Source organism: Candidatus Woesearchaeota archaeon (assembly GCA_016214075.1).
GTDB lineage: Archaea > Nanobdellota > Nanobdellia > Woesearchaeales > DSVV01 > JACRPI01.
In genome coordinates this window covers 1-53,986 of sequence record JACRPI010000002.1, presented here as the reverse complement: position 1 = coordinate 53,986, position 53,986 = coordinate 1, and the positions used below count along the sequence as shown (strand labels likewise).

Sequence of the window (53,986 nt, the reverse complement as noted above, 5' to 3'; positions counted from 1 at the left end):
GAACGTACACATAGTTGGTTCAACCGATTTAGAGGGTTATTGATTCGTTGGTCTAAAAGACCAGATGCTTACATAGGATTATTGCATCTCGCATGTGGAATAATTACATGGAGGTCAATCTAATGGGATAGGCTCTAAGAGTCTTTGCCGAAGATCTTCATTATCAACACCAGTTATCTTTCGATAATCTCCTTCTGGAGAATCATATGTTGAGATTTGACTTCCCGTTACATTAGTTACTCGTGCTGTTGCAAAATCAGTTCCTTCTGCAATAATTCCACATAAATAAGTTCCGTCGACAGTTTCTCCAAGATGAATTGCAAATACTTTTTCAGAAGAATCTCTTGGTTGTGCGACTTTTACGACAATACTATGTGCATCCTGCTTTGAAGTCATACAGCCTGCTTCTGGAGAATAAATGGATTCTGTATCTACTCCAAAAACAATTTGACTATAACCCGGTACAGAGAACCGGTCTAAACCTGTTTCAAGGTCTTTGAAATAGAGGACATGTTCTTTATGTTCAGGTGATTCAAAAACACAGAGATCTGTTTCTCCATTTGCAACTAATAGCTCTAGTACTGAAGAAGCTACTTGTTTTAGATCTTTATCCTGCAATAAGGTAACCGGATTTCGTACTGCTGCATCAAAGTATTCTGTATCTGTAACATTCCTATCCAATGCCTAAAGGCATTGGTTTTACGGCTCGCAAACGAGTGGTGGCGCTTCCGTGGGATGTAAAATCGGCGCTTGCGGAATCTCGGCGCTACATCCTCGCTCTGAAGAGCAAGGTTTTGCGCCGATTTTTCATAAATGTTTTGTTTTGTTACTACTTCTTTGTGACAAATTAGCTAAACTCATCGAAAAATTTAAATATGTATGCAATGTATTATACTGCAAACATGACTTCCACAATATCCGTCAGAATCGAAAAACCCATTTTGCAGGCGTTAATACAAGTAGAAAAGAAATGGCACACCGATAGGAGTGAAGTAGTACGTCGACTTCTCGATAAAGCATTGAAAGAGTGGAAACTCGAAAACGCTCTTGAACTTTTGAAAGAGCATAAAATTTCTGTCGGTAAAGCTGCTGAAGATTGTGGAATCTCTCTTTGGGAAATGCTTGATATTCTCAAACAGAAAAATGTCGATTGGACAGCATATTCTCAAAAAGATTTGGAGAAGGACTTGGCACTTTTGGAATGAGCAACAATGATCTCTAACACAACGCCATTGATTTGTCTTGCGCGAATTCATAAACTCGGTCTTTTGAAGGCGCTCTTTGGTACAATAACCATTCCTAAAGAAGTAGAAGAAGAGCTCTTTATTGACAATAAACTTGGATTGCAAATACTCAAAGAAGCAGGAACTTCTGGAATAATACAAATAAGTAACCCTGAAAAAATTATTCCTTTGGGTTTAGGAAAAGGGGAAACTGCCGCAATTTCCCTTGCAAGAGAAAGAAATGACTCTATTTTGCTTGATGATGCTGCAGCGATTAAAGCAGCAGAAGCGTTGAATATTTCAACATTTAGAACAACAACTGTTCTTTTTCTTGCTGTACAAAAGAAGATTCTTACAAAGAAAGAAGCGCTTTTGCTCTTGAATCAGATTATTGAAAATGGTTATTATATTGCTCCGAAATATTACGCGGCGCTTGTTCAAAAATTGAATGGGTAAAGCATATTCTGCTTATAAATTACTTATACTCTTCTTTATAAACAAACTCCTCTTTCTCTTCTTCAATGAAAATCTATAACTACCCAACAGTACTAACTAAGCGAAACATTTAAATATGGTCAAGGCTTTCCTTACAAAATAGTTGTTAAAAGAGGCTATATTTAAGAAAAAAGAAACGAGGTTATTGCTTATGATGGATCAACGATTTTTAACTAAACTCAAGGAATTTGGACTCAACAGCTACGAAGCTAAAATTTGGAGCGCATTGCTTTCCAGAGGAGTTTCCAGCGCTGGTGAATTATCTGACATTTCTAATGTTCCACGATCCCGAGCATATGACGTTCTTGAAAGCCTTGAGAAAAAAGGATTTATTATTATGAAGATTGGAAAACCAATCAAATATATCGCAGTTGAACCACAGGAAGTTCTTGAACGCGTTAAACAACGAGTTCATGAAGACGCTCTTAACCATGCAAAACTTCTTGAAGAATTACGAAAAGACACTATCCTTGAAGAACTTGAATTGTTATATAAACAAGGTGTTGACGTTATCAACCCAACAGAATTATCTGGCAGCTTACGTGACAGAACAAACATGTACAATAACATGAACACGATGATCAACAACGCTGAGAAATCCGTTATGATCATGACATCAGCAAAAGAACTTGTTCGCCTTTCAGAATCAATCAAGAAAAGCGTTGAAAGAGCGGCAAAGCGCGGGGTTAAAATCAAAATCGCAGCACCTATCACTAAAGAATCAAAGAAAGGTGTTGAAGTGTTTGAAAAATCCGCTTCTGTTCGACACGTTGATGTTGTCCGATCACGATTCGCAATTGTTGATGGTAAGGAAGTAAGCTTTGCATTGCTAGACGATGATAAAGCAGTTCCAAGCTACGACGTTGGTATATGGGTAAGTTCCCCATTCTTCGCTCAAGCATTAGCTAAAATGTTTGAAGGCGTTTGGAAGGAATAAGTTTTTTTATAATTTCTTTTCAGTCTTTTTATTCTTCTCGTTTGCTTTGTTTCTCTCGCCCTTTATTCGCCTTATTGGTTTTTTGGAATCCCTATGTATTTTTTAATAAATAAATAAATAAATAAATAAATAAATAAATAAATAAATAAATAAATAAATAAATAAATAAATAAATAAATAAATAAATAAATAAATAAATAAATAAATAAATAATAAAAAAGGATGAATTGTGTACTAGGTCTTTACTGAGCGAATAAACTGCTCCTTCGCGATTCCAAAGTGAAGGTCTTTTGCGATTAAAAAACATAACTATAAATATAACTAAATCTGAGACGTTTCTTATGGTTAAAACAATGAAAGCAATTTCCTCAAAGGACGCAAAATTAACTGCTAAATCTGGTTTTTCGTGGAGTAAACTGATTTATACACTCATTGTCATCTTCCTGTATGTTCCTTTAGTGTTCCTCGGTGTTCGGACATTCTTGCCTGAATATACGGGCTACGATTATCCGATGTACAAAGACTGCTACGGCTATGCCCCGTATGCTGAAGAAAGCAAATGTTATGACGCAGACGCGCAAGCAGCAATGGTTGAAAAACGCGATCAATGTCTCGAAGAACAACAGGCAGAGCAGAAAACGTATGATGATGAAAAACGACAATATGATACATGGAAGTACTTGTCAGTTCTTGGTTTTGCTGTTTTGACTCTTGTTATTGTGATGTTCCTGAGTTTTGATGTTCCTATTAAAATTGGGTTGTTCATCGGTTCCGCAGCAGCTGTCTTTATCGGGACTATGCAATACTTTGAAACAGAAAGCATCCCTGCGTTTATTGTTTTACTTGCGGTGTTTGCTATTGTCGTGTACTTGATCCAGAAGAGAGAGAAGTATTTTTGAAATTTTTTCTTTTTTCTTTCTATTTTCTTCATAACATTTAAATGATGTCTTTTGTTTCTTCTCTTTATGGTTCGAGAAATTCCTTCCTCTTTTTTTCAGTCCATGCCTCGTTTAGGTCATGGTCGTCAAGGCGTTGTCTATGATTTAGGAGATGGAAAATGCTTAAAAGTATACCAGCCAGATCATGCTTCTTGCGCGGAAGTTGAATTTCGCAATATGGAAATGCTTCTTGCAGCAGATATTCGTGTTCCTACTCCTTATGAGCTTGTTACTGTTGTTCGTGATGGTCCTTTGCTTGTTCCCCGCGAACAATTTGGAGGAGGTTACGCTCTTAAAGATATCCCTGAAATTGAACGTGTTTCAGGTCTTGTTCGCGAACACATTGTTGGAAAACCTTATGGATCATTTCGTCCAACTCTCGAGAACTTTTGCGCGCTTCTTGCATATGTAGAACATGCAAAAGAAAGAGGGTTTGCATTTTCTGATGGCGCTCCAGCGAACTTTCTTTTGACTGCTCCATCAGCTTCTTGTATTGATTGCGCGGGAATAGTTTCAGATAAAATGTATCAACAACATAGTGATCCTTCTCGACGATTTAAAGAAGCGGCGCTTGTCTATAAGAACGCCCTTTTGAACCATCTTCGTGAAGATCTTATCACGGAACGAATTTGTGATGCTCTTTATTTAGAAGATCTTTATTCTCGTGTGGGGTTGTTGGTGCGTTATTCTTTGTGATTAATTTCTATTCCCTTTTGGTTATATGCTATTAATGCAGAGAATATGATATTTGCATCAATAACCAATCTCATTTAGTATGCACCAGGATGTTCTCTTTTATATCGCTCATGGACTGCTTTGTTGATTTTTCTTCCAAGCGCGAGAGCATCTTTCTCTGTTAATCTTGATTTTGCAGTAATTGCTTTGAAAATTTTCAGTTGCGCAAGCTTTTCTCGAATTGCAGCTCGAGCTATTTCAGACCAGTTTATCTCTTTTGTTTCATCCATCTCTTTTTTCAGTTCTTCAGGTACAGCTAGTGTTATTGTTGGCATTTTATCACCTTATTTATCACACATAAATCAGTGTAAGCAGTGTAAGTATATAAATTTTTCTACAACTCCACAAATTCTGTCTTTAACTGCTTTAGGCTGGTGAGTGTCTTAATCTTTGTGACTCCTTTTCGTGAGATGACATTCTTGACGAGTTCGTAATACGCGTCCTGATCTTTTGCGCGGACTTTGACAACCATTTCCCAATCTCCTGTCGCGATATCCACACTTTCTATCTCTGGATGTTTCGCGAGTTCTTTTCCTATTTTTTCAGGATTGCCATATTCATCAGGAGATAAACTGATAAGAACAAACGCGCAGAATCCTTCGTTGATTTTTTTGTAGTCAAACACTGCCTTGTATGCTTTTATTGCTCCTTCTTTCTCGAGTTTTTTTATGTTGTAATGGATTGTGGTTGATGGTTCTTTGAGCTTCTTTGCTACTCGCGCGATTTGCGGCGTGCAGTATCCTTTCTTGAATGCGTCGATAAGTCTTGGCTGGATGTCTTTCATTTGTATCAAAGTTGTATAATATACAGGAATTTATATATTTTTCGGATAATTATTGAATATTGTGCAAGAAAGTATATAATGGTGGCTTTTGTTAGTTCCTTCCATGAGAACAGCACAACCTGCTTTTGGACGACCACGTTCTGATTTACGGTATCACCAATCAGTCAGAGTTAGAGCGCTTTATTAGAAACCAATCCCTTGTTGAGAAAGAACAATCTTTGGAGGGAACATCATCATGGGTTTCAAGAGATGCGCTTTATTTTGGTGTCGGGCTTTCTAACGGAGTTCCATTTCTTACTCAAGGACTTCCTATAGATATTTTGACTATGCTTCTTGTTAGTGAAGCGCTGGCTGATCGAAAATATATTCTTATTGCGGATAGCCATGCAAAGACGAATGGTTTTGATGATGCAGAAATCCAGCAAATAGCACAGCATTACAGAGCAACTTTAGAAACGACTATCACAAATCTAGGTTTGCATGGTTGGTCTGTTCTGTTTGCTTCTGCTCTTGAAACAGAGAGCAGATACCAACATGCACTTTGGTGCTTTTCAGAGCTTCCTCCTTACGCACAACGGCAACTTGCTGATATGGTCTGGTTTCAACAAGAGCGTGGTGTTTCTCTTAAAGTAGGATGGGCTCTTACAGGGGATAGAAGAAAAGATGAAGTCTATTTTGATCGGCTTTACAAAGCACAGGTAGAAGGGTTTGTTACTGAGAAAGATCCTTTATCTTTCCTTTATGTTGTTTCGGGCAAAACCTTTGATCCAAAGAAACCGCACTGTGCCCCATATTTTTGCGCAGATAAACACGCCCGTGTTTTACTTGAGAAAGATGAAGACGTTACAACTAAAATTTTACACGCTCAGGATCATTTCGGACCAGCGCAGAAAAAGGAATGTCTTAATTATCTTAAGGCACTTGTTCGTCTCTATGATACATGTATTGCTCCAACAGAGCGTGGATCTGTAGAACAAAAGCTTCAAGAAGTAATAACAAGGTGTTTCTCATGAAAACCGTCGGTATAATTGGAGGACTTGGTCCAGAAACAACAGCGGAGTTTTACTTAGACGTTGTTTTTGGTTCTCTTCAAAAAGATGGAAATAAGAGGCCTCCTATTCTTATTTGGAACATTCCTCTTATTATGCAAGTAGAACGTGAACTTTTGGAAAAGGCAATAGGAGAAGAAAAATACCTTCCTTTTTTGATTGACGCAGCACAGCGCCTCGAAAGAGGAGGTGCAGACTTTCTTGTGCTTCCCTGCAACACATTGCATGTTTTCATTGAAGAGATTCGTGCAGCTGTGCACATTCCTGTTTTAAGTATTGTAGAAGAAACAACACGTTTTTTGCTTGAGCAGAACATACACAGAGTTGGCATTCTCGCAACAACGGTCTCTTTGCAAAAAAAACTCTACGAAACATCACTCTCTCATGCAGGAATTAAACAAATACCTCCAAATAATTTTCAGCAGGCAAAATTGGGTAAGATTATTCATAATCTTGTTTCAGGAAGACATTCTGATGCAGACAGAAAATTCCTTATCTCTGTTGTTCAGGATTTTGAGGAGAAAAAAGTGTTTACAGTGATTCTTGCATGCACTGATCTTCAGCTCCTTGTTCCTCAACATAAGTCGCTGCAAATTTTTGACACTATGAAAATCCTTGTTGATGCAACGATAAGAGCGATTCACAATCCATAAATTATATTAACTCTCGCAGGTGTTTGTTACTCTATGCAAAAACTCTATTGCTTTACTTGTATCCTTTGCATTGATGATAAACAGCGTATCACGCCAGCAGGAGATACATTCAAGAATATTAATTCCATTCTCTGAAAACAGTGTTGTTAAATACGCAAGAACACCCATAGTATCTTCAATCTCTTTGGAAGAGACAAAAGTAAGGAGCGCAAGATTTCTATGTTGTTTTACTATTTTATTTTCATACCTATGAACAAAGCCAGAAGCATTTTTTTCTTCAACAATGATCGTATAAATTTCTGATCCTTCAATAAGGTAAAAAACTCCTGAATCTTGTTTTATTCTCTTCTGAAGTTCCTGGACAAATTGAAGATCAATATTCTTTTCAAGAATAATGGCAACTATCTTATTCCTTATCTGAAGCTGGGAATTTTGCAACAGTTGCATTATCTTTTTCTCCTGCTCTATATTCTTCTTTAATTTTTCTTGATAACGTCTTGCGGCGACAAGAATTGCTTCCATAGATGTCTTCTTTTCAATTCCCAGCTCTTTTCTTATTCTTCTGGAAAGAGCGGAATAGTTGATGAGCCCTTTTTGCAGACATTTTTGAATATCATAATGTTGTTTGATGTATTCTATCGTAAGATCTGTTGTTGTTTTCTTCATATCATATATTGTTTTTTTCATGCTATAAGGAAGGTAGCTCTATTTATAAAATTTACTCAATTGTTCTATTTCGAACAAAAGTGTTTATATCCTTTCATTTGGAACAGTAAGTATAAAAGCAGTCGCCAATGCACAAGTGCAACATTCAAAAAATTTATATTTAAGAATTCGCGAGGGATCATAATGAATTTCATCTCAACAGCAGATTATTCTCAAGAAGAATTAGAAAAGATCATCACGCAGGCAGTGAAATATAAGCACGATAAAAACAAAATGACAGGAGAGCTTTCTGGAAAAACAGTCGCCGCTTTATTCTTTAATCCTTCCACAAGAACCAGAACAAGTTTTGATGTCGCGCTCTATCAACTTGGTGGTCACATGATTACCCTTGAGCCTGGAAAAGGGTCTTGGGGCGTTGAAGTACAAGAAGGAATTGTTATGGATGGAGACGCTGAAGAACATATCAAAGAAGCGACGCGGGTCCTCAATAGGTATTGCGATGGAATCGCGGTACGCGCGTTTCCCGCGTTTAAGAATTGGAATGAAGATAAGAAAGATCCACTCATCAACGCGATGGTCAAATATTCCTCAAAACCTATTATCAATATGGAAACAATACTCCATCCATGTCAGGCGCTTGCAATGATGATGACATTGAAGGAAAAAATGAAGACGGTAAAAAGAAAAAAGATGACTCTTTTATGGGGGTATCATCCAAAAGGTCTTAATACCGCTGTCGCAAATTCAGCAGCGCTCATCGCGGGTCAGTTTGGAATGGACGTGACGCTCGCGTATCCTGAAGGATACGACCTTGATCCGCTGTTTATTGAAAGAACAAAAGAATTTTGCAGGAAAAATGGATCAACATGTACGATTGTTCATGATCCTGATAAAGGAGTTGAAGGCGCAGATTTTGTGTACGTGAAATCATGGGGATCTTTAAAGCACTATGGTCAATTTGATCGATTTAAAGCAGAGCATGACAAGAACAAAAATTGGATTCTTGACGCTCGCCGATTCAAGAAAACAAATAATGGATATTTTTCCCATTGCCTGCCGTTGCGAAGGAATATGAATATCACAGACGCGGTCATTGACGCACAAAAGTCGCTGATTATAGAAGAAGCAGAAAACAGATTATGGGTACAAAAAGCATTGCTTGCAAAATTACTTGGTTGAGAGGTAAAATACAATGAAAATAGTTCTTGCGTTTTCAGGGGGGTTAGATACCTCGTTCGCGGTTGTATATTTAAAGAAAAAAGGTCATGACATAGTGACTGTCGCGGTCAATACAGGCGGATTTTTAGAAAAAGAAATGGAACAAATTCAGAAACGAGCGCTTGCTCTTGGCGCAGTAAAACACTACAACATAGAGTGCCAGAAAGAATTTTTTGACACGTTTATTTCAAAAATAGTGAAGACAAACGCAGTGTATGAGGGAACATATCCTTTGCTTTGTGTTGATAGATATATCATCGCGGAAAAAGTTGTTGAAATCGCAAAAAAAGAAAAAGCGCAGGCAGTCGCGCATGGAAGCACAGCAATGGGCAATGACCAAATCAGATTTGATAGCGCGTTTGGAAGTTTAGCTCCAGATCTGAAAATTATAAGTCCCATAAAAGAAGCAGCGTTGTCTCGAGCAGAGGAAGCAGAATTTTTAGTGAGCAATGGTTACTCTGTTGAAAACAAAAACAAGAAGTATTCAATAAACGAAAACATCATGGGAGTTACTGTCTCTGGTTCTGAGATTGACGCGTATGAAGAACCCGCGGCAGACGCGTATACATTAACAAAACAAACAGAAACAAAAACCAGAAAGATAACAATCACCTTTGAACAGGGAGTCCCTGTCAAGATTGATCAAAAGAAAATGGATGGCGCGTCGATACTAAAAATACTGCATCAGGTTGTTGGGAGCTATGGCTGGGGAAATGAGGTTTATACAGGGAATTGCATTATCGGAATAAAAGGAAGAATTCTGTTTGAAGCTCCTGGATTGTTGGCGTTACTCAAGACGCATCAGGCGTTGGAGCAAATAACACTGACAAAGACGCAAATGGATTTGGCGTCACAGGTGCGCGTCAGTTACGCGAATCATCTCTATAATGGATTGTATTTTGATCCTGCTGTAAAGGATATGGAAGCTTTTTTTGATTCCATGCAAAAACAGGTAACAGGAGAAGTTATTCTGAAAATTGAACCACAAAAAATCTCTGTTGTTTCTTTAACGAGCAAAAATTCTTTGGTGAATACATCTGTTGCGACCTACGCGCAAAGCTGTTCATGGACAGCAAAGGACGCTGATGGGTTTATTGCCCTGTTTACCTTGCAGGAAAAACTTGCATGTAAAAGAAAAAATTAAAGGAAAAGCAAATAAAACAGTAAAGAAAGAAAAAGTAAAATAAAAGATTAAAGGACGGACGATGAAACTCGAACAATTAATTGCGATAAATACGCAAAATCCGGGAACAGATTACAAAAGAATGACTGTTCTTCTTTCAAAGGAATTACAAAGGCATGGCGCTCACGTCGCGATGGTTGGACAGAATATCGTCGGAATTTGGGGAAAGCCAACATTATTGATAAACGCGCATATAGATACTGTAAAAGCAGTGGGGTGGAAAACAAATCCTCTCCTCGCAAAAGTACGCAAGGGAAAAACAATAGGGTTAGGCGCCTGTGACAACAAAGGGAATATTTATTGTATATTCAAAGCGATTGAAGCGCTGCGCGCTCTTAAAAAAATAAAAAATCTTATGGTTCTCTTTTCAATTGATGAAGAATTTGGAAAGGTCAGTAAAATACATGATTTTGTGAAATCTCCTTATGCAAAAGAAATAAAAAATGTTCTTGTGCTTGAACCAACAGAGAATAAAATAATCACAAAGCATCCTGGATATTACACGTTTTGGCTTACCTTTACCGCAAAGCAAGAGCATAGCTCAATAAGAAAAGAGAACGCGATAGAAAAAGCAGCAAAGGCAATCACAAAACTAAAGGGATTTAACGTTGGGCGCATAGAAAGCAAAAATGTTTCAGGAAATATCAGCGCCGGCCAATGTAGAATAAAAATTTCAATCAGAACGTATGAAACCCACAATGAAGTACTCAAAAAAATCAAAAAGAGCGCGCGTGACGCGACAGTTGAGGCTTCTTTTACAGGAGATTCTTTTGTCAATAAGACTCCCTTTACAAAAGGAGCGCAGGGGTCTGCGCAATTTTGGAGTGAAGCCGCGCTGTTTGCCCAAAAGGGATACAATACTATTTTATATGGCGCTGGATCAATACAGCAGGCGCATGCTCCAAACGAATATGTTACACATGATAGCCTAAACATTTGCATTACCTTTCTCCAATCCGCGATAGAGGGATATTCATGAAAGAAACAGCAATGAAGATACTCAGAAGCTTTGGTCTTGATAAAGAATTAGAACTCTACTTGCAAATGTTCCAGAAAACTCCTCGCCATAAATTTGCGGTAGTAAAAATCAGTGGCAGCACGCTTGAAGAAAAAATGCGCCTGGTCGCAGAGGATCTCGCATTTCTTTCAAAACTGGGCCTTACTCCTATTGTTATTCATGGAGGAGGAAAGCAGATAGATAAAGAATTACAAAAAAAAGGAATTGTTTCAAAAAAAGTGGACGGGCTGCGTGTTACTGATAAAGAGACAATGAAAATAGTGAAAAAAACAATTACCGCGTTGAGCAGTAAACTTACCAATGAAATTAATACGAATGGCGGGCGAGCAATAAACGCAACTGCGTTGGAATTGATTGAAGCGCAAAAAGCAGAGAACTTCAACGGAGTTGATCTTGGATTTGTTGGTTCAGTAAAAAAAGTGAAAATAGATAAGTTACGAGATTTGTGCAAATCAGGGTATATTCCAATCTTAGGTTCTGTTGGATACGACGATGATGATTGCGCGTATAACATAAACGCGGATAACCTCGCAAGCTGGCTTGTGAACAAGATACAACCAAAAAAATTCATTCTGGTCACTGAAACAGGAGGAGTGCTTGATAAAAAAGGGAATATTATTTCAACGATTGATATACAGTTTGATCTCCCAGATCTTATAAAAAAGAATGTCATTACAGAAGGAATGCTCCTGAAAGTACTGGAGATAAAAACCCTTCTTCAAAACGCTCCTCAGACAGTTGTGGAAGTTTGTTCAGCAGAAAACATCCTTCAGGAGTTGTTTACGGTGAAAGGAAGTGGCACATTCATCAGATACGGTGGTTCATTCATTATAAAAGAGAGTTTCAATGACGTCAATACCCAAAAAATAAAAAAACTTCTTGAGGAAAGTTTTTGTAAAATGCTTGTTGGGGACTATTTTGAACAGCCCATTGACTGCGTTATTGTGGATAAAGAGTATACTGGCGTTATGATTATAAAAAAGATACAAGGAACAGCGTATCTTGATAAACTCGCGATCGCAAAAAGCGCGCAAGGGAATGGGCTTGCAAAAGCAATGTGGTCATTTGTAAAAATGAAATATCCTTCGCTTATCTGGCGGTCTTCAGTGAATAACCCTATAAACAACTGGTATTTTAAAAATTGTGATGGTGTTGAAAAATCTAATACATGGATTATTTTTTGGTATAACCTTGATCGAAATACAGTACATACTTTATTTCCCTTAATAATGGCGCTGCCAGCAACAATGGTGAAAAGATGACTCTTTTTGAAGAAGAAAAAAAATACCTTATGCATACCTATAATAGATATCCTTTAGCGCTTCAGTCAGGAAATGGATGCAAAGTATATGATTTTGCTGGTAAAGCGTATCTGGACTTTTTAGGAGGAATAGCATGTACCCCATTAGGCCATAATCATCCCGCAATAAAAAACGCAGTATTGGACGCGCATGGTTTGACAAATGTCAGTAATCTGTTTTATACGGAAAATCAGGTCAAACTTGCGAAAGCGCTTGTAGAGATTTCTGGATTGCAAAACTGTTTCTTGAGCAATAGTGGGACAGAAGCAAATGAATGCGCACTAAAGTTAGCGATCGTCCATACAAAAAAACACGAATTCATTGCATGTAAAAATGCATTTCATGGGAGAACATTTGGAAGTCTTTCCGCAACGTATGATAAAAAATACAGAAGCAAGTTCAAACCGCTTGTTTCTCGATTCACCTTCGTTGATTATGGAGATGCCGCAAAAATAGAAAAAGCAATAACCTCTAAAACAGCAGCTGTTCTAATAGAACCAATACAAGGCGAAGCAGGCATCATCGTTCCTCCTCCACAGTATCTTAAAGAGGTGCTTGACATATGCGAGCAAAAAGGTGTTTTATTGATATTGGATGAAGTGCAATCTGGAAATGGTCGAACAGGAACGTATTTTGAATATGAAGCGCATGGAATAAAACCGCACATAGTAACGACTGCAAAAGGGTTGGCAAATGGGCTCCCCATTGGCGCAACACTTGCCAGAGGACTTGATTTTGAACCAGGAGATCACGCGTCAACATTTGGAGGAAATTCTTTTTGTAGCGCAGTCGCGCTGCATGTTATCGAGACAATAACAAAAGAAGGATTGATGGAAAACGCGGTAAAACAAGGAAATCGCATGCAAGAAGAGATAAGAAAAATGAAAAAGAAGGAGGTAAAGGAAGTACGAGGAAAAGGATTGATGATTGGTATTGAGTTAAAAAAAAACGCAAAAGAAAAAGTTTCCCAATTCATGGAAAAAGGAATAATTATAAATGTGGCGCATGAAAAAACAATACGGCTCCTTCCTCCATTAATCGTTAGTGAAGAGGACGTCAACACATTCCTCAACGTCTTTAACGAGGTCGTCCAATGATAAAAGTTGGAATACTTGGCGCTTCAGGGTATAGCGGGAATGAATTAGTACAAATATTAGTGGCGCATAAGAAAGTTGAGATTGTGTTTGCGCAAAGTAAAAACAATAAAGGAAAGAGAGTCAGCGATGTCTATAAAGATTCCAACATCAATCTGAAATATCAAGATCCAAGTCTCGATGAGATAAATAAAGCAGACATTGTTTTTCTCGCATTGCCAAAAGAGGAAGCAGCCGCAGTTATCCCCAACCTAAAAAAAGTCATCATTGATCTCAGTCCCAGTCAGCGATTTAATCCGCAGTATGTGTACGGCTTGCCTGAAGCGCATTTTGATCAAATAAAAAAAGCATCGTATATTGCAAATCCAGGATGTTACGCAACAGCGTGTATTTTAGGAATTTTACCGCTTCTCAAAGAGCGTGTACTCAAAGAGCATGTCCGCGCAATTGCTTTTGATTGTAAGAGCGGCTATTCTGGTGGAGGAAGAACAAATAAATATGAGTATGAAGAGAACGTGATTCCATACGCACTTACTACTCATTATCAATATCCAGAAATTGGAAAGTTTGTTTCAAAACCATATTCCTTTACTCCTCATGTGGTGGACGCGTTCCGTGGACTCATTGCAACAATCCATGTGTTTGGTGTTTTCAATGAACAACAGGAGGAGATAGAAGCAAAATACAAAACATTTTACGAAAAAGCGCCTTGTGTAAAAATAATCAGCGAGGTACCAACATATATGCATGTAAAAAACACTCCTTATTGCATTATTGGGGGAATACATAAAGCAAAAGATCATCTAATAGTAATCAGCGCAATTGATAATCTCCTCAAAGGAGCAGCTTCGCAGGCAGTAGAAAATATGAATATTCGCTTTGGGTTTAAGCAGGAGGAAGGGTTACTATGAAACTTTGGCAAAAAGACTACATCCTTAACAATGAAGTGGAAAAATTTACTGTGGGGAATGATCCTGTCTTAGATCAAAAACTTATTCCTTTTGATTGTGAAGCGTCTATCGCGCACGCAAAAATGCTAAAGGAGATTGGAATTTTGAAAGCAGAAGAAGAAAAACTTCTGATTAAGGGATTACAAGAGATAATCTCGTTACAGAAACAAGGAAAATTTGTTATCCAGAAAAGTGACGAAGATTGTCATACCGCGATAGAAAATTATCTTACAAAAGAATATGGGGATGTCGGGGAAAAAATTCATACAGGCCGTTCCAGAAATGATCAAGTATTAACAGCATTGCGATTATATGAAAAAGACGCGTTGAAAAAGATTGAAAAGCTTCTTCACGAGTTGAATAAAAAACTAGCAGCGCTTGCAAAAAAAGAAGGAGAAACGCTGTTGCCAGGGTATACGCATATGCAAAAAGCAATGCCCACAACAATAAAGATGTGGCTGGAGTGTTTTATCGCTTCGTTTTCTGACTCCTTAATCATTCTTCAGAATACGTATACCCTTATTGACGCTTCTCCTTTGGGAACAGGAACGGGATATGGAATTCCTGTATTTTCAGTGAACAGGAAAATGACTGCTGATCTTCTGGGGTTTGGAAAAATTATTGAGAATCCAATCTATGCGCAAATGACACGCGGAAAGTATGAAATAGCAATTTTGCACGCGCTGACACAAATTATGTATGATATAAATAAATTTTCTACTGATCTCATGCTTTTTACTATGAATGAATTTGGGTATATTGAACTTCCCTCTGAATTTTGTACAGGAAGTTCTGTTATGCCACAAAAAAAGAATCCAGATGTTCTGGAATTATTGAGAGGGAAATATCATATTGTTTTAGGTGAAGAGTATAAGGTAAAGAGTATTGTCGCGAATCTTATGTCAGGGTATAATAGAGACATGCAACTGACAAAAGAGCCAGTTATGGCTTCTTTAGAAATAGTCGAACAGGGTGTAGTGATCATGTGTTTATTGATTCCAAATCTTAAAATCAATAGAGAAAAATGTAGTGCCGCAATGACGTCGGAACTGTATGCAACAGAAGAAGCATACGCACTAGTAAAAAAAGGAATGCCATTCAGGCAAGCGTATAAGGAGATAGGCAAGAAATATTCTTAAGAGAACTTTGCAAAATTCTCTTCATCTCTGCTCCATTAGCCTTGCATACGGAAAGATTTAAATCTTTATAGTCGTTTTTCTCTGTCATGAATTGTTTAAGCTGTCAAAAAGAGATTCCGACGAAACTTGGTTACGTAAGCAATAGCCATCGCTTTTGCAAATTTTGTTTTAGTCACATTATTGAAAAACGTGTGCGGAAATATCTTAAAGATCATCCGCTCAAAAGAGGCCAACGCATTGTTGCTTCACATCTCGCTTCTCTTTATTTTGCGCAGCATGTTATGCACATTCCTCTTACTATCCTTAAACGCGCGTCAAAAAAATCTGATACGATGATTTTATCAGAAACACTTGATGATTGCGCTGTCGCGTATTTGGAGCATCTTCTTTCTGGAAAAAAGTTTCTGAAGCAAAAAAAGAATACGCTGCTCCTTTTCTCTTCTGTGACTGATGAAGAACTTTCTCTTTATTGTCAGTATCACAAGCTTCCTTTTGCGGTGAAAAAACATCCCTTGAAACCCTTTCTTCTTCGCATGGAAACAGAACATCCTGGCACCATTCAAGCGCTCTACAAAAGCATGCAGGATTTGAAAGAAATACTGTAATTTCAGTAATATTTATAAATTTTCCCTACTTTCTAGTGATTATGGTAAAGTATGATATCTTTGTTCATCCTGGTTTTCCTGCTGAAGAACGCAAAGTTCGTGGTTCACGAGTTTTTCAGGAATATTGTGATAAGTTATCGACTCTTGCAGCTTCCGCTGAGCAGGTTATTCATGTGGTTGATCCTAAAATAGGGCATCATGACGCTTTTTTGGAAGATCTTATTCCTGCGAATCGCAGAGTTCGCTCCTATGTTCTTGATATTCCTTTAGTTTCTGCTGATTCTTATGGTGTTGTTTGCAGAGATGATTGGGATACTTTTGTTGGTCTTCTTCATGGTATTAGAAAGCACCGTGATCCTGTACAGATTCATGGCTCTTTACATGGGCTCTGTATCCTTGAGTTTGCTGTACAGCTTTATGAACTGGTGCATAATCACAAACAATATCTTCCAAATCCGGTTTCCTGCTTCTTAAATTCTCCGTTCCCCTTTCGAGATGAAGATACACAAGCAATCGCTCAGCACGCGCTTGACGCACACTATTTTAATTCAAACATTCGTTTTGGCACTGTTTTCGCAAACTCTGCTTTTGATGACATTAATAATATTAGAAAAAGTCTTGTCCGCCAAATGACTGATAAAGAAACAAAAGTTTATTCTCTTTGATACTTTATAGAATTTTAAGAAGATTCTACTGAATTCCCATCACCACTACATCAAAGACTAATGTTTTTCCCGCGAGCGGATGATTCATGTCAATGATCACGCTTTCTCTATTTATTTTAATAATCTTTGTGTAAATCATTGTTCCTGTCTTCGCTTCTTTTTTGAGCACCATTCCTATAGAAGGTGTTATTTCTCGTGGTATTTTGCTGAGTGGAATTTCCTGAACAAGATCTTTGTGATGTTTTCCATACGCTTTCTCCGCGGGAATAATGATTCGCTTCTTCTCTCCAACTTTCATTCCAAGAACTCCTTCTTCCAAACCCTGGATAGTCGTGTGTTCTCCGACCATAAATCGAAGTGGTTTTGCATTTGTTGTTTCAAAGATAGTTCCATCCGCAAACTTTCCGACATAATGGAGACTGACATAGTTTCCTTTTCTCACTATCTGATGTGGGTCGTGTCCTGGATGGAGTTTATGTCCTTGTTGGTTCATGGCATTATTCTTTGTCTTGTTCTTTATTATTGTTTGTGTTTTCAACAAAACATAAAAAGAAGTGTGGTGTGTGGACACTCATGACTGCGGCAACGACGACTCATACTCCTCCCGATGATAGAAAAACGCTTGAAAAAGATCTTCGCGCGATTCTCTTAGAATGCAGAGCAGCAAGCATTACCCAAAACATCGCTGAAAAATTCCTTGTCCCCTTCGCGCTGTTTTTACAGGCTTCTGCTTTTTCTATTGGTCTTCTTTCTACTCTTCCTCAGCTTCTCGGCGCTCTGACACAACTTTTCTCTGTCAAAGTCCTTCACACATTTCCCGATAGAAAAAAAGTTATTGTCAAATTTCTTTTGTATCAATCGCTTCTCTGGCTTCCGCTTTTTCTTATTCCACTTCTCTTTCCAACATTAGGTATTGTCGCGCTCATTATTTCTTATTGTATCTATTACATGCTTGGCGGTTTTTTCAACCCTGCATGGATTAGCTGGCTTGTCTATATTGTTCCTGAACACGCGCGCGGTAAATTCTTCGGAAGAAAAAATCAGACCGCCGGAAGGTTTGGTTTTTTCGCGGCAACTCTTGGGGGCTATCTGCTTTCTGTTCTTTCTGATATTAATTTATGGGTTGCGTATGGTATTCTCTTTTTTGTCGCGTTTATCTCGAAACTTCTTTCTCTTCTGTACATTCTTCGCATTCATGAAAGTGAAGAAGTCAAAAAAATTCCCTCTTTTGAAGGCGTTACCTTTCAGGATTTTCTTCGACATATCTATGAAACTTCTTTTGGTCAGTATGTTTTGTATATGTGCCTCATGAGTTTTGCGGTGAACCTTGCTGCTCCTTTTTTTACGCCCTACATGCTCCATACTGTCGCGGAAGGCGGCCTTGGGTTTTCTTATCTGCAGTTTACTATTATGATTGCCATTGGCGCGTCAGGAGGATTTCTTGTTTTTCGTCATTGGGGATCGCTTTCTGATCGTTTTGGCAATAAACGCGTGCTTGTGTTTACTGGTTTTCTCATTCCTTTTGTTCCTCTTCTTTGGCTCTTCTCTTCAAACTTTTATTACCTGCTTATCGTTGAGTTATTTTCTGGCGTTATTTGGGCAGGTTTTAACCTCACGACCGCAAACTATGTTTTTGATCTTGTGGGGAGTAAATACAGGATGATCTACAACGCGTATTACAACGTTATGACGACTGTCGCTGTCTTTATCGGCGCGCTTGCGGGTAGCGGTTTGCATGTTGTTTCTCTTTTGTTAGGGATTCATGATATCACTTTCCTGTTTTCTGTTTCCTTCCTGTTTCGCTTTGCCATCGCACTTTTCTTTTTTACAAAGCTCAAAGAATTGCGGGAGGTCGAAGGGTATCATTTCTTCTACGAACTCGCGATTCGACCTATGCAAGGATTCGCGCACGGAAGTGTTCAATATATTCGTGATGGTTTTACTCACTTTAAGAAAAAACACATTGTTGATATTCTGAAAATGGAACGGTATATTGAGAACGTTGAAGATGAATTTGAGCGAGATGGAAAGAAAAAAGAAGAAGAGAAAAACGAAAAACTCTCAACAAAAAGAACAGAGAAAAGAAAGGTTTAAATAATAACTTGTTCTGAAGGGGGGTATGTCATCATCTTTTTTCAAAAATTTTTGTCATAAAAAAGATTATTCTATGTATCTTGCTCTCGCGATCTTCCTCTTTATTGGCATTGTTACTTTTACTTCATCACGTGCTCCAACAGGATATTCCATCGCAGAAACTTCTTATTCTATCAACGCGATCGCGCTTGAAGATGGCGCTGATGTTGACATTATTATCGCCGCTTCTGATTTTGCGAGTGACCATTCTATTACAGAAACTATGCTCACTAGCGAATTGACTGGCGCGGAACAAAATACATTGCTTGTTCAAAATCTCGGCGCTTCTCCCACAACGATCACAAAATCCGGAACAAATCTTATTCTTGAAGGAGACGCTGTTGTTGGTTTTGCCGCGCTTTCTCTTATGGATTCCACGAATTACGATATATTCTCTACGTATGATGTTGTTCAGGTTGTGGATGGCGCTCTTATTGGTGTGACTCCTTCAACAGAACAAAATATAGATCAAGCAACAGGAAACAATTGCTATGATAGTGACGATGGCGATGATCCTTATACGTATGGAACACTCTCTGGAACAGATGTTTATGGAAATGTTATTGACCAGACAGATCAATGCGGTTCAGGAACAGCAACAGTAAATGATGTCTTTGAAAAAGTCTGTACTGCAGAGAGTTATACCTATACGCAGTATACTTGCGCGTATGGTTGCAAGGATGGCGCGTGTGTCGCTCCTCCAAAGAATAATTGTGTTGATAGCGATGGGGGAGATAATCCTGATGAATATGGAACACTCTCTGGAACAGATATTTATGGAAATGTCATTGATCAGACAGATCAATGCGGTTCAGGAACAGCGACAGTAAATGATGTCTTTGAAAAAGTTTGCACAGAAACAAGTTATACATATACGCAGCATACTTGCGCGTATGGATGCTTTGATGGCGCGTGCATCTCTCCTGTTTCTTATGGAGTAGTTTGCGGTAATGGAATTGTCGAGGACGCAGAAACATGCGATGATGGAAATGTTGAGAATGGCGATGGTTGCACTGCTGATTGCACTCTTGAAGTAAAAGAAGGTTGTTGGGAAACGGATGCAGGGGTTGCGGGAACATATACGGGTTATTATTATGATTATTATGGCGCTGGTCAGCAGGATTATTCTTACGATTACGCGTATGATAATTACTGTTATTATGACAGTTATTCAGGAACATACTATTACGCAGACTATTATTGTTATCAATATGATTATGACGCTCGTTGGTATCCAACATCAAATTGGCAAACCTGTGCAAGTGGTTGCGAAGCGGGTAAAGGGTGTGTTGATGTCGCGACTGTCACGCCATCCTGTGTCGATACTGATAATGGAAAAGATGAAAAAACATACGGCGAAACAACACTGATCAATAAATTTGGAGAAGAAAGAACAGCGGCGGACAGCTGTTATTCATACTCAGACGATTATCAATATGTTGTTGAGAATTCCTGTTACTCGTGGGACAACACCTACTATCTTTACACGGATTATATTATTTGCGATGGTGTCTGTCAGAATGGTGTTTGTGTCGATGCTGCATACACTGCAACTTGTGAAGATAGCGATGATACAGAAATGTATGAATATGACTGGCAAAAGAGCGCTTCTACTTATGGAACAGTAACTGGAAACGACAAATCTGGAAACAGTTTTGAAAAATCTGATTCCTGTTATGATTCTTATGGGTATGAATATGTTATGGAACAATATTGCAATGACAACAATGCAGTGTATGAAAATTATGTCTTCTGTCCAGGAGGATGTGAAGATGGCGTTTGCGTTGAACCAACGTGGGAACAAGCTTGTACTGATAGCGACGCGACAGCGACAAACGCAGGAAGAGATGTGTACACTGCCGGCACCGCAAGCGGTGTTGATTATTATGGAAAAGAATTTACGTACAGCGATTACTGTTATTACAGCAGCTGGGATAAAACATATTATGTTGTTGATTATTATTGCGCAGAAAGCAGTTATTCAGGAGCATATGCAAGCAGTTATTGGGATAAATGTCCAGAAGGATGCGAGAATGGCGTCTGTCTTGGCGCAGCGACAACAGTAACTCCTACCTGTTCAGTTGGGGATAAAACAGTCACAGGAACTGACGCGTATGGCGCTTCCTATGCGTATTATGATTATTGCAATGGAGCAGAAACCCTTGTCACGTATAGTTGTGGTACAGATGGCACTGTTGTTGCAGCAGAAACCGCATGCAATTGTGTGGATAACCAATGTCATACCGCAAGCATGACTGTTGCCGACTTTATGATCAGTGGCAATCCTGTCATCGTCATCGGAGCAGGCGCCGCTACAGAAGATAATATTGCCGCAATTGATCTTGCGGGCAAATATGGCTGGAAGGTTGTAACAGACGCAACGATTAGTGACGCGACATCAGGAACATATGTTGCTATTGGTGGACCATACGCAAATAAAGTAAGTGAAGCCGCGTTTGGCGGTCAAACATGGGATTATGGCATTGGTGAAGCGTTATTCCTTGTCAAAGAATATGACGCAGGAGGAAAAACACTTGTCATTTCAGGTAGTGAAGCAAAAGATACACGAAACGCGGTCGCGTTGCTTGTGAATAATCCAGAAAGTCTTACTGATGCTTATGTGGTTAAGCGCGTGAGTTGATTTTTATGTGGCAACGAAAAATAAAACGCTATCTTTCTTCTTTCTTTTCTTTTTTTGCTCTCGCGTTTATTCTTCTCTTTGTTTTCTCTCTTCAAGGAACATTGACTGGAAAAGCAGTTATTGTTTTAGATGAGGGTGTTACTGCAGAACAGATAGCAGAGATTGCCACGCTTGCTTCGTCTGGCGATGAAACAAAGATGCTTTCTGAAGTAGATTTAAGCCAAGGTGGGCTTCTTATCTTTACTCGCCTTGATAATGGTGGTACTGCTGCTATTAAAGAGAGGGACGGGAATTTCTATATTACAGGTAATGTTCATGATGCTGTTGCTGTCATGCAATCCGCTGATTACAAATTATTAGTTGAAGAATATGGTGTTGTTGAGATTGTCGATGGACAGATTGTTGTTGAGGAAGTAGAAGAAGAAGTTCAGGAAGAGGTTGTTGAAGAAGTTGTCGAGGAAAAAGTTGTCGAAGAAGTTAGGGAAGAAATAATAGAAGAGGTACAAGAAGAAGCAGAAGAAGTGCAGGAAGAAGAAGAACCTACTAGTTCATACTGTAAAGAAACAGAAACTGGTGTTAAAGGATGGTCGGAAATTGTTGGTGGAAAATTCTCTAGCGAAAATTCCTGTTTTGATAATGGAGCTCAAATTTACGCACGAGTATATTCCTGTGGTGTTTATGATCAAGGAAAATGGGGGAAACATTATTATGCACAAGTAACAGAAGCGCTTTGCCGATATGGGTGCGATTCTGGAAAATGCCTCAAGGCAGAGGATGCTCTTGAGTTCAGTGATGCATGTATTGATACAGATGGCGGCGACACATTTGACAAGTTTGGAGCAGTCACGTTTGCCGGCGAAGTCTATGAAGATCAGTGTGATTCTACATTTTATGGAGATAAAAAAGCACGAGGCGCGCTTCTCGAATATAGTTGTAGTGATTCTGGAAATCTTCGGCTTGTCCAACAAAAATGTACTTATGGTTGCAATGTTATAACTGGAACTTGTCAAGGTAATTATTTGTATGGTTCGCCTATCGTTAAGATCAGCGGTGACGACGCGTGTAAAGACACAGACGCGGGAGAAGCGTATGATGGTGTTGGTCGCGCAGGAACGGTGACGCTTAATGATGAATCTTACGCAGATTCTTGTGAACAAGGAAAATCACTTATAGAATACAGTTGTATTAATGGACAAGATCTTGGAAAACGCCGCTACACCTGTTCTTACGCGTGCGCGGATAACGCATGTCCTCAATCATATACTGAAAAAGTAGAAGTTCTCCTTCCTGTGCAGGAAAAAGTGACAGGAGACTGTACCTCAACAGATACAGGCGTGACTGGAAAAGATAGAAGTGGAAAAAAACGTACGTACGAACATTATTGCGGCGCTTATACAACAGGAATTGGCGCCTATGAAACCTATCACGCTACTGTTGCGTATTGTGATGAAGATAATTTCCCCGCGTTACGATCTTATGATTGTGAGAAAGGATATGTTTGCAGCGCTGATGGAATGTCTTGTGTTGAGGGAGAAGCTTCCTGCGAAGATTCTGACAATGGCATCGATACTTCCACAAGCGGCGTTGTGCAATATCTTACCGCATCCGGAGAAAGTGGAATGGGCTATGACGAATGCACTGATGATAAAACACTCACTGAATGGTATTGTGAAGGCGATACAGTACAATCAAAAAAAGTTCAGTGTAAAGAATATTGTTATGGAACTGTTTGTGACACTATGAGTTTGGAATGTTCTGACACTGAAACAGGAGCGGATCCTGCAGTTGCCGGATATTTGACGTATTATTCATTAGATGGCACAACGACTGCGTATGAAGACACCTGCACCGCGGATGGCAAAGGAGTTACAGATTGGTATTGTGATGGAAAAGATGTCCAATCAACAGTATTTTCCTGTGATGGTTCTTGTTCTTATGGAAGTTGTACTGCTTCAGAAGCTCCTTTCTTTTCACCAATTACGACAGTGGATGAATTCTTCGCGTCAACACAAGATTGGTATTATGACATGAAGATTGTTATTCCAAGCAAAGGATCAACAAGTGATTATCTTGCCGCGCTCGCGCTTGTTGGAAAATATGGATATCCGCTTGTCAAAGATACAGCTGTTTCTGACTGGAGAACCATGCACGCGATTGTTGTTGGCGGATCTTCTGTCAATAGTGTTAGTAAAGCAGTAATTGCTGCAGGCGCTTCTCAGGAAGGAGCGTATTATATCTATCAGGATCCAACGTACTACGGAACTGTTCTTGTTGTTGGTTCAGATGATCCAAAAGAAACAAGAAAGGCTGTGAAGGAATTGGTGAAGCGCTAAACTCTTTCTTTTTTCCGTACCATCCGATCTTTCGAGGGGTATATTATTCTTTTCTTCCATGTGAAATGAAGGTTAAACTTCTTTTTCTACTTTTTTGTTCCTTTTTTCTAAAAAATAACCCCATTCACCGAATTTCTCTTCTAAATTGTCTTCTCTTTTACTCGTTACTTCGGTTCTTGGGTCCCCCTGGCAGTAAAAGGTATTGTTGGTGCGTGTATTTTCTTTGCTGCTGAAAAAATATTCGCTTTGCTCCTCCATGAATCGCCTTATTACTTTTTGGAATCCTTAAATATTTTTATTTATTAAACTATGAAAAAACAGAATTCTGAAAATGACGAAGAAAATACCTCCTTCTTATGGAAAGTCGACGATTTCACTTGTTGGATTGGATGGTACTCTTTTCCGCTACATTTATAATATAAAACCAATCACATTCTTTCCATGAAATCGCATGCGCATGAAAAAAAGCATACAGAGAGAATTCTTATCACCGCAGCACTCCCTTACGCAAACGGCTCTATTCATCTTGGTCATATGGTGGAATACATTCAAGCGGATATTTATTCTCGCGCGATGAAACTGTTTGGCAAACACGCTGTTTTTGTCTGCGCAGATGACACCCACGGCGCGCCCATCGAGATCAAGGCAACTTCTTTAGGGATGAAACCAGAACAGCTCATTGACAAATATTACAAAGAGCATACGAAAGACTTTGCTGATTTTGGTGTTTTGTTCGATAGTTATTACTCGACAAATTCTCCTGAAAATAAAACATACAGCGATTTTATTTTCACAAAACTCAAAGAAGCGGGACATATTTACACCAAAGAAATTCCTGTTATTTACTGTGAACATTGCAAGCGTTTTTTACCTGATCGTTACGTGAAAGGAACATGCCCTAAATGTCACGCGCCAGATCAATATGGAGATGTCTGCGAAAAATGTAGCAGCACGCACAAAACAACAGACCTCATTAATCCCAAATGCGCGACGTGCGGTAAAACTCCTGTTCCAAAAACCTCTGAACATTATTTTTTCAAACTCAGCGTGTATGAAGATAAGTTGCGGCATTTCTTTAAGACAGCGGATGTGCAGCCTGAGATTGTGAACTCTGTCAGCAATTGGTTGGGAGAGTTGCAGGATTGGTGCATTAGCAGAGATGGCCCTTACTTTGGGTTCAAAATTCCTGGTGAAGAAAACAAATATTATTATGTCTGGCTTGACGCGCCTGTGGGCTACATTGCTTCTACTGCGCACTATTGCAAAACTTCTGGGGAGAAGGTTGCTGATTATTGGAATACTAAAGACACAAAGGTTATTCACTTTATCGGTAAGGATATTATTTATTTTCACTTTCTTTTTTGGCCATCCATGTTGATGACTGCAGGATTTCAGCTTCCTTCCAAAATTATGGTCCATGGATTCTTGACAGTGAACAAAGAAAAAATGTCAAAGAGCAGAGGGACATTCATTACTGCCCGACATTATTTAGATCACTTGAATCCAGAATATTTGCGTTTTTATTACGCAGCGCATTTGTCTCCAACAGTCACTGATCTTGATCTTGATTTAGCGCAGTTTAAAGAGCGAGTCAACAGCGAACTTATAGGGAACATCGCGAACTTTTGCTATCGTGTGTTAAGTTTTGCCGCGAAGAACTTTGACGGGAAAGTTGGTTCTTTCCATGAACCTGCTGTTGCTGATGAGATTATCGCGCTTCGTGAACTTACTTCTACTGTTAAAATGAATTATGAACAGATGAATTTCAAAGACGCGCTTTCGGGAATTTTGGCGTTTAGTTCTGTTGGAAATAAATATTTCCAGCAAAACGAACCGTGGAAACTGATTAAGGAAGATGCTTCGAAAACGAAAGACATTATTTCCTTTTGCACGCTGCTGATTAAAGATTTGAGTATTTTGCTTGCGCCGATTTTACCGACGTTTAGCTCTGCACTCCAAAAGCAGTTGGGTGTTTCTTCGTTGACCTGGAATGATCTTTCTTTTGTTCCTGAAGACTTTGTTCTTTCAGATGTTGTCCCGCTCATTCAGAAGATTGAAGAAGAGCACAAAGCGCTTATTGTCCAAGAGCCTACGAAAAGAGAAGAGAAAAAGCAAGAGAAAAAGGAGTTTCCAAAAACTGAAGCACAAGGATTCCCTCTGCTCCTCAAAGTAGGAAAAATTCTTTCTGTTGAAGAACATCCTAACGCAGAAAAATTGTACGTTGAAACCATTGATCTTGGGGATGGCGATGTTCGCACGATTGTTTCTGGTATTCGCTCTTGGTACAAAAAAGAAGATCTTGTCGGAAAGCACGTGATTGTTGTCGCAAATCTCAAGCCAGCGAAACTTCGCGGAGTCATGAGCGCAGGCATGATTTTAGCGGCAGAACATGATGGAAAATTGGAGGTTCTTGAAGCGCCAAAGAGTGCTGCGGGAGATCTTGCTTTCTTTGGTTCTGAGACTTCTGCACCGCAGCAAATTCAATATAATGATTTTGCGAAACTTTCAATTCTTGTCTCTCACAAAACTGTTGTTTGTGATGGCAAAAAACTACAGACACACAAAGAAACCATACATTGTTCTTTGCCTGATGGAGTAAAGGTAGAATAAATCAATCCTGTTTTTGAGAGGCTTTTAGGTACTTATCAGTTAATTCTTTTCTTAAAGCTTCTTCTTTCTTTTTCCACTGCGCTCTTCCAAGTTTCTCATAGTCGAACATAAACAATAATAATGTAATATGTTGCAGAACGACGATAAGGACGAGGATCACAACTCTTGTTCTTTTCTCTTCAAGCAATGCCATGACTGTATTAAGAATGGTTATAATTATCCACCCTATAAAATGAAGTCTCCCTAATGGACTGCCTATAACCATTATTGCAAAAACAAGTGTCTCCCATATTATGTTATGGTAACGAGTTTCTCTACATAAATAGGACCTCCTTGTATGTATAATTCATACTCTATAGGATATATGTATAAATATAGTAAGAGTATTATATGCGGTATACTTGAATTATTTTCTGGATATATTCTGTTACTGCTCTCTGATCAAGATTCATGATCATTTTGCACTTAAAAACTCCGTAAACCTTATATATACTATTCCTTCTAGAAATAACCATGAAAAAAGGGAATCAGTATTATATTCTTCATCGTGCTATTTTTATGATGTGTTTGGTGCTGTCGATCCCCTTTATTTCTTCTCAAGCATTTGCACTCACTATCACCAGCGTGACTATTACTGGAAGCGATGGCGTCGAAGATGTTATGAAATCAGACAATGATTATTTTACCGCAACTGTTAAGACATCAGAAGAAATAAAGCCGGAACAGCTCTACATTGATTATACAAAAAAAGAAGCATTCGACTCCTGCTCTGGGAAGGAATGTGTTTATACAAGCAGCCAGACTGATAGGGCAGGGCAAGAGATGGAGTACATTATTCAACTTATTAATTCAAGCATTGTTGTTGATGAAGTCGAAGGAACTATTCTTATTGACGAAGAAGAACCAACAATTGATTCCTACACTGTTGAAAAATCTGATGAAGATATCACGATTTCTTATGAAGTAACCGATACTGCGTGCGAGGATTGCTCTGTCTGCGCGGGTATTGATTATTTGACGTTGTATCAAGATGATACTGAAATTCAGACGATTAATGTCGCGTCAGAATGCTCGATTGAAGATGAGATTTCTACTTCTGTGACTGAGCTTAATTTGGAAGATGGCGATCATGAACTTTGTTTAGTCGCTGTTGATAATGTAGGCTATTTTAGTGATGAATATTGTGAAGCAATTTCTGTTGATAGTACTGGACCGCACTTTGAAACAGGAAGTTTGGAAATTAAAGAAAGCACGAGTGGGAATATTGTTGAATACATTGGTTCTGACGCTGTGCTTGTTGATGTGTTCATTAATGTGACTGATGATTCTTTAAGTGAAAATACTGTTGTCGGAGACTTTTCTGCTCTTAACGCAGTTATTGGTTCCACTTATGAAGAAATGACTGCGGATAGTTGCGAGGAGGATAGTGATAATGAAACGCTTTGGCGTTGCGCGTGGTACGCGCTGTACATCGAAGATGTTTCTGGCTCTTTGACGTTGCCTTTTTCCGCAACTGATAATGAAGGAAATGAAGGAACATACAGTCCAACATATACGTTGACAAAAGATGATTCCGCTCCGACTGTCTATAGAGTGTATAATGAGTTTGAGAGTGAGGATTTGTATCTCAAATATGGCACGAATAGTGTGTATGCGGATCTTGACGCGACTGGTTCTGGCTTTTCTTTTGAACAAGCGTATTTGACGCTTAGTCTAGCTTCTCTCTCTCGAGAGGATCCAACAGATTGTTGGGAAAATGGTTCCTACTGGACCTGTGTTTGGAATTTTAGCATGTCGTATTCTGGCACCACAGAATCAACACTAGTTATTGACGCGGAAGATGACGCAGGCAACGCGATGGAATCGTATGAAGTCGATGTTGGCACTGATTCTGAAGAACCAGAGATTTTGGATATTACTACTTCTCTTGATTGTCCGACTGCAATGGATACACTTGAAGTTGTGGTGAACGCGACTGATGATTCTGATGAACTGTTTATTACTTTTTATGGTGAAGATATTCGCACTGATGATGAACCAATTACTGAAGAGTGTGTTAAAATAGCTGAAGATTTGTTTACTTGTACGTTGTACATTACTGATTTTGTTTCTTCTCCAGAAGATGAAGATGTTCAGATTGAGGTAAGTGATAATGCGGGAAATATTGGCGATGATTCGGTGGATATTTCTGTTTGTGAATTAGAAGAAGCTGGAACTCCTGACTTTGTCACGACCTATGTTGGCGATGTTGTTGATATTGATAAGTTAACTTTGTCGTATATTGATTATCCGTTGTATGTTCCTTTGACATTTTCTTATACTTCTGCTGCTGATATTGTCAGTAAAACAGGAAGTTGTGAAAATGCTGGTGCTGTGTACTTTATTGATCAGTCTGATACGTCGACGTTTATGGTTGTGTCTTTACCTGCACAAGCGGTTCCTAATGCGACGTATTCCTTGAATCTTGATTGCAGTATTTCATTTACCATGCAGTATGGCGATACTGTTTATAGCACTCCTGAAGTCGATGAGATTGAAATTTCTGTTGATTTATATGGAACGCCGATTGGAAGTGTTGAAGCAAGTCTTGCGGAGAGAATTGCGTTGCAGAAGCAGGGGATTGCTGAGGCGCAGGCGGATATTGATGCGTTGGTTGGATGGAATAAGGTGCTTGGGATTATGTGTAAAATTGTAGATATGCTTACAAAAGCTGATGCACTTCTCTCCGGAATTCGTGTTTTTACAACTTTTATTGCATACGCTGCATATGGGACTTACATGGGTGCATGTACAGCTGTTCCTTGGAATATTGTTGCTTGTCCAACGGCAGGTTCTGGGGCTTGGGCTGTATATGCCGCAATGGTTCAATACGAAACTGCCGCAAATACGTATCACTCTATTATTGCTGATTTTGTTTGGCCAGTGGGGTATGGATCATTGAGTTTTGGAACTGTTACAAAAACAATGTGCAGTATTTATACAGGTAAACTTTGCGAAGGTTTTGGTGGAATAGAGAATAAAATTCTTATTAATGCGCGTGAACAGGGTACTCCAGCATATTATGAGAAAAGTGTTGGTGTCGGAGAGGGCTTTTTTGGTCAAGAAGATCAGCAACTTCCTGAATCATTTCCTGAAGAGATTGGTTTATTTTATGATTGGGATCCCTACAAAAGCATCCATACTGCGCAGAATTGTTTGTATATTGATGCGATTATCTATAATATGCGTAAAGAGAGACAAATTAATTGTATGTACACTCGATGCTTAGAAAATAATGCAGAGAATGGATTGCCAATAGATGTTTGTGATCTTCAATATAAAGAGCGACAATGTCTTTATGTTGATGGTGCTGCCTGGATGGCAGCAGGGAGTGCGGACTTTATTCACTTTCTGCAATTGACTCTTAACACTGCTTTATCAAACGCAGGTGTTATAATCTTAGGTACAGCGTATTGGTTTATTCCCCCATGTTCTTTTTGGGAAGTATTTTTGAAGACAAAAGCAGGGATTGCTGAAATAGATGCCATGCATATGATTCCATTTATTGGTCCTATTGCTGCTGAAGTGGTTCCAGGCCAAGGTATGGTAGCAGGAACCGCTTGTCACGGCTCCTATAACATCCTTGCACTCGTGGAAACAAACTGGTTTTATGGTGTTTCGGATTGGGACTTCGAAGCAAACCTCGAAGGAACTGATTATTGCGCGGGATACTAAAATGCACAAGACAAACTAACTGTCTAGTGGCTTTATTCTCAGAAAACACAAAGCACTTCCTTCACTCGACATTCCGGCGTGAGATATATAAGGGAGAACTGCTTCTTGTTTTGTATGGAAACAAAATCTCTCATAACTTTTCAAGATAAAAATATCAGAAGAACATGGCATAACGACCTGTGGTGGTTTGTCATAGAAGATGTTGTTTTAGTGTTAACGGATTCTAAAGACCCCAAACAGTATATACAAAGAATGAAACAGAGAGATGAACCTCTTTCGCAAGGGTGGGTACAAATTGTACGTACCCTTCCTGTGGAAACTTTTGGGGGGATACAGCAGATGAATTGTGCAAACACAGAAGGTATTTTTCGTATTATTCAATCAATCCCTTCTCCAAAAGCTGAACCATTCAAACAATGGCTTGCTCAGGTGGGGTATGAGCGAGTTCAAGAAATAGAAAATCCTGAATTGGCTCAAGAAAGAATGAAACTTCTTTATGAACAAAAAGGATATTCAAAAGATTGGATTGACAAACGATTACGCGGAATTGCGATTCGACAGGAATTAACCGATGAATGGAAACAGCGTGGTATTGATGAAAACAAAGAATTTGCAATCTTGACTAATGAAATTGCAAAAGCGACTTTCGGAAAGACAGTGTCAGAACATAAAGAACTCAAAAGACTTCAAAAGGAAAACCTTCGAGATCACATGACTGATTTGGAACTTATCTTCTCTATGCTTGGAGAAAAATCAACAACAGAAATAGCAAAAGTGGACAATACGCAAGGTCTTGAGGAGAACAAGGACGCAGCAAGAAGAGGAGGAACTATTGCAGGAGGCGCAAGAGTACAACTTGAAAAGGAATTAAAAAGAAAAGTCGTGACTTCAAATAATTATCTTACTGAACCAGAACGTGTTAAAAGAAAACACTTGACACAATAACCATTTAAACTCCTCTTTCTTCACTTTTTTCATGAACAAAGCATTCGCGCAACAAATTCTTCAGGATATTCAAACTGTTTCTTTACGGAGAATGCAAAGCACTGATATTCACCTGCTTCCTTTTTCTCCAGCATATACGCCTGTTTCTTTCTGTGAAGAATATTTCCAACCATTGTCTTCCTCGTCTTTAATTTCTTCACCTTCTTTTCCTTCATCTTCTGATAAAGTCATGTATTTTGTCGATGGCGGCAATGCGGAGATTCTTCAAACTCCAGATTATTGTTTACAGTTTCTTCGGTTTGCCTGCGTTGGGTTTCAGAATGGAAAACGGGTGTTTCAGAAAAAAAGAGAAGGATATGTGCTTGCCGCGTCTTTGCACCAAGAAAATGAGATCGTTGTGACGTTGAAGGGTTATGGCGATCTTGCAGATGTTTCTTTTCCATCATTCTCGCTTGATGATCCTTTGCTCGGAGATCTTTCTTTGCGGACAAAATTGAACAGAGCAATAGAAGTGTTTCGCGCATTACATGAAATTCAGTTTGCTTCTGAATTATCTTCATCTATTTTTTCTTCTGATTCGCTTCTTGTTTTTGATCGCGCGTTGCTTCCAGAAAATTCGCATGAGCAACGCGCTTTTGCGTCTCTCTATGAAGCTGCTTCTGAAAAAAGTATTATTGTTTCTGGGCTGAACAAAACAACCGCGCTTCTTTGCAATACTGGAGAAAGCGTTGTTTCTCATCTCGCTTCTTTTGATAAAAGGGGTTCGTGGCTCTATTCTCCTGTTTTTTCTACGCATGATCTCAAGCACAACGCGGTGTTGAGTTTTGTGCGATTGCACGCTCGTTCGCAGCATATTTTTCGGTTGGAAGTTTGTGCATCTTTTGCGGATAAACTGTTTGATGTTGCTTCACTGCTCGCGTCGCAGAGTATAGATGGTGTGTTCTTGGGATATCCGTATGGACTTCTTGTCGCGGATCAACTTGCTCGGGTTTCGAATCGTGAGAAAGAAGCGTTGCAGACATTATTCTTCGCGCATACTGGCGAAGAACGATTTTCTGTCGCCGCGTTAAATGCGCACGGGATTTTGGATGGTAAAATTTGATCGCTGTCATTCGTTCACTTTCTCTTAACTTTCATTTTTTTAAAATAATAAAGATTTGAGGATTCTCAAGGACTGTGAGGCGATTGTTTGCTCATGGGCTAAAATACACGCACCAGCAAAAGCAAAATGTCAGGGGGACCCACGCAACGTGAAGCATTGTATGAGGTATTATTTAATTTTTAAATACATTAAGAGATATTCTGTTCCTGACAAATCCCCTCCCTCGACACAATCTTTATAAACCAACAGCTATTTTATCTCTAACGCTGAGGTGTCTCAGAGAGATAGAGGCTATGAAGGCTTCGAAACTTCGGGGAGATTGAGAATATGGTTGGAATTAAAGTAGTTATCGCGGATCCTAAGAAAGGAAAATGCGTTCAGAAAGAATTAAGCGAAGAAAACAGTCACGCGCTCTTCGGCAAAAAATTAGGCGACACTGTTCGCGGCGAACTTCTTGACCTTACGGGGTATGAATTCAAAATTACTGGTGGCTCAGATTACTGCGGCTTTCCTATGCGGCCAGACGTTCCAGGCCTCGCACGAAAAAAGATTCTCGCAGTAGAAGGAATTGGTCTTAAACCATTAAAATACAAAATTAGAAAGACAAAGCCATTCCAGTTCCATCCAGGATCACGCCAGCGAAAATCTGTTTGCGGAAACACTATCCATGACAAGATTGCGCAACTGAACTTTGTTGTGGTCAAACATGGAAGCGCTCCTTTGTTTGAAGAAAAAGCTGCAGAAGCTCCTGCGCAATAATTTTTATACCTTTATTTTTATTTATTGTTTATATCATGAGGAAAATGCATGTCAACTGAAAAAAAAGAGCATAAAGAACCAAAACATCCTAAGGTCAAAAAAGAAAAAGCGCCTAAGGAAGCAAAAGACTCTAAAGAACATCCTAAAGAACATAAAAAAGACAAAGCAGAAAAAATTCATAAAAAATCTTCTGAACACGCTCTTCAACCTGTCATTAACATCGGTCTTTTTGGTCACGTCGATCACGGAAAAACAACACTGACAGAAGCGCTCAGCGGGAAATGGACAGACACCCATTCCGAAGAAATGAAACGCGGGATCACTATTCGTTTAGGATACGCAAACGCGACTATTTATCAGACAGAAGATGGAACATACACGACTGATCCAAATGCAGGCGGCGAATTTGTTCGCATCATCAGTTTTGTCGACGCACCTGGACACGAAAGTCTCATGGCAACAATGCTTGCTGGCGCGACAATTATCGATGGCGCGCTTCTCTTAATCGCGGCAAACGAACAATGTCCACAGCCGCAAACACGAGAACATCTTCAGGCACTTGAAATTCTTGGCATCAAAAAAATTATTATTGTTCAAAACAAAATTGATCTTGTTGACAAAGAACGGTTACTCAAAAATTATCAGCAGCTTCGTGATTTCCTTAAAGGAACCGCGTATGAAAACGCTCCTGTGATTCCTCTTTCCGCGATGCATAAAGTAAACATTGACGCGCTTCTCGGCGCGTTTGAAGAATTCTTTCCAACCCCTTCTCGTGATGAAACTCTTGATCCTCGCATGTTTATCGCGCGAAGCTTTGATATCAACAAACCTGGTTCTCCTATTGAAAAAATGCGCGGTGGCGTTTTAGGTGGTTCATTGATTCAGGGTTCTTTCAAAGTAGGTGATGAAATTGAAATCCGTCCTGGCTACTTTGTTGAAGAACGAAACCAGAAAGTCCACAAGCCTTTGTTCACTAAAATTCTTGGTCTTATGACAGGAAATACTCCTTTACAGATCGCAAAACCTGGTGGTTCTATCGCTGTTCTTACTGATCTTGATCCTTCTATTGTTAAATCTGACGTTCTTACCGGGGATGTAGTTGGTCTTCCAGGTAAATTGCCTTCTGTTTTGTATGACCTTGATCTTGAAGTTCATCTTCTTGAGCGTGTTGTTGGAAGTAAGGAAGAACTTGTTGTTGAGCAAATTAAACTTCAAGAGCCACTGATGTTGAATGTCAACTCCGCGGTTACTGTCGGGGTTGTTTACAAACTCGCGAAGAACAGTGTTTTATGCAAACTTAAAGTTCCTGTCTGTTGCGATATTGGTTCTCGCGTTACTATTTCTCGACGAATTGGCAATAGATTCCGATTGATTGGGTATGGTATTATTAAGAATGTGAAAAAATAAAAACTATTTCTGTAAAAAAAGAAAAATAAAAAATAAAAAAATTATTTTTCATTGCATTTGCACTCTTCGGTCATACTCCGCGAACATTCTGTCTATTTCAAGACAAAACTCAGTCACTTCAATTTCTCCTTTATATTTTCCGTCATCATAGCGTTTCGCTTCTTCAACAAATTGCTGCGCGAGATCCAGCTCATTTTTATGGAGGTAATCATTCGCGATGTCTAACAACGAACTGACATAACGACGTCCCCAGTTTCCGCCGACATACATGCTTCTTATCGCGTCTCCTACAGTTTCTTCTATTCTATATGCTTCCATATTCTCACCTTTTCTTTTTTCTCTTCCGCGGTTTTTTTGAAGTGATGCTTATTAATAGGTTTATCGACGGCTTTTCCGAAAATTTTTGGAGAATTTGCCGTATTTTTTCGGATGATTCGAAAGGTTTTCGGTATAATTGCTTTTTTCCGAAAATCTTTCGCTTTTGGCGAATGGTATTCCCTTATATTTAGACTCTTTTTTGTTTATTTGCTTGTTCTTTTTTATTGTGAAATTTGGGTTTACTTCGAACCGAAGGTTCGTAGTATTACGAGCATAGCTCGAAATAATACCCCACAGCTTGCTGTGACCCAATTTCACAATTCCACAGACGCACCGAATTGCGAGTGGGCAATATTAATAATTTCGCTAACGATAGAGTATAATGGCGAAATTATTAATTCCGTGAATTACGTTTTATATCACTTGTTGACGCAATTCACGTTACCCCGCAGCTTGCTGCGATTGGGATGCCCTGCGAGCGGTGCGTCTGTGTTATTTAAATTGTAAAGAAGACGCTCGACTAACGCTCGCGTCTTAATGCACAGACTCTCGCATTAAGCGCTCGAGTCTGTGCATTTGTAGTTTTATTGCAAAACCAACAATATGGCCAGACGAAGCGAACGAGGTTACCCTACGAAGTGGGGTGTTCTCGTTTGCGGAGTAGGGCTTGGAGCAAAGCGACAAGACCGTCTGTGCCAATGTTGTTGTTGGCTTTGCATTCTTTAAGAAAAATAAATTTCTAAACATTTTCCATAAATTTAATATACTTCTTTTCTTGAAATAATCTTATGATCAAAGCAATTATTTTCGATCTTGATGGAACAGTGACCAACAGCGAATTATTGCATCGTCAAGCGTTCAACATTCTGCTTAAAAAATATGGATTGTCCATTACAAACAAACAATGGCAAAACATTTTTGTTGGCGCGGGATCTCGGTTTATCGCGCAGTGGTACATTCGGAAATACAAACTTCCTGAAGATCTTGATGATTTTGTCGATAAACGTCGGCGAAAGTATCAGGAATTACTCAAGAAACATCCTTTGAAACCTATCTCTGGATTTATGAAATTTTACAACGCACTCAAGAGACAGGGTTTTAAGGTTGCAATCGCAAGCAGTGGTCATCGCTCGAATGTGCTTGCTTCTCTTCGCGCGATAGGATTATCTCGAATTCCTGTTGTGGGAATTGAACAAGTGCATTTCCGCAAACCAAATCCAGAGATCTTTCTCAAGACAGCGAAAATGTTAGGAGCGAAACCTTCTCAATGTGTGGTGTTTGAAGACTCTCTGCCAGGCATTACTGCCGCAAAACGCGCGAAGATGAAGATTGTCGCGCTCTTGACGACCACGCCGAAAGCTAGACTGAAGAAATTGAAGCCTGATCTTTTAATTCGCAATTATAATCTTATTTCAGTTTCTACAATTAGTCGCTTGTAAACACTCATTTGGTTTTCTTGTTCTTCTTTCTCTTTATTAAATAAAAAAAATTAGGGATTCTCAAGGACTGTAGGGCGATTCTTTGAAGGAGGCATTGCGATTTTCCTGTTTTTTTTGTCTTGTCGCTTTGTTGCTAAGCACTTTGCAATAGTTTTATATATTATTACTCTCAGAAAATAAATCATTATGGGACAAGAGAAGCAACAAAGCACTCAAAATGCGCAAGACATTCACGAACATCACTCTCATGCATTCTTCTTTCTCTTCTGCCTTATTGCGATTGTTGGTGTCGCGGCTGTTCTTCTTGGCACAAATAGCGACAACGTTCTTACTGGCGCGGTTTCTACTACCTCTACCTATTCTTCTTGTAAGGATTATGGGAATTACATTATTCTCAGCAACGAAGACGGAGCAAAGCGTGTCAAGAAAGACATTTGCACAGGCATGCAGAATAAGTTTCTTCGAAAAGCGGCATGTGTTTTGAAAAATGATCCTCCAGATTATGATTATGGTGAATATACTTTTACCTACACAAAGATCGCGCTTTGCGACAGCGGCGCAAGCTGCACTCGTGATGAAAATAAGGCAGCGTATTGTCCAGGGGATAAATCTGTTGAGCCAACTGTGGCGTAGGTTTCTCTTCAGTCATTTTCTTGCATAAATTTTATATATAGTTCTTCTTATTTTCAACAAAAGAAACATAATCTATAAAGGTGGTTATCCATGGAACAAAATACACAAACTGTTGAACAACGATTACGACGAGAGCTTACTATTGGCGATGTTTTAGAACAATATCCTGACGCGGCGCCGCTGCTTACAGAAAAAGGAATTCACTGTGTTGGTTGTCATGTTTCTCCTTTTGAAACACTCGAAGAAGGCTTCCGAAGCCATGGTATGGCTGAAGAAGAAATTGACACTATTCTTGCAGACATCAATGAGAAATTAGATCATACTATGAAAAACAAGCCTGCTCGCGCTCCTACTGTTTGTTCAGGAGATGCTTCTCTTGAAGTGAGCTGCGGTGCGGTCGCGAAGGTTTTGGAATTGCTCAAAAAAGAAAACAAAGACACGACAAAAACAGCGTTGCGTATTGCAGTCATGCCTGGCGGTTGTTCGGGAATGACCTACGACTTTTCTTTTGATTCTGATGGCAAACAAGCTGATGACAAAGTTATTGAAAAAGATGGTTTGACTGTTCTAGTTGATAAAAAGAGCTTAGGCATCTTAGATGGCTCTCGCGTTGATTATGTTGAAACACTGCATGGCGCAGGATTTGTTGTTAAGAATCCACAAGCAAAAGGCGGTTGTGGATGCGGAAAGAGTTTTAATTAACTTATCACATCATAACCTTTTTAATCTCATTTTTCTTTCTTTCTTTTTATGTATATTTTTGATAAAGTTGTCGCAACAATTGTTCCTACAGGAATTGTAAATACTCCTGTTCGTTATGAATTTGATTTTTATCTTAGTTCGCACACCATGTCATTTTCTGACGCAAAAAAAGTCGCTGATCCGGCGTTCTTAGAAGACCGTGTCGCGCAACTCAGGAATTCTTATCGAGAGCAAAACGCAGGAGAACAAATTGAGCTGACGTCCGCGACGTCCAAAATTCGCGGCTATCAAGGCGGGCTTTGCCATATTGCGCTGCTTGGAATAGATTATACACCGCATCTTGTTCTTCTTCGCCGCGGCGCTGATGCTCCCACCTCTCCTCTGATGCTTGATATCGCCGCGGGACGAATGGAATTCTCTGATGAATCCTGGCAGGAAACCATTCTTCGTGAGGGCTTAACAGAAATTGGCTATTACACCAGCGAGGAAAAACTGTGTCATTGTTGCGATCACATTGGCAGTCGTATGTTTCATCGCCTGGATAAGTTCATGAAGGACGCTTACGAACGAACAGCTCTTTTTCCAGACGTTCCTTATCACAATCGCGAAGGAGCACGTGTTGCAGGATTACAGAAATTACTTCAATTCTGAGCGAAATACTTATATTCCCCTCCTTTTTCTCGCTTCTGATGGCATTACAGAAATACATGACGACAGTAAGTAAGATAGAACAACTTAATGATCATGTTAAATTATTCCGCTTGAGCTTCCCTCAAGGAAAACCGTTTTCTTTTATCGCAGGACAATTCATTATTATTTCCATTACAGATAAAGAAGGGAAATTAAACAGACGCTCGTATTCTATCGCGTCGTCTCCTTCTCACGCGGATTACGTGGAGTTATGCATTAAAATTCTTCCAGATGGACGAGTCAGCAGCATTCTTGATACGCTTATTGTTGGTTCGCAACTGGAGATTGATGGACCATACGGCAAATTTATTGTTGAGCAAGAACAGAAAAAAGAGCTTATGTTCGTCGGCACTGGTGTTGGTGTCGCTCCTTTGCGCGGGATGATTCAGCATGTTTTTGAGAGTGGTTATACTGCTCCTGTCTGGTTATTCTTTGGCTTTCGGCACGACACTGATTTTCTCTTTAAAGATGAATTTTCTTCATTAGAAGAGCAATACAACAACTTCCATTTTGTTCCTGTGATGAGCCAGCCAGGAGATCATTCTGATCCTGATGTTGATGTCGGACATGTCACAGACGCGCTTCCGATGTATGTCAAAGATGGCGAGAATAAGGCTGCTTTTATTTGTGGTTCTTTGCCTATGGTGAAAGACGTTGTTTCTGTTTTAGAAAAATGCGGTATCGCGAAAGAACAAATTAAGACAGACGCATGGGGTTAATTTTAATATTGCCGTGCATATTCTTCTCGGACAACGACAACTAAAGCACTGTACACTTCTGGCGTAATGCGTCCTGTAATTCCTGTGAGCACATCTCTGTACTCTTCTCCTCTATACGTTCTCTCTATCGCAGACTGTACGACACGAAGTCTCGTCCCATATTTACTTTTTGTTCTTCTTACTACGTCTTCTAATAATTCTTCTCTACTCTCTTCTAATCTGTCAAAATACGCGGCGAGACAGTCCACTACAACGTCACGAAACGCGGCTCTCACAAATTGATGAACAATTGGATTTGCCATAATTTCGCGCGCACTTTGTGGTACATGTTCAACAGTAAGTGTGTGACTGATAATCTCTCCAGCACAAGCTTTTAAGCGCTGTGTAATCTCTGCGTGTGTAGCATGTTCATGTCTTCTCGTGTGTAGATAATTCATGTCCATTGATTTCTCTTCTCCTTTTAAAACATTACGACTCATTCATGCATAATCTTTTTATATGTGTTCTTTGTTTCACACCTTATTCAGTAGACTGTTTTTTTAATGGTTTATGGAGGGATGACCATGACGGTAAAAGTAGGAGAAAAAGTACAAGATATGCAGCTTGAAGCATATCAGAATGGTGAGATGACAAAGGTAACACTCAGCGATTATAAAGGAAAATGGGTTGTCTTGTTTTTTTATCCGTTGGATTTCACGTTCGTTTGCCCAACAGAAATCACTGGCTTTGCAAACGCGGAAGCTGACTTTACAAAGTATAACGCAGTTGTTCTCGGGGCGAGTACAGATTCCGCGCATGCACACAAAGCGTGGTTTCAACGAGATATGCCAGATGTCAAATTTCCCATTCTCGCGGACACCGCGCACAAACTCAGCAGAGAATTTGGTGTGTTGATTGAAGACGCGGGCATTGCTTTACGTGGAACATTTATTATTGATCCAGAAGGCGTTCTTCGCTATCAGGTTGTTTCCGCGCTGAACATTGGCAGAAGCGTCAAAGAAACTGTTCGCGTGCTTGCGGCGTTGCAGACTGGTGGGTTGTGCCAAGTGGATTGGCAGCCAGGACAGGAAACGTTGAAGGTAAAATAAGGTTATTTACAATATTGAGTAAAACATTGAGGTGAAACTATGGTAGAAATGTTATTTACGCCAAGCGGGCAACATAAAGTCAAGAAATATCCTCTTGAAGGAACATTGAAAGGAATCAGCGATCGACAGATTCAGGAACATCGCGATGTGTTGTATACGGGGTATGTCAACAAATTAAACGAAATTGAAACAAAACAAAAAGCTGTCGCGAAAGCAGGAAACGGAACACATTCAGATTTTCGTGAACTAAAATTAGAAGAAGCCTTTGCGGTGAATGGCGTTTTTTTGCACGAAGCATATTTTGAAAATCTCGATGGCAAACACACTCCCTGTTCTGGAGCAATTCTGAAATTACTTGAACGCGACTTTGGCAGCTATGACGCATGGAAAGAAGATTTCACCGCAGCAGCGACAAGCTCTCGTGGCTGGGTTGTTCTTGCGATCAATGTCCTTGATGGTCGAGTGCACAATTATCTTTGTGACCGACATGATCTTGGCGGCGTCTGGTGGTGTTTACCATTGCTCGTTCTTGATGTCTACGAACACGCGTACATGATTGATTATGGGGTTAAACGTGCGGACTACATCAAAGCGTTCTTTGAGAATATTGGCTGGAATGCGGTGAATGCTCGCATTGAACAGATTAAGAAAATTCCTGATGTATTGAAACATTAGGTTTTTTGTTCTTTTATTTTATTTCTCTTCACGCACCAGCAAAGTCCCCCTACACAATTTATCCTTTTATTAAAATATGAAATAGAAAATAACTAAAAAATACATAGGGATTCTCAGGGACCATCAGGCGATTCTAAAATTATCTTTACGAGCCTTTGTCTAAATAAAAGAGCGAATATTTTTATAGCGTACGATGTTTCTTTCTTTCATGAAAATCGATGGTCATGAACTTGTTGGTGTTGCTGCGATTAAAGGTCTCAAGTATGTTAACGAAATCCGCGAAGATAGTTACAAAAAAGCTGTCTTGCATTCCTACAACGCTGCGATTCATCTGTATTTAGATGGCTATTACCCTGCTGCTGTCCAAAACGCGCACTGGTGCGCGGACATGGCTGTGAAATTGTATTTATGGAAAAAACATTTAGTGAATTATACTGATTATCACAATCTGCCTATGGTTCGCATTCTGAATTGGATGCCCAAACAAGAAGAGATGAAGCAAATGATTGGTAATCTTCGTGAACTTCATAGTCTTTATGAGCAGTTTGGAGATTACATGGAGATGGTTGAAGAATATCCTGATCATTTGTTTGGCACTGCAAAAACAGATTTATTTGTTGAGAAAATAGAAAATATTCCTGCAATCAAAGAAGGCGCGAAAAAAGCGATCATTCTGCTTGACACGAGTTTGCCGCAGTTGCTGGATTTTGATAAATAATTATTTAAACTCTTTTTCTTTCTTGTTATTTCATGACGTACCAACGCATCTTCTGGCTTGACGACAGCCCTAACTTTTTTGATAGAATGGAGAATGTTGCTCTAGAAGCAGCACTTCCTCTTGATCTTTCTGGCCTTCTTCGCCGAACAACATTTACTTTTGATCTGGAAATGGCTGTTGACGTAGTTTCACGTGAACAATTTGATCTGTACATTCTTGACGCTGATTTCCCAAATAGGATGCCTGATGAGCGGCGAGCGAGTTTAGACGCGTATCTCGTGAAAGTTTGTGCTGGCGTTGTTGATCATTGGAAAGAATATCCATCTGATGGAGATCATCAAGGAAATGTGAATAATAATGGATTTATTTTTTATGAACAGCAGCGTTCTCATTTTGCACCAGAAGCAAAAGTGCTTGTGCATTCCATGTCTGACGCTGCGCCAGTACTTGCCTATCTTTTGGATCTTCCAATGTATAGCAAGAATACTAATCTTGAGGGTGTTCGTCAAGAACTGCTTGGTGGCTTTGATAGATGTGAATATCCTCGTTGGCTCCGTGATCGATTTGTTCAAAAAGTCGGCGGTGATATTGCTCAATGGTATGTTAATGATTGTCCTGCTCCTGATCTTCAAAATTATGAACTCGGAGCCAGAAAAGAATTGATTGAACGGTATTTGCTGTAAAGCATTAAACATTTAAACAAAAACACTTCTTGCTTTTTCAGAGGTGGGCTTATGCAAGAATCAACAGCGTTTATCCAGCAACTCCAGACAGAAATTGACAAAAAACATCTTCTCAAACATCCTTTTTATCAGGCGTGGGAAAATGGAACACTCCCTGTTACTGTGATGCAAAAATACGCGCAACAATACTATCATCTTGAACGAAATTTTCCTATTTTTTTAAGTCTCATGCACTCTGGCTGTGAAATCTTTGAAGTACGGCAGGCGATAACGGACAATTTGTATGACGAAGAACATGGAGAAAAAAATCACACTGAACTCTGGATGCGTTTTGGCGAAGCAATCGGCGCAAAACGTGGAGAGATCAAAGCGTCAAACCCCCTTCCTGAAACACAGCACGCGGTTGACACTTTCAAAAAAATGTCTGCTTCTTCTTTCTTGGAAGGAAGCGGCTGCCTTGCCGCCTACGAATCACAAATTCCCGCTGTCGCGGAAAAGAAACTGCATGGTCTTGAAAAAAATTATGGGATTCATGATACACGAGGGACTGAGTTTTTTCAACTTCACGGCGTTCTCGATGTCAAGCACGCGAATGTCTGGTGGGACATCATTTCAGAACACGCGAACACGCCTGAACGGCAGCTCGCGGTGATGGAAGCAGTCAAAAATGGGAGAGATTCTCTTTGGGGCTTTCTCGATGGCGTTTGCAGAGCATATGGCACTGAAGACATGAAGAAGATGTGCTGATATTTTCTTGTTGCTTTTTTTATCTTTCTGTTTTTTAATTTCTTCTCTTATTTCTTCTTTTTGTCTTTATACCACGCTTTCATAGAAATTAAGCTTAATACAAACATCAATGTGATCGCGTTTGCGCTGATGATGACCATATTGTTGATCGCAAGTCCGTAGATAAGCCACATCAAGACACCAAACCCGAGAACAGCGAGATAGCCGTACGAGAAATCATCGAGACATTTTGTTTTTACTGTCTTGACGAGTTGCGGAATAAAACAGAATGTTGTGCACGCCGCGCCAATGTAGCCAATTATTTCCCAGTTCATACTTGTTTGAGTATTTTGTTTGTTAATAAAAGTTTAGTTTCTTGGAGTTCTTCATCTTGATGTTATAACTATAAATATTTGTTGTAGTAAAAGCAAACACTAACTACTAAAAGAGACGCTCGACAAATGCTCGCGTCTCGACGCACAAGACCTCACAGGAATGTTCGGTCTTGTGCGTTCTTACGTCCAAAGCAAAAACAACATGGCCAGACGGAGCGAACGAGGTTCACTTACGAAGTGAGTGGTTCTCGTTTGCGGAGTAGGGCTTGGAACGAAGTGACAAGACCGTCTGTGCCATTGTTGTTGTTTTTGCTTATTGTATTAACTAAATTATTTCTTTCATTTCTTCCACAACTATTAAAAACCTGCATTGATTATTCCCTTCTCATGAGCGGCTCAACTGTTACTCCAGACAAACTCGCGAAATACTTTGACGTGACAGGAAGAGCGCTCAAAAAAGTCAAAATAGGAAAACAAAAAGATATTGATTGGCAAGCGTCCGCTGAAGATTTTCTTGATATGGCACAGAGATATTATTCTGATGCCCAGCATTTTGCAGATAAAGGAGATATCGTGACCGCATTCGCCGCGCTGAATTATGCGCACGGGTGGTTAGACGCTGGCGCGCGCTTAGGGTTGTTTGACGTTGGTAAAGATAATGTGTTATTTACAGTAGATGGAGAATAAGAATCTTCTTTTCGTTTACGGTACTTTATACTTAATATGTTTCCTGCAACCACGTTACTATTGTCGCAGCTAGTCCATCTTGGCTCTGGAGCATTTCTGTTCCGTGACCGCCAGTTGGATACATCTTGAGATTACTATATGGATTTTCCATTGCGTTATAAATTCGCGTTGCCGCGACTGCCGCTTCTTTATCGTCCATCGCCGCGACAATCAAAACAGGTCTGTCGTAATATGGCGCGATCGCCGTCACATTAATCCCATGATACGCTTCTCCTGCTGATAAAAGCACTAAAGAGTCAATTCGTGTATCTTGCACTGCTTGCTTCAATCCTGCGTTTGCTCCGATACTCGCGCCAACAACTGCGATTCTTTTGTATCCTTTGCTTTCTAAGAAATCAACGCCCGCTTCAACATCAAGGATAAGGTTTTGCCAGTTTTCCTCTGTAAATGTAGTGTAATCAAGATCACTATTTCCATGGCCGCGGAAATCTATCGCAAGCACACTAAAACCATTTTGTTGGAGATATACACTTAAATTATTATAATCCCTTTTATCTTTTCCGAGCATATGCAGAAGGAGTACTGCTTTTGTTGTCTGATTTGTTTCTTTGTAGACTGCGGTAATATTCACTTCATCCGCGGTTGTTATGATAAATTCGTTTGGATCTTTTTGCTGCTCTTGTTCTCCACAACTGCTTAAAAGGATTAATATGACCCAGACTGAAACTATCCATGTTTTCATTTTTGAGATGATCCTTCTCCTTCTTTTATAGTTTGTGAAAGAAAACTTATTTTAGTGTAAAATTTCGAAAGGATTAAATATATCTTTAATTCAAAAAATATCCACTCTTATGAAAAATACTTATTTCCAGAAGAAGATTATATTTGCTTTTCTAGTTCTTTTGCTTACTCTTCTCTTACTGCTCTCTGCATGTAAAGATGAAACGACGCAAGCACAGCAACCTGCTCCTGCACGCTCGCTTTGCGGTGATGGCGCATGTCAGTCTGGTGAAATTCAGTCCTGCCCTGGAGATTGTGACTTTATAATTGATGAAGAAGTTGAAGAGGATACTGAAGAAGGGGAAGAAGTTGAAGAAGAAACGACAGAAACCACAACAACAGCAACAAGCACTGTTTCAGACGATAGCGATGAAGAAGATGATACAGAAGCAGACGAAGATGATGTTGAATCTCTCTCTGAAGATTTATCAAGTGCGCAAGATGATCTTGACGCGTTGATTGAAGAAATAGAAGACTTATATGATTCACTTGATACAGCAGGCGGAGACTCAGATATAGAAGATGACATTGATGATCTTCTTGAGCAGGTGGAAAGTGATTATGAAGATTATGATGATTCCATTGACGCTCTTCGTACTGATGTTTCAGATATTGATACAGAAGCGGACTATGATGCTGTTGAAGATGATGTTGCCGCTCTCCTTGACGATATTGAATCCTATATTGATGATATTGATGGAGATATTGAAGATATCGAAGATGATATTGACGCGCTTACTCCAATTGAAGAAACAGAAGAGGAAGACACTACAGATACTGATGGCGACGGCGTGTACGACACTGCGGATCTCTGTTCTGGAATTGACGACACCATAGACGCTGACGCGGATGGCGTTCCTGATTGTATTGATGATTCAGACAGTGATGGGCTCACTGATTTCGAAGAAATATATGATTATCTCTCTGATCCAAATGACAGCGATTCTGATGATGATGGTCTTTCTGATTATGATGAAGTAGTCACATATGAAACTGATCCAAACGATGATGACTCTGATGATGATGGTCTTTCTGATTATGAAGAAGTGGAAACTTACGGAACAGATCCAAATGACGGTGATAGTGACGACGATGGACTTATTGATTATCAGGAAATCATGGGGATGAATCCTTCAGGAATTGTCACTGATCCCACTGACGCGGATACCGATGATGATGGGCTTACTGATATGGAAGAACTTAATGGCATCTTTAGTCCTCTTGGAACAGATCCAATAAATCCAGATAGCGATGGTGATGGTCTTTCGGATTACGAAGAGGTTATGGGATTAGAATCATCGTATGGAGACGTATATACTTCTGATCCAAATGACAGCGATTCTGATGACGATGGATTAGATGATGCGTATGAGCATGAAAATGATACTGATCCCATGGATGAAGACACTGACGACGATGGTCTCAACGACGCCGAGGAAATTGCTGAAGGCACTGATCCTAATGACGTGGACACGGATGACGATGGACTCACTGATTATCAGGAAATCATAGGGATGAATCCTTTCGGAATAATAACTGATCCCACTGACGCGGACACTGACGACGACGGACTTACTGATTTAGAAGAACTCAATGGCATCTTTACCCCTCCTATCGGAACAGATCCAACAAATCCAGATAGCGATGGAGATGGATTTTCTGACGGTGATGAAGTCAGCAATGGTACAGATCCAAATGATCCAACCAGCTGGTGATGACAGACAGTAAATGGCACATATTCATAACATTTTAAATGAGAATCACTTTCCTTTTTACTAAAAAATAATGAGGTGGCTTATATGGCAACATTAGATGCACAGAAAACAGCTGTTTATTTTATATGGATCGTTGGAATAGTCGCTGCACTTGGCGCTTTCCTTGTTTTTTTGAATTATCTTGGAACCGGAAATTCACGGGATGTTGCTGGTCAGGCACTTGAAGTCGAGACTCCTTCTTCATCCAAATGGACTTCTTGTTTAGATCAAGGAAATAAAATCAAGCTTGCAAATGATGGTGATAGTTTTGTTAAAGCAGATACTTGTGTTGCAGGATCTATCACTCGTGTTAGTTGCGCTGAAGATCAATACGGTTATTTTACCTATGAATACGCTGCTGCGCAATCTTGCCCAACTGGAAAGAGTTGTGTTGAAGATGCTGGGATCGCTTCCTGTCAGTAATTTTTTTTGAATTTTCTTTTTTCATTCTTCTTGTTTTTCACTTCTACTTGAATTGAAGTCTTCGATGAATATTTATAGAGGTTTTGCTTTCATTTTGTTATGAGAAAAGTATTGTTTGTTTTGGCATTGTTGTTTGCTTTTTGTGTTAGTTCTTTCTCTGCGTTTGCATGCAGTTGTATTATGCCTGGCACTGTTACGGAAGAAGTTGAAAGAGCTGATGTTGTTTTTGTTGGGACTGTGATTGCTGTTGATCATTCTGAATATAGAGCATATATCTTCCCCGATCTTGAGTTTAGTTTTACTGTCCAAGAATATTGGAAAGGTGTTCTTTCTGAACCGCTTATTATTCATACAGGCCAAGGTGGCGGAGATTGTGGTTTTTCTTTTGAAGAAGGAAAATCGTATCTTGTGTATGCGTATGCTGATGAAAGTGGAGATTTGCACACAAATATCTGCTCCAGAACCGCATTGCTTTCTGATGCAGAGGGAGATCTCGTGAGATTGGGAAATGGGTTTGCTCCAATTGAAACAATCGTTGGATACAACTATTCTGAAGAAAATATCTTTAACATTCTTGTCTTTGTTTTGATTCTTTTGTTGATTTCTTTCGTTATTTTCTCTTCTTACAAAAAAAATAAAAAATAGATTAGGGATTCAAAAGGACAGCAAGGCGATTCTAAACATACTCTCGAACGCAAGTTATATAAACATACTTTTTCTAAGAATGCTCATGGTAGGAACAAAAAGAAAAACAGTTATTCCTAAAGCAGCTGTTGCTCGCATCATCATGGACGCAGGAGCGAAACGAGTCAGCGCAGACGGTGTCGACGCGCTCACTGCCGCGCTCGAAAAAATTGCGCACGACATCGCGCATCAGGCAGCGCGCATCGCTGCGCATTCTGGTAGAAAGACTGTGCAAGAAGGAGATATTGCTCTTGCGGTAAAAAAATAGAAGAGGATAAAATGACTTTCATGCTTCGTTTTATGGAATTGCCTTCCTATCTTCGCGTCGCGTACATTTTTGCGGTTCTTTTTATTATCGGTCATTTTCTCGCGATCGCTTCACTTCTTTATTGGCAAATCTATGAGCCAGACAACTTGACCTTCAAAGCATGGTTCAAAGCGCCATTGCATCTTGATTTTTTTGACAGCGTGAAAACAGCAGTTGGCGTTGGTTTTGTGTTCCTTGTCCTTCAGCTTGTTGGACTTTATATGTTCACTTCGTGGATATTTCAGCAAGGGAGAAAATGTTATTACCTGCTGTTCGGGCTTGTACTTATCGGGATTTGGACGTATTTTCTAATTCCAGCGCTGATTATTCTTGGATTACTGTTGCCGGAAGTTTCGTTGCAGCATTTTGGGCTTTTGAGTTTTGAAGATTTGTTTTGATAACATTTTATCTTTTCTTAGAACAATCATCTTAAAACAAACATCGATAGGTTTTCCGATTATCTTTCGCTTTTGGCGTATCTATTACGGCATTTTTTCATGACGACAAAACATTTATAAATAACTCCCTGTTTTCAGAGAATATTCTGGATGAAACCAGAAGACCAATGACTGATGAAGGCATGTGATAGAAATGTTATATGCTGGAGCGAGGAAAGAAGCAATTCTTTTATCTTTCAAGTCAATAAAAAACATTATATTCGGAGGAATAGACTATGGTAGACGCAGATCAAATCTATGAAGCAGTAGAAGTAGCACGAAACACAGGGAAAATCAAAAAAGGATCCAACGAAGTAACGAAAGCAATTGAACGCGGAGTAGCAAAACTTGTTGTTGTCGCGAAAGACGTTCAGCCAGCTGAAGTTATCATGCACTTACCTCTTCTCGCAAAAGAAAAAGGAATTCCATGCGTTGAAGTTCCAAGCAAAGAACAACTTGGCGCAGCAGCAGGATTAACTATTCCAACAGGCGCAATCGCTATTGTTGTCGAAGGAGAAGCAAAAAAACTTCTTGATGCATTAAAAGCTTGAGGATGTGAGTACTAATGGCAGAGCAAGAAAAACCACAACCACAGCCAAAAGCAAAACCTCAGCAACAGAAACCTGAGGAGGCAGAATCCAAAAAAGGAGCAGTTACATTCTCTCAAGCAGTTCCCGCGCGCGTTGAAGAAGTCATCGGCAGAACAGGAACACGAGGGGAAGTCACTCAAGTCCGTTGCAAAGTTCTCGAAGGTTTTGATAAAAACAAAATCCTCCGACGAAACGTTCGCGGTCCAATACAAAAAAGTGATATTCTCATGCTCAGAGAAACAGAAATTGAAGCACGTCCGCTCAACAAAGCAGGACGCGGAAATGCATAAGGTGATTATCTATGGTTAAATGCGCATTCAGCGGCAAAGAAATTCCAAAAGGAACAGGAAAAATGTTCGTTCGCAAGAACGGTCAAGTTCTTTGGTTCCTCAACAGCAAATGTCAAAAAAATTACATTGGCTTGCACAGAAAGCCTGTCAACTACAAGTGGTCAGCGCACTATGTGAAAGGAGAAGCAGGCGTTGCGTTGAAAAAAGCAGCGACAGCAGAAGCACGTGCTGAAAAAGCGCACGCGCCTTCTGAGGAATAAGGTGGAGAGCATGTTTGAACGAACACTCGTCCTTATCAAACCAGATGGTGTTGAACGCGGACTTATCGGAACACTCTTGACTCGTTTTGAAAATGTCGGTCTTAAAATTGTCGGCATGAAAATGGTCTGGATTGACAAAGAATTTTCCAAAAAACATTACGCAGCGCACGTTGAAAAACCATTTTACAAAGGACTTGAAGCATTTATTGTTTCAGGACCTGTTGTCGCTATGGTTCTCGAAGGCATTGACGCTGTTGATGTTGTCCGAAAAATGGTTGGCGCAACAGAACCAAAAGCATCCGCGCCAGGAACAATTCGTGGTGACTTTGCACATCATTCGTATGGATATGCGGACAAGAAAGGTATTGCAATCAAAAACCTTATTCACGCATCAGGATCCAAGGATGACGCAAAAGCAGAAGTTCCTTTATGGTTCAGCGCGAAAGAATTGCACAGCTATCCAACAGTGCATGAAAAACATACACTTTAATTTTTTTATTTTGTTTTTACTTTTATATTCAGAAAATTATATTTAACATACAAATATACAACATATAAACTGGGTGAGGCTTACATGGCAGAAAAAATGGTTGATCGCGTTATGCGATTAATGAAACAACAGGATAAAATCCGAAACATTGCAATTTGCGCGCACATTGATCACGGAAAAACAACATTCTCCGATAACCTTCTTTGCGGCGCAGGAATGATGAGCGAGGAATTAGCAGGTCAAGCACGTATGCTTGACTTCCACGAAGACGAAATCGCTCGTGGTATCACTATCGACTCAGCGAACGTTTCCATGGTTCACGAATATGAAGGACACGAATATCTCGTTAACTTAATCGATACTCCTGGTCACGTTGACTTTGGAGGAGACGTTACTCGCGCGATGCGCGCAGTTGATGGGTGTATTGTTCTTGTTTGCGCAGTTGAAGGAATCATGCCGCAGACAGAAACAGTTCTTCGACAAGCATTGAAAGAACGAGTCAAACCAATTCTTTTCATCAATAAAGTTGACCGACTCATTAAGGAATTACAGTTGACTCCTGAAGCAATGCAACAACGATTTGTTAATTCTATCATGGAAGTCAATAAACTTATTCGGCAAATTGGCGGCGAGGAATATGGAGAGAAATTCCAAGTTAACGTTGTCGATGGCAGTGTTTGTTTTGGAAGCGCATTCCACAATTGGGCTCTCTCTGTTCCCTACATGAAGAAAAAAGGAATTACATTGAAAGATGTTATTGCAGCATACACTGGCTCAGATCCAGATGGTCATAAAGTGCTCAAGAAAAAAGCGCCTATTCATGAATGTATTTTAGACGCGGTTATTACGCACTTGCCAAATCCAGTTGTCGCGCAGCATTACAGAATTCCAAAACTCTGGAAAGGAGAACTTGAAACAGAAGAAGGAATTGCCTTACAAAAATGTGATCCAAATGGTCCACTCTTCTTCGTTATCACGAAAATTGTTGTTGATCCACAAGCAGGAGAAATTTCCGCTGGTCGTCTTTTTGGTGGAACGATTCAGAAAGGAATGGAAGTTTACTTGAACAGAGGAAAACAAAATCTTCGTGTTCAGCAGGTTTTCATTTACAACGGCGCGAAGCGAGAAATTGTTGATTTCGCGACTGCTGGAAACATTGTTGGTGTCGCTGGATTAAAAGCAATGCCAGGAGAAACAATCACCCAAAAACCAACAGAGCCATTCGAAGAAATATCACACATCTTTGATCCTGTTGTTACTAAAGCGGTTGAAGCGAAAAAACCAAGTGACCTTCCACGCCTCGTTGAAATTCTTCGCATGGTTCAAAAAGAAGATCCATGTATCAAAGTAAAGATCAACGAAGAAACAGGAGAACACTTGATGAGTGGTATGGGTGAACTGCACCTTGAAGTCATTGAAAATAGAATCAAGACAGAAAAAGGACTTGACATCCAAACCAGCGCGCCAATTGTCGTTTATAGAGAAACAGTTTCCAAAGCATCTGAAATTATGATGGGAAAATCTCCGAACAAGCACAACCATTTGTTCTTCAAGGTTGAGCCAATCCCACAAGCAGTGATTGACGCGATTAAAACAGGTGATTTGCCTTTAAATTCTCGTGTCAAGAAAGTTGATCTTGTTATGCGAGACAAACTTGTCGCGATGGGTTTTGACACAAAACTCGCAGCGAAAGTCAAAGGGTTCTTTAATTACAACGTGATCTTTGAACAGACTAAAGGACAGATTCACCTTGGTGAAATCATGGAAATGGTTCTTGACATGTTTGAAGATGTCATGAACGCGGGTCCACTCGCGCGTGAGCCCTGCTTTAAAGTTATGGTTTCGTTGATGGACTGTAAGTTGCACGAAGACGCAATCCACAGAGGTCCTGCGCAGTTGTACCCTGCTGTTCGTGAAGGTATTCGCGAAGCAATGAACGCTGCTGGTCCTGTGATGTTCGAACCAGTACAGATTTTGCAATTCGAAGCGCCAGTGGATTACATGGGAGAAATTTCCAAATTGATCGCGAACAAACGTGGTCAGTTATTGGAGATGGATCAAGTGGGAATCATGGTTGTTGTCAAGGCAAAACTTCCAGTTGGAGAAATGATTGGCATGAGCAACGACTTGCGTTCCGCTACTGGTGGACGAGGAAGCTCCTCTGTTATTGACCAGATGTTTGAAAAACTGCCTGGTGAATTGCAGATGAAGATTATTACCCAAATCCGAAACAGAAAAGGTTTGAGTGAGAATCAGTAGGTTGATTTATTTTTTTTGTTTTATTTTTTGTTTGCTTATTTGATTGTTTTTCGCTATTTCTTTTTTTGGATACTAAGTTACTATTCAGAAATTACTACAAACCTATTTATACTTGTTACAACAAAATATAATTATGAAAAAGATAATACGCAATAAGGCAATTATGTATATCCTATTTTTGCTTTTTATTATCGGATTCTTAACTTACTTTCTGGATGGGTTCTATGCAGTGAATAGGTTGCTTGAGGGGACACCACGTGAAATTGTTTTTGTTGTTGCATTCTTAGTTGTAGCTTGGCATTTAATTAAAGTGATCCAAAGTATTTCTGCAAAAAAAGATGTAAAAAAGTGTGTCATTCTAGGCGTTTTCTTCGCTGCATATACAATAATCATGCTCTTATATTATCCATATTTCTCGTTAGTGGCTGTACAAAATAATTATGGAGAAAATTTGTTAGGTAATTCTTCGTATTATTTGTTATCTTTTAACTTTTTTACAATGAATGGGCTCTTATTTTTCTCCTATTGGTTTTCAAGTTGTTTCTTACTGGGAATTTCTTCGCTAGTCTATCTTGGAGTTCTAAAAACTAAAAATCTCTCTTGGCAGCGATTTAAGTTTTAGTATCGCCAAGCAAAGAAAAATCTGACCACGGTAATTATTTTTTGTTTTCTTTTTAATTTTCTCTCTTATGGAATAGTTCGTTCAACAGACCACTCTTGAGCATAGAGTAAAACAAGACCAGCACAATTATCTCCTGAACGATATTGGCGTGCCTGTTCAATTCCAATGAGTGTTGTAAGGATATGGAAGTTTGTTCCTTTGTGACCAAAAATTGCAATTTCATCTTCGGGGGTATGAGATGCAACAATCTTTTCTATTCCTTCGCGAACTCGCTGTTCAACCATTTCGTGCGATTCTCCTCCCTGAGGACAATACACCGGATCTCGTAATTGTGCTCTGAAATCTCCTGCGAATTCTCCTATGGCTGTTCCTTCAAGAACACCAAAATTTCTCTCATTAAAATATGGAACAGTAATAATAGGATATGTATTTTGTGTTGCGCGTTGCGCAGTTTCTTGCGCTCGTACCAAATCGGAGGTATACACTGCAGCAAGTTGCAATGCTGCAAAATAAGAAGCGAGCGCATCAGCTTGTTTTTGTCCTATTTCGTCTAGTGGAATATCTGTCTGCCCTTGGAGACGTGCTTGTTTGTTCCACGACGTTTGTCCATGACGAAACAGATGAATTCTCATATATCAAGGAAAAAAAGATTGCTTTATAACTATTGTGACTCACGCACAAACAACTTCACTCTTTTCTTCTCATCCACAATAAATCCCTCTAAAGAACGAAAATGAATCGATTCTTGTAATGGAATTTTGTTTTGCAAAAGCGCGTACGCTGGTTCAAGACATGGACTGTGTGTCACAATAAGCGCACTTTGTCCATCTTGTAATTTCTTTAGGATGTTGCGGATTAATTGCGCAAGTTCTGTTCCGCTGTCAAATTCAATATCCGCGTCTTTTTCTATTTTTGGATCATGATTCACAATTAATTTTGCTGTTTCACTACATCGTTTTCTTGGTGATGAAATCGTGATTGCGAATTCAGGGAGAAGCTTTCCAATCATCGCGCATTCTTCTTCTCCTTTTTTCGTAATCCCGCCAGTGAGAAGATTTTTTTGCGCATGGCGAAGGGCAAAGACGTGTTTCATAGCCTTCTTTGATTTGTTTTTGTTTTTAATTGTTTTGCTTCTTAGAGCATATGTTGAGAAAGTAATCAGAAAAAGCAAATGCTTATCCTCCTTTATCCTTCACTCTTTTCGTCTTTTCTGTCTATTGTAATCTCTTTAATATTATGTTTAGAGCCTATCCCGAAAGGAATAAATAGTAGCTTTCTCATTGAATAGATATTAGGGAATGGGTCACGTGAGAATGAGAAGAGGTGACCCGATGGGATTAGTTGTTAGAGATGATGGTTGGAGAATTCCGGATGAACTTT

General features: G+C 39.5%; 59 protein-coding genes and 1 pseudogene. 47 read left to right on the top strand and 13 right to left on the bottom strand.

Translation table 11 applies throughout. The features are described 5' to 3' along the window. Positions 1-114: 114 nt before the first annotated feature. Positions 115-681, bottom strand: coding sequence for a hypothetical protein (locus tag HZC31_00405; GenBank protein MBI5001825.1), 567 nt, complete (start codon positions 679-681; stop codon positions 115-117). A gap of 221 nt (positions 682-902) precedes the next feature. On the opposite strand from HZC31_00405, the gene HZC31_00400 reads away from it, so the two are divergent. The 5 genes from HZC31_00400 (at position 903) to HZC31_00380 (ending at position 4,289) form a co-directional block, all read left to right on the top strand. Continuing rightward, positions 903-1,205, top strand: coding sequence for a UPF0175 family protein (locus HZC31_00400; GenBank protein ID MBI5001824.1), 303 nt, complete (start codon positions 903-905; stop codon positions 1,203-1,205). Positions 1,206-1,211: 6 nt separating this feature from the next. Next, on the top strand, positions 1,212-1,679 hold the full coding sequence (locus HZC31_00395) for a hypothetical protein (GenBank protein ID MBI5001823.1): 468 nt from the start codon (positions 1,212-1,214) through the stop codon (positions 1,677-1,679). A 190-nt stretch (positions 1,680-1,869) separates the two neighbouring features. Next, complete coding sequence (locus tag HZC31_00390) at positions 1,870-2,655, top strand: TrmB family transcriptional regulator (protein ID MBI5001822.1); 786 nt, start codon at positions 1,870-1,872, stop codon at positions 2,653-2,655. Between the two features lie 341 nt (positions 2,656-2,996). After that, the gene (locus HZC31_00385) at positions 2,997-3,554 is read left to right on the top strand and encodes a hypothetical protein (protein ID MBI5001821.1); all 558 of its coding nucleotides are present in this window, start codon (positions 2,997-2,999) and stop codon (positions 3,552-3,554) included. 66 nt (positions 3,555-3,620) lie between these two features. Then, a complete protein-coding gene (locus tag HZC31_00380; protein MBI5001820.1) occupies positions 3,621-4,289 on the top strand; it encodes a hypothetical protein in 669 nt (222 codons plus the stop codon). A 74-nt stretch (positions 4,290-4,363) separates the two neighbouring features. Here the strand turns inward: HZC31_00380 and HZC31_00375 are convergent, their stop codons facing one another. Continuing rightward, positions 4,364-4,603: a hypothetical protein gene (locus HZC31_00375; protein ID MBI5001819.1), complete on the bottom strand. Its 240-nt coding sequence runs from the start codon at positions 4,601-4,603 to the stop codon at positions 4,364-4,366. 59 nt (positions 4,604-4,662) lie between these two features. Continuing rightward, positions 4,663-5,121 carry an Lrp/AsnC family transcriptional regulator gene (locus HZC31_00370; protein ID MBI5001818.1) on the bottom strand — a complete coding sequence of 153 codons (459 nt, stop codon included), beginning with the start codon at positions 5,119-5,121 and terminating at the stop codon, positions 4,663-4,665. Positions 5,122-5,237: 116 nt separating this feature from the next. On the opposite strand from HZC31_00370, the gene HZC31_00365 reads away from it, so the two are divergent. Together HZC31_00365 and HZC31_00360 are read left to right on the top strand one after the other, a co-directional pair. After that, positions 5,238-6,125 carry a hypothetical protein gene (locus HZC31_00365; protein ID MBI5001817.1) on the top strand — a complete coding sequence of 296 codons (888 nt, stop codon included), beginning with the start codon at positions 5,238-5,240 and terminating at the stop codon, positions 6,123-6,125. Next, the gene (locus HZC31_00360; GenBank protein MBI5001816.1) at positions 6,122-6,814 is read left to right on the top strand and encodes an amino acid racemase; all 693 of its coding nucleotides are present in this window, start codon (positions 6,122-6,124) and stop codon (positions 6,812-6,814) included. The genes HZC31_00365 and HZC31_00360 overlap by 4 nt, the downstream gene beginning before the upstream one ends. 6 nt (positions 6,815-6,820) lie before the next feature. Here HZC31_00360 and HZC31_00355 read toward each other — a convergent pair whose 3' ends face one another. After that, a complete protein-coding gene (locus tag HZC31_00355) occupies positions 6,821-7,501 on the bottom strand; it encodes an ACT domain-containing protein (protein ID MBI5001815.1) in 681 nt (226 codons plus the stop codon). Between the two features lie 162 nt (positions 7,502-7,663). On the opposite strand from HZC31_00355, the gene HZC31_00350 reads away from it, so the two are divergent. From HZC31_00350 to HZC31_00310, 9 genes are all read left to right on the top strand, one after another. After that, positions 7,664-8,659, top strand: a complete 996-nt coding sequence (locus tag HZC31_00350) for an N-acetylornithine carbamoyltransferase (protein MBI5001814.1) — start codon at positions 7,664-7,666, stop codon at positions 8,657-8,659. Positions 8,660-8,672: 13 nt separating this feature from the next. Further along, positions 8,673-9,842, top strand: a complete 1,170-nt coding sequence (locus tag HZC31_00345; protein ID MBI5001813.1) for an argininosuccinate synthase — start codon at positions 8,673-8,675, stop codon at positions 9,840-9,842. 61 nt (positions 9,843-9,903) lie between these two features. Continuing rightward, a complete protein-coding gene (locus HZC31_00340) occupies positions 9,904-10,860 on the top strand; it encodes a M20/M25/M40 family metallo-hydrolase (protein ID MBI5001812.1) in 957 nt (318 codons plus the stop codon). Beyond that, on the top strand, positions 10,857-12,161 hold the full coding sequence (argB, locus tag HZC31_00335) for an acetylglutamate kinase (protein ID MBI5001811.1): 1,305 nt from the start codon (positions 10,857-10,859) through the stop codon (positions 12,159-12,161). Before HZC31_00340 ends, argB begins: the two co-directional genes overlap by 4 nt. Further along, positions 12,158-13,297 carry an acetylornithine/succinylornithine family transaminase gene (locus HZC31_00330; GenBank protein ID MBI5001810.1) on the top strand — a complete coding sequence of 380 codons (1,140 nt, stop codon included), beginning with the start codon at positions 12,158-12,160 and terminating at the stop codon, positions 13,295-13,297. The genes argB and HZC31_00330 overlap by 4 nt, the downstream gene beginning before the upstream one ends. After that, entirely contained in the window at positions 13,294-14,205 is a 912-nt protein-coding gene (gene argC, locus HZC31_00325; GenBank protein ID MBI5001809.1) for an N-acetyl-gamma-glutamyl-phosphate reductase, read from the top strand. Before HZC31_00330 ends, argC begins: the two co-directional genes overlap by 4 nt. After that, on the top strand, positions 14,202-15,383 hold the full coding sequence (gene argH / locus HZC31_00320) for an argininosuccinate lyase (protein MBI5001808.1): 1,182 nt from the start codon (positions 14,202-14,204) through the stop codon (positions 15,381-15,383). Before argC ends, argH begins: the two co-directional genes overlap by 4 nt. Positions 15,384-15,469: 86 nt before the next feature. After that, entirely contained in the window at positions 15,470-15,988 is a 519-nt protein-coding gene (locus HZC31_00315) for a hypothetical protein (GenBank protein MBI5001807.1), read from the top strand. 41 nt (positions 15,989-16,029) lie between these two features. Beyond that, positions 16,030-16,653 (top strand): hypothetical protein, encoded by a 624-nt coding sequence (locus tag HZC31_00310; GenBank protein MBI5001806.1) that lies wholly within the window; start codon positions 16,030-16,032, stop codon positions 16,651-16,653. A gap of 25 nt (positions 16,654-16,678) precedes the next feature. Here HZC31_00310 and HZC31_00305 read toward each other — a convergent pair whose 3' ends face one another. Then, positions 16,679-17,146 (bottom strand): peptidylprolyl isomerase, encoded by a 468-nt coding sequence (locus tag HZC31_00305; protein ID MBI5001805.1) that lies wholly within the window; start codon positions 17,144-17,146, stop codon positions 16,679-16,681. A gap of 80 nt (positions 17,147-17,226) precedes the next feature. Here HZC31_00305 and HZC31_00300 point away from each other — a divergent pair, with 80 nt between their 5' ends. The 3 genes and pseudogenes from HZC31_00300 (at position 17,227) to HZC31_00290 (ending at position 23,760) form a co-directional block, all read left to right on the top strand. Beyond that, positions 17,227-18,747, top strand: coding sequence for an MFS transporter (locus HZC31_00300; protein ID MBI5001804.1), 1,521 nt, complete (start codon positions 17,227-17,229; stop codon positions 18,745-18,747). Between the two features lie 955 nt (positions 18,748-19,702). Then, positions 19,703-19,798, top strand: a pseudogene (locus HZC31_00295) (DUF4215 domain-containing protein). A gap of 1,634 nt (positions 19,799-21,432) precedes the next feature. Then, positions 21,433-23,760, top strand: a complete 2,328-nt coding sequence (locus HZC31_00290; protein MBI5001803.1) for a hypothetical protein — start codon at positions 21,433-21,435, stop codon at positions 23,758-23,760. A 72-nt stretch (positions 23,761-23,832) separates the two neighbouring features. Here the strand turns inward: HZC31_00290 and HZC31_00285 are convergent, their stop codons facing one another. Next, positions 23,833-24,018 carry a hypothetical protein gene (locus HZC31_00285; GenBank protein MBI5001802.1) on the bottom strand — a complete coding sequence of 62 codons (186 nt, stop codon included), beginning with the start codon at positions 24,016-24,018 and terminating at the stop codon, positions 23,833-23,835. A 183-nt stretch (positions 24,019-24,201) separates the two neighbouring features. Here HZC31_00285 and metG point away from each other — a divergent pair, with 183 nt between their 5' ends. Next, positions 24,202-26,370, top strand: a complete 2,169-nt coding sequence (gene metG / locus HZC31_00280) for a methionine--tRNA ligase (GenBank protein MBI5001801.1) — start codon at positions 24,202-24,204, stop codon at positions 26,368-26,370. A gap of 1 nt (position 26,371) precedes the next feature. Here the strand turns inward: metG and HZC31_00275 are convergent, their stop codons facing one another. Continuing rightward, positions 26,372-26,635, bottom strand: a complete 264-nt coding sequence (locus tag HZC31_00275) for a hypothetical protein (protein MBI5001800.1) — start codon at positions 26,633-26,635, stop codon at positions 26,372-26,374. A gap of 248 nt (positions 26,636-26,883) precedes the next feature. Here HZC31_00275 and HZC31_00270 point away from each other — a divergent pair, with 248 nt between their 5' ends. From HZC31_00270 to HZC31_00250, 5 genes are all read left to right on the top strand, one after another. Next, positions 26,884-30,084: a hypothetical protein gene (locus tag HZC31_00270; protein ID MBI5001799.1), complete on the top strand. Its 3,201-nt coding sequence runs from the start codon at positions 26,884-26,886 to the stop codon at positions 30,082-30,084. Positions 30,085-30,198: 114 nt separating this feature from the next. Further along, a complete protein-coding gene (locus tag HZC31_00265; GenBank protein ID MBI5001798.1) occupies positions 30,199-31,029 on the top strand; it encodes a Bro-N domain-containing protein in 831 nt (276 codons plus the stop codon). Positions 31,030-31,060: 31 nt separating this feature from the next. Next, on the top strand, positions 31,061-32,131 hold the full coding sequence (locus HZC31_00260) for a hypothetical protein (GenBank protein ID MBI5001797.1): 1,071 nt from the start codon (positions 31,061-31,063) through the stop codon (positions 32,129-32,131). A gap of 327 nt (positions 32,132-32,458) precedes the next feature. Beyond that, positions 32,459-32,890 (top strand): 30S ribosomal protein S6e, encoded by a 432-nt coding sequence (locus HZC31_00255; GenBank protein ID MBI5001796.1) that lies wholly within the window; start codon positions 32,459-32,461, stop codon positions 32,888-32,890. A gap of 48 nt (positions 32,891-32,938) precedes the next feature. Next, a complete protein-coding gene (locus HZC31_00250; GenBank protein MBI5001795.1) occupies positions 32,939-34,297 on the top strand; it encodes a translation initiation factor IF-2 subunit gamma in 1,359 nt (452 codons plus the stop codon). A gap of 48 nt (positions 34,298-34,345) precedes the next feature. On the opposite strand, the gene HZC31_00245 is transcribed toward HZC31_00250, so the two are convergent. Then, the gene (locus HZC31_00245; GenBank protein ID MBI5001794.1) at positions 34,346-34,615 is read right to left on the bottom strand and encodes a hypothetical protein; all 270 of its coding nucleotides are present in this window, start codon (positions 34,613-34,615) and stop codon (positions 34,346-34,348) included. A 788-nt stretch (positions 34,616-35,403) separates the two neighbouring features. Here HZC31_00245 and HZC31_00240 point away from each other — a divergent pair. The 5 genes from HZC31_00240 (at position 35,404) to HZC31_00220 (ending at position 38,798) form a co-directional block, all read left to right on the top strand. Further along, positions 35,404-36,054 carry an HAD family phosphatase gene (locus HZC31_00240; protein ID MBI5001793.1) on the top strand — a complete coding sequence of 217 codons (651 nt, stop codon included), beginning with the start codon at positions 35,404-35,406 and terminating at the stop codon, positions 36,052-36,054. A 186-nt stretch (positions 36,055-36,240) separates the two neighbouring features. Further along, positions 36,241-36,687: a hypothetical protein gene (locus tag HZC31_00235; GenBank protein ID MBI5001792.1), complete on the top strand. Its 447-nt coding sequence runs from the start codon at positions 36,241-36,243 to the stop codon at positions 36,685-36,687. A gap of 90 nt (positions 36,688-36,777) precedes the next feature. Next, positions 36,778-37,389: an iron-sulfur cluster assembly accessory protein gene (locus tag HZC31_00230; GenBank protein MBI5001791.1), complete on the top strand. Its 612-nt coding sequence runs from the start codon at positions 36,778-36,780 to the stop codon at positions 37,387-37,389. Between the two features lie 48 nt (positions 37,390-37,437). Continuing rightward, positions 37,438-38,040 carry a hypothetical protein gene (locus tag HZC31_00225; protein ID MBI5001790.1) on the top strand — a complete coding sequence of 201 codons (603 nt, stop codon included), beginning with the start codon at positions 37,438-37,440 and terminating at the stop codon, positions 38,038-38,040. A gap of 38 nt (positions 38,041-38,078) precedes the next feature. After that, entirely contained in the window at positions 38,079-38,798 is a 720-nt protein-coding gene (locus HZC31_00220; protein MBI5001789.1) for an FAD-dependent oxidoreductase, read from the top strand. Between the two features lie 2 nt (positions 38,799-38,800). Here the strand turns inward: HZC31_00220 and HZC31_00215 are convergent, their stop codons facing one another. Beyond that, positions 38,801-39,277, bottom strand: a complete 477-nt coding sequence (locus HZC31_00215; GenBank protein MBI5001788.1) for a hypothetical protein — start codon at positions 39,275-39,277, stop codon at positions 38,801-38,803. Positions 39,278-39,361: 84 nt separating this feature from the next. Here HZC31_00215 and HZC31_00210 point away from each other — a divergent pair, with 84 nt between their 5' ends. The 5 genes from HZC31_00210 to HZC31_00190 all read left to right on the top strand — a co-directional run bounded on the left by HZC31_00210 (position 39,362) and on the right by HZC31_00190 (position 42,709). After that, complete coding sequence (locus tag HZC31_00210) at positions 39,362-39,886, top strand: peroxiredoxin (GenBank protein MBI5001787.1); 525 nt, start codon at positions 39,362-39,364, stop codon at positions 39,884-39,886. 48 nt (positions 39,887-39,934) lie between these two features. Continuing rightward, complete coding sequence (locus HZC31_00205) at positions 39,935-40,561, top strand: superoxide dismutase (GenBank protein ID MBI5001786.1); 627 nt, start codon at positions 39,935-39,937, stop codon at positions 40,559-40,561. A gap of 208 nt (positions 40,562-40,769) precedes the next feature. After that, positions 40,770-41,279, top strand: a complete 510-nt coding sequence (locus HZC31_00200) for a hypothetical protein (protein MBI5001785.1) — start codon at positions 40,770-40,772, stop codon at positions 41,277-41,279. A gap of 32 nt (positions 41,280-41,311) precedes the next feature. Further along, a complete protein-coding gene (locus HZC31_00195) occupies positions 41,312-41,962 on the top strand; it encodes a hypothetical protein (protein MBI5001784.1) in 651 nt (216 codons plus the stop codon). A 51-nt stretch (positions 41,963-42,013) separates the two neighbouring features. Next, positions 42,014-42,709: a CADD family putative folate metabolism protein gene (locus tag HZC31_00190; GenBank protein ID MBI5001783.1), complete on the top strand. Its 696-nt coding sequence runs from the start codon at positions 42,014-42,016 to the stop codon at positions 42,707-42,709. A 47-nt stretch (positions 42,710-42,756) separates the two neighbouring features. On the opposite strand, the gene HZC31_00185 is transcribed toward HZC31_00190, so the two are convergent. Then, positions 42,757-43,023, bottom strand: coding sequence for a SemiSWEET transporter (locus HZC31_00185; GenBank protein MBI5001782.1), 267 nt, complete (start codon positions 43,021-43,023; stop codon positions 42,757-42,759). A 387-nt stretch (positions 43,024-43,410) separates the two neighbouring features. Between HZC31_00185 and HZC31_00180 the strand changes: the two genes are divergently transcribed. Continuing rightward, positions 43,411-43,710, top strand: a complete 300-nt coding sequence (locus HZC31_00180) for a DUF357 domain-containing protein (GenBank protein MBI5001781.1) — start codon at positions 43,411-43,413, stop codon at positions 43,708-43,710. A 31-nt stretch (positions 43,711-43,741) separates the two neighbouring features. Here HZC31_00180 and HZC31_00175 read toward each other — a convergent pair whose 3' ends face one another. Next, entirely contained in the window at positions 43,742-44,452 is a 711-nt protein-coding gene (locus HZC31_00175) for an alpha/beta fold hydrolase (protein MBI5001780.1), read from the bottom strand. A 109-nt stretch (positions 44,453-44,561) separates the two neighbouring features. Here HZC31_00175 and HZC31_00170 point away from each other — a divergent pair, with 109 nt between their 5' ends. The 11 genes from HZC31_00170 to HZC31_00120 all read left to right on the top strand — a co-directional run bounded on the left by HZC31_00170 (position 44,562) and on the right by HZC31_00120 (position 52,606). Further along, positions 44,562-46,205, top strand: coding sequence for a hypothetical protein (locus HZC31_00170; GenBank protein ID MBI5001779.1), 1,644 nt, complete (start codon positions 44,562-44,564; stop codon positions 46,203-46,205). 84 nt (positions 46,206-46,289) lie between these two features. Continuing rightward, a complete protein-coding gene (locus HZC31_00165) occupies positions 46,290-46,667 on the top strand; it encodes a hypothetical protein (GenBank protein ID MBI5001778.1) in 378 nt (125 codons plus the stop codon). Between the two features lie 99 nt (positions 46,668-46,766). Then, a complete protein-coding gene (locus HZC31_00160) occupies positions 46,767-47,312 on the top strand; it encodes a hypothetical protein (protein ID MBI5001777.1) in 546 nt (181 codons plus the stop codon). A gap of 85 nt (positions 47,313-47,397) precedes the next feature. Continuing rightward, positions 47,398-47,619 (top strand): NFYB/HAP3 family transcription factor subunit, encoded by a 222-nt coding sequence (locus HZC31_00155; GenBank protein ID MBI5001776.1) that lies wholly within the window; start codon positions 47,398-47,400, stop codon positions 47,617-47,619. A gap of 11 nt (positions 47,620-47,630) precedes the next feature. Continuing rightward, the gene (locus tag HZC31_00150) at positions 47,631-48,056 is read left to right on the top strand and encodes a hypothetical protein (protein ID MBI5001775.1); all 426 of its coding nucleotides are present in this window, start codon (positions 47,631-47,633) and stop codon (positions 48,054-48,056) included. Positions 48,057-48,331: 275 nt separating this feature from the next. After that, positions 48,332-48,646 (top strand): 50S ribosomal protein L7ae, encoded by a 315-nt coding sequence (locus HZC31_00145; GenBank protein ID MBI5001774.1) that lies wholly within the window; start codon positions 48,332-48,334, stop codon positions 48,644-48,646. A gap of 14 nt (positions 48,647-48,660) precedes the next feature. Continuing rightward, positions 48,661-48,975, top strand: coding sequence for a 30S ribosomal protein S28e (locus HZC31_00140; protein MBI5001773.1), 315 nt, complete (start codon positions 48,661-48,663; stop codon positions 48,973-48,975). 11 nt (positions 48,976-48,986) lie between these two features. Then, positions 48,987-49,235 (top strand): 50S ribosomal protein L24e, encoded by a 249-nt coding sequence (locus HZC31_00135; GenBank protein ID MBI5001772.1) that lies wholly within the window; start codon positions 48,987-48,989, stop codon positions 49,233-49,235. A 10-nt stretch (positions 49,236-49,245) separates the two neighbouring features. After that, a complete protein-coding gene (ndk, locus tag HZC31_00130) occupies positions 49,246-49,725 on the top strand; it encodes a nucleoside-diphosphate kinase (GenBank protein ID MBI5001771.1) in 480 nt (159 codons plus the stop codon). Positions 49,726-49,821: 96 nt separating this feature from the next. Further along, positions 49,822-51,984: an elongation factor EF-2 gene (locus HZC31_00125; GenBank protein MBI5001770.1), complete on the top strand. Its 2,163-nt coding sequence runs from the start codon at positions 49,822-49,824 to the stop codon at positions 51,982-51,984. A gap of 133 nt (positions 51,985-52,117) precedes the next feature. Beyond that, complete coding sequence (locus HZC31_00120; protein MBI5001769.1) at positions 52,118-52,606, top strand: hypothetical protein; 489 nt, start codon at positions 52,118-52,120, stop codon at positions 52,604-52,606. A gap of 65 nt (positions 52,607-52,671) precedes the next feature. Here the strand turns inward: HZC31_00120 and HZC31_00115 are convergent, their stop codons facing one another. Together HZC31_00115 and HZC31_00110 are read right to left on the bottom strand one after the other, a co-directional pair. Then, on the bottom strand, positions 52,672-53,238 hold the full coding sequence (locus HZC31_00115) for a histidine phosphatase family protein (GenBank protein MBI5001768.1): 567 nt from the start codon (positions 53,236-53,238) through the stop codon (positions 52,672-52,674). Between the two features lie 29 nt (positions 53,239-53,267). Further along, the gene (locus HZC31_00110; protein MBI5001767.1) at positions 53,268-53,699 is read right to left on the bottom strand and encodes a histidine phosphatase family protein; all 432 of its coding nucleotides are present in this window, start codon (positions 53,697-53,699) and stop codon (positions 53,268-53,270) included. Positions 53,700-53,986 lie beyond the last annotated feature (287 nt).

Coding starts and splice junctions, on each gene's coding strand:
- HZC31_00400 (MBI5001824.1), top strand. CDS start 903: ATGACTTCCACAATATCCGTCAGAATCGAAAAACCCATTTTGCAGGCG.
- HZC31_00395 (MBI5001823.1), top strand. CDS start 1,212: ATGATCTCTAACACAACGCCATTGATTTGTCTTGCGCGAATTCATAAA.
- HZC31_00390 (MBI5001822.1), top strand. CDS start 1,870: ATGATGGATCAACGATTTTTAACTAAACTCAAGGAATTTGGACTCAAC.
- HZC31_00385 (MBI5001821.1), top strand. CDS start 2,997: ATGGTTAAAACAATGAAAGCAATTTCCTCAAAGGACGCAAAATTAACT.
- HZC31_00380 (MBI5001820.1), top strand. CDS start 3,621: ATGGTTCGAGAAATTCCTTCCTCTTTTTTTCAGTCCATGCCTCGTTTA.
- HZC31_00375 (MBI5001819.1), bottom strand. CDS start 4,603: ATGCCAACAATAACACTAGCTGTACCTGAAGAACTGAAAAAAGAGATG.
- HZC31_00360 (MBI5001816.1), top strand. CDS start 6,122: ATGAAAACCGTCGGTATAATTGGAGGACTTGGTCCAGAAACAACAGCG.
- HZC31_00355 (MBI5001815.1), bottom strand. CDS start 7,501: ATGAAAAAAACAATATATGATATGAAGAAAACAACAACAGATCTTACG.
- HZC31_00350 (MBI5001814.1), top strand. CDS start 7,664: ATGAATTTCATCTCAACAGCAGATTATTCTCAAGAAGAATTAGAAAAG.
- HZC31_00345 (MBI5001813.1), top strand. CDS start 8,673: ATGAAAATAGTTCTTGCGTTTTCAGGGGGGTTAGATACCTCGTTCGCG.
- HZC31_00340 (MBI5001812.1), top strand. CDS start 9,904: ATGAAACTCGAACAATTAATTGCGATAAATACGCAAAATCCGGGAACA.
- argB (MBI5001811.1), top strand. CDS start 10,857: ATGAAAGAAACAGCAATGAAGATACTCAGAAGCTTTGGTCTTGATAAA.
- HZC31_00330 (MBI5001810.1), top strand. CDS start 12,158: ATGACTCTTTTTGAAGAAGAAAAAAAATACCTTATGCATACCTATAAT.
- argC (MBI5001809.1), top strand. CDS start 13,294: ATGATAAAAGTTGGAATACTTGGCGCTTCAGGGTATAGCGGGAATGAA.
- argH (MBI5001808.1), top strand. CDS start 14,202: ATGAAACTTTGGCAAAAAGACTACATCCTTAACAATGAAGTGGAAAAA.
- HZC31_00315 (MBI5001807.1), top strand. CDS start 15,470: ATGAATTGTTTAAGCTGTCAAAAAGAGATTCCGACGAAACTTGGTTAC.
- HZC31_00310 (MBI5001806.1), top strand. CDS start 16,030: ATGGTAAAGTATGATATCTTTGTTCATCCTGGTTTTCCTGCTGAAGAA.
- HZC31_00305 (MBI5001805.1), bottom strand. CDS start 17,146: ATGAACCAACAAGGACATAAACTCCATCCAGGACACGACCCACATCAG.
- HZC31_00300 (MBI5001804.1), top strand. CDS start 17,227: ATGACTGCGGCAACGACGACTCATACTCCTCCCGATGATAGAAAAACG.
- HZC31_00290 (MBI5001803.1), top strand. CDS start 21,433: ATGTGGCAACGAAAAATAAAACGCTATCTTTCTTCTTTCTTTTCTTTT.
- HZC31_00285 (MBI5001802.1), bottom strand. CDS start 24,018: ATGGAGGAGCAAAGCGAATATTTTTTCAGCAGCAAAGAAAATACACGC.
- metG (MBI5001801.1), top strand. CDS start 24,202: ATGAAATCGCATGCGCATGAAAAAAAGCATACAGAGAGAATTCTTATC.
- HZC31_00275 (MBI5001800.1), bottom strand. CDS start 26,635: ATGGTTATAGGCAGTCCATTAGGGAGACTTCATTTTATAGGGTGGATA.
- HZC31_00270 (MBI5001799.1), top strand. CDS start 26,884: ATGAAAAAAGGGAATCAGTATTATATTCTTCATCGTGCTATTTTTATG.
- HZC31_00265 (MBI5001798.1), top strand. CDS start 30,199: ATGGAAACAAAATCTCTCATAACTTTTCAAGATAAAAATATCAGAAGA.
- HZC31_00260 (MBI5001797.1), top strand. CDS start 31,061: ATGAACAAAGCATTCGCGCAACAAATTCTTCAGGATATTCAAACTGTT.
- HZC31_00255 (MBI5001796.1), top strand. CDS start 32,459: ATGGTTGGAATTAAAGTAGTTATCGCGGATCCTAAGAAAGGAAAATGC.
- HZC31_00250 (MBI5001795.1), top strand. CDS start 32,939: ATGTCAACTGAAAAAAAAGAGCATAAAGAACCAAAACATCCTAAGGTC.
- HZC31_00245 (MBI5001794.1), bottom strand. CDS start 34,615: ATGGAAGCATATAGAATAGAAGAAACTGTAGGAGACGCGATAAGAAGC.
- HZC31_00240 (MBI5001793.1), top strand. CDS start 35,404: ATGATCAAAGCAATTATTTTCGATCTTGATGGAACAGTGACCAACAGC.
- HZC31_00235 (MBI5001792.1), top strand. CDS start 36,241: ATGGGACAAGAGAAGCAACAAAGCACTCAAAATGCGCAAGACATTCAC.
- HZC31_00230 (MBI5001791.1), top strand. CDS start 36,778: ATGGAACAAAATACACAAACTGTTGAACAACGATTACGACGAGAGCTT.
- HZC31_00225 (MBI5001790.1), top strand. CDS start 37,438: ATGTATATTTTTGATAAAGTTGTCGCAACAATTGTTCCTACAGGAATT.
- HZC31_00220 (MBI5001789.1), top strand. CDS start 38,079: ATGGCATTACAGAAATACATGACGACAGTAAGTAAGATAGAACAACTT.
- HZC31_00215 (MBI5001788.1), bottom strand. CDS start 39,277: ATGAGTCGTAATGTTTTAAAAGGAGAAGAGAAATCAATGGACATGAAT.
- HZC31_00210 (MBI5001787.1), top strand. CDS start 39,362: ATGACGGTAAAAGTAGGAGAAAAAGTACAAGATATGCAGCTTGAAGCA.
- HZC31_00205 (MBI5001786.1), top strand. CDS start 39,935: ATGTTATTTACGCCAAGCGGGCAACATAAAGTCAAGAAATATCCTCTT.
- HZC31_00200 (MBI5001785.1), top strand. CDS start 40,770: ATGAAAATCGATGGTCATGAACTTGTTGGTGTTGCTGCGATTAAAGGT.
- HZC31_00195 (MBI5001784.1), top strand. CDS start 41,312: ATGACGTACCAACGCATCTTCTGGCTTGACGACAGCCCTAACTTTTTT.
- HZC31_00190 (MBI5001783.1), top strand. CDS start 42,014: ATGCAAGAATCAACAGCGTTTATCCAGCAACTCCAGACAGAAATTGAC.
- HZC31_00185 (MBI5001782.1), bottom strand. CDS start 43,023: ATGAACTGGGAAATAATTGGCTACATTGGCGCGGCGTGCACAACATTC.
- HZC31_00180 (MBI5001781.1), top strand. CDS start 43,411: ATGAGCGGCTCAACTGTTACTCCAGACAAACTCGCGAAATACTTTGAC.
- HZC31_00175 (MBI5001780.1), bottom strand. CDS start 44,452: ATGAAAACATGGATAGTTTCAGTCTGGGTCATATTAATCCTTTTAAGC.
- HZC31_00170 (MBI5001779.1), top strand. CDS start 44,562: ATGAAAAATACTTATTTCCAGAAGAAGATTATATTTGCTTTTCTAGTT.
- HZC31_00165 (MBI5001778.1), top strand. CDS start 46,290: ATGGCAACATTAGATGCACAGAAAACAGCTGTTTATTTTATATGGATC.
- HZC31_00160 (MBI5001777.1), top strand. CDS start 46,767: ATGAGAAAAGTATTGTTTGTTTTGGCATTGTTGTTTGCTTTTTGTGTT.
- HZC31_00155 (MBI5001776.1), top strand. CDS start 47,398: ATGGTAGGAACAAAAAGAAAAACAGTTATTCCTAAAGCAGCTGTTGCT.
- HZC31_00150 (MBI5001775.1), top strand. CDS start 47,631: ATGACTTTCATGCTTCGTTTTATGGAATTGCCTTCCTATCTTCGCGTC.
- HZC31_00145 (MBI5001774.1), top strand. CDS start 48,332: ATGGTAGACGCAGATCAAATCTATGAAGCAGTAGAAGTAGCACGAAAC.
- HZC31_00140 (MBI5001773.1), top strand. CDS start 48,661: ATGGCAGAGCAAGAAAAACCACAACCACAGCCAAAAGCAAAACCTCAG.
- HZC31_00135 (MBI5001772.1), top strand. CDS start 48,987: ATGGTTAAATGCGCATTCAGCGGCAAAGAAATTCCAAAAGGAACAGGA.
- ndk (MBI5001771.1), top strand. CDS start 49,246: ATGTTTGAACGAACACTCGTCCTTATCAAACCAGATGGTGTTGAACGC.
- HZC31_00125 (MBI5001770.1), top strand. CDS start 49,822: ATGGTTGATCGCGTTATGCGATTAATGAAACAACAGGATAAAATCCGA.
- HZC31_00120 (MBI5001769.1), top strand. CDS start 52,118: ATGAAAAAGATAATACGCAATAAGGCAATTATGTATATCCTATTTTTG.
- HZC31_00115 (MBI5001768.1), bottom strand. CDS start 53,238: ATGAGAATTCATCTGTTTCGTCATGGACAAACGTCGTGGAACAAACAA.
- HZC31_00110 (MBI5001767.1), bottom strand. CDS start 53,699: ATGAAACACGTCTTTGCCCTTCGCCATGCGCAAAAAAATCTTCTCACT.